This is a genomic window from Ancylomarina longa, assembly GCF_003996985.1.
GTDB classification, from domain to species: Bacteria; Bacteroidota; Bacteroidia; order Bacteroidales; family Marinifilaceae; genus Ancylomarina_A; species Ancylomarina_A longa.
Window position 1 is genome coordinate 57672 of record NZ_RJJX01000004.1, and the last position, 57671, is coordinate 115342.

General features: G+C 34.7%; 51 protein-coding genes (1 of these 51 only partly in view). 25 read left to right on the plus strand and 26 right to left on the minus strand.

Going from position 1 to position 57671, the window contains the following annotated elements:
- Positions 1-134, minus strand: partial view of a transposase gene (locus tag DLK05_RS04620; protein ID WP_209319722.1) — the 5' portion only. The gene continues 7 nt to the left of window position 1, outside the view; 134 of the gene's 141 nt are visible here — the first part of the coding sequence; its start codon is at positions 132-134; its stop codon lies beyond the left edge, outside the window.
- 577 nt (positions 135-711) lie between these two features.
- Here DLK05_RS04620 and DLK05_RS04625 point away from each other — a divergent pair.
- From DLK05_RS04625 to DLK05_RS04645, 5 genes are all read left to right on the plus strand, one after another.
- A complete protein-coding gene (locus tag DLK05_RS04625; protein ID WP_127342836.1) occupies positions 712-2064 on the plus strand; it encodes a TolC family protein in 1353 nt (450 codons plus the stop codon).
- Positions 2065-2076: 12 nt separating this feature from the next.
- Positions 2077-2988 carry an efflux RND transporter periplasmic adaptor subunit gene (locus DLK05_RS04630; RefSeq protein WP_127342837.1) on the plus strand — a complete coding sequence of 304 codons (912 nt, stop codon included), beginning with the start codon at positions 2077-2079 and terminating at the stop codon, positions 2986-2988.
- A gap of 2 nt (positions 2989-2990) precedes the next feature.
- Complete coding sequence (locus tag DLK05_RS04635; RefSeq protein ID WP_127342839.1) at positions 2991-6077, plus strand: efflux RND transporter permease subunit; 3087 nt, start codon at positions 2991-2993, stop codon at positions 6075-6077.
- Positions 6078-6146: 69 nt separating this feature from the next.
- A complete protein-coding gene (locus tag DLK05_RS04640) occupies positions 6147-6833 on the plus strand; it encodes a 3-keto-alpha-glucoside-1,2-lyase-like domain-containing protein (protein WP_127342841.1) in 687 nt (228 codons plus the stop codon).
- Between the two features lie 186 nt (positions 6834-7019).
- Positions 7020-7544, plus strand: coding sequence for a GNAT family N-acetyltransferase (locus DLK05_RS04645; RefSeq protein WP_127342842.1), 525 nt, complete (start codon positions 7020-7022; stop codon positions 7542-7544).
- A gap of 89 nt (positions 7545-7633) precedes the next feature.
- Here DLK05_RS04645 and DLK05_RS04650 read toward each other — a convergent pair whose 3' ends face one another.
- Entirely contained in the window at positions 7634-8398 is a 765-nt protein-coding gene (locus tag DLK05_RS04650) for a carboxylesterase family protein (protein WP_127342843.1), read from the minus strand.
- An 883-nt stretch (positions 8399-9281) separates the two neighbouring features.
- Here DLK05_RS04650 and clcA point away from each other — a divergent pair.
- The gene (clcA, locus tag DLK05_RS04655; protein WP_209319713.1) at positions 9282-10592 is read left to right on the plus strand and encodes a H(+)/Cl(-) exchange transporter ClcA; all 1311 of its coding nucleotides are present in this window, start codon (positions 9282-9284) and stop codon (positions 10590-10592) included.
- A gap of 134 nt (positions 10593-10726) precedes the next feature.
- Here the strand turns inward: clcA and DLK05_RS04660 are convergent, their stop codons facing one another.
- The 10 genes from DLK05_RS04660 to DLK05_RS04705 all read right to left on the minus strand — a co-directional run bounded on the left by DLK05_RS04660 (position 10727) and on the right by DLK05_RS04705 (position 16474).
- On the minus strand, positions 10727-11146 hold the full coding sequence (locus DLK05_RS04660; protein ID WP_127342847.1) for an acyl-CoA thioesterase: 420 nt from the start codon (positions 11144-11146) through the stop codon (positions 10727-10729).
- The gene (locus DLK05_RS04665; RefSeq protein ID WP_127342848.1) at positions 11127-12029 is read right to left on the minus strand and encodes an ATP-binding protein; all 903 of its coding nucleotides are present in this window, start codon (positions 12027-12029) and stop codon (positions 11127-11129) included. The genes DLK05_RS04660 and DLK05_RS04665 overlap by 20 nt, the downstream gene beginning before the upstream one ends.
- The gene (locus DLK05_RS04670) at positions 12007-12900 is read right to left on the minus strand and encodes an ATP-binding protein (RefSeq protein WP_127342849.1); all 894 of its coding nucleotides are present in this window, start codon (positions 12898-12900) and stop codon (positions 12007-12009) included. Before DLK05_RS04670 ends, DLK05_RS04665 begins: the two co-directional genes overlap by 23 nt.
- The gene (locus DLK05_RS04675) at positions 12890-13750 is read right to left on the minus strand and encodes a damage-control phosphatase ARMT1 family protein (RefSeq protein WP_127342850.1); all 861 of its coding nucleotides are present in this window, start codon (positions 13748-13750) and stop codon (positions 12890-12892) included. The genes DLK05_RS04670 and DLK05_RS04675 overlap by 11 nt, the downstream gene beginning before the upstream one ends.
- Before the next feature lie 3 nt (positions 13751-13753).
- On the minus strand, positions 13754-14092 hold the full coding sequence (locus DLK05_RS04680; RefSeq protein WP_127342851.1) for a NifB/NifX family molybdenum-iron cluster-binding protein: 339 nt from the start codon (positions 14090-14092) through the stop codon (positions 13754-13756).
- 162 nt (positions 14093-14254) lie between these two features.
- Positions 14255-14467, minus strand: coding sequence for a DUF5320 domain-containing protein (locus DLK05_RS04685; protein ID WP_127342852.1), 213 nt, complete (start codon positions 14465-14467; stop codon positions 14255-14257).
- Between the two features lie 13 nt (positions 14468-14480).
- Positions 14481-14666 (minus strand): DUF5320 domain-containing protein, encoded by a 186-nt coding sequence (locus DLK05_RS04690; RefSeq protein ID WP_127342853.1) that lies wholly within the window; start codon positions 14664-14666, stop codon positions 14481-14483.
- A gap of 11 nt (positions 14667-14677) precedes the next feature.
- Positions 14678-14995 (minus strand): NifB/NifX family molybdenum-iron cluster-binding protein, encoded by a 318-nt coding sequence (locus tag DLK05_RS04695; protein ID WP_127342854.1) that lies wholly within the window; start codon positions 14993-14995, stop codon positions 14678-14680.
- 4 nt (positions 14996-14999) lie between these two features.
- Positions 15000-15404, minus strand: a complete 405-nt coding sequence (locus DLK05_RS04700; RefSeq protein ID WP_235831952.1) for a DUF134 domain-containing protein — start codon at positions 15402-15404, stop codon at positions 15000-15002.
- A gap of 215 nt (positions 15405-15619) precedes the next feature.
- Positions 15620-16474: an SDR family oxidoreductase gene (locus DLK05_RS04705; protein WP_127342855.1), complete on the minus strand. Its 855-nt coding sequence runs from the start codon at positions 16472-16474 to the stop codon at positions 15620-15622.
- A gap of 285 nt (positions 16475-16759) precedes the next feature.
- On the opposite strand from DLK05_RS04705, the gene trpB reads away from it, so the two are divergent.
- Both trpB and arfB read left to right on the plus strand, forming a co-directional pair.
- Positions 16760-17971, plus strand: coding sequence for a tryptophan synthase subunit beta (trpB, locus tag DLK05_RS04710; protein WP_127342856.1), 1212 nt, complete (start codon positions 16760-16762; stop codon positions 17969-17971).
- A 103-nt stretch (positions 17972-18074) separates the two neighbouring features.
- Positions 18075-18491 carry an alternative ribosome rescue aminoacyl-tRNA hydrolase ArfB gene (arfB, locus tag DLK05_RS04715; protein WP_127342857.1) on the plus strand — a complete coding sequence of 139 codons (417 nt, stop codon included), beginning with the start codon at positions 18075-18077 and terminating at the stop codon, positions 18489-18491.
- 66 nt (positions 18492-18557) lie between these two features.
- Here arfB and DLK05_RS04720 read toward each other — a convergent pair whose 3' ends face one another.
- The 3 genes from DLK05_RS04720 to DLK05_RS04730 form a co-directional block, all read right to left on the minus strand.
- On the minus strand, positions 18558-20162 hold the full coding sequence (locus DLK05_RS04720) for a fumarate hydratase (protein WP_127342858.1): 1605 nt from the start codon (positions 20160-20162) through the stop codon (positions 18558-18560).
- 167 nt (positions 20163-20329) lie between these two features.
- Complete coding sequence (gene gshAB / locus DLK05_RS04725; protein ID WP_127342859.1) at positions 20330-22642, minus strand: bifunctional glutamate--cysteine ligase GshA/glutathione synthetase GshB; 2313 nt, start codon at positions 22640-22642, stop codon at positions 20330-20332.
- 98 nt (positions 22643-22740) lie between these two features.
- Positions 22741-24093: an MATE family efflux transporter gene (locus DLK05_RS04730; RefSeq protein ID WP_127342860.1), complete on the minus strand. Its 1353-nt coding sequence runs from the start codon at positions 24091-24093 to the stop codon at positions 22741-22743.
- Positions 24094-24409: 316 nt separating this feature from the next.
- Here DLK05_RS04730 and DLK05_RS04735 point away from each other — a divergent pair, with 316 nt between their 5' ends.
- The 3 genes from DLK05_RS04735 (at position 24410) to DLK05_RS04745 (ending at position 28424) form a co-directional block, all read left to right on the plus strand.
- Complete coding sequence (locus DLK05_RS04735; RefSeq protein ID WP_127342861.1) at positions 24410-25720, plus strand: MFS transporter; 1311 nt, start codon at positions 24410-24412, stop codon at positions 25718-25720.
- Positions 25721-26200: 480 nt separating this feature from the next.
- Entirely contained in the window at positions 26201-26656 is a 456-nt protein-coding gene (locus DLK05_RS04740) for a hypothetical protein (protein ID WP_127342862.1), read from the plus strand.
- Positions 26657-27119: 463 nt separating this feature from the next.
- A complete protein-coding gene (locus DLK05_RS04745) occupies positions 27120-28424 on the plus strand; it encodes a hypothetical protein (protein WP_127342863.1) in 1305 nt (434 codons plus the stop codon).
- A gap of 18 nt (positions 28425-28442) precedes the next feature.
- Here DLK05_RS04745 and DLK05_RS04750 read toward each other — a convergent pair whose 3' ends face one another.
- The 7 genes from DLK05_RS04750 to DLK05_RS04780 all read right to left on the minus strand — a co-directional run bounded on the left by DLK05_RS04750 (position 28443) and on the right by DLK05_RS04780 (position 35390).
- Entirely contained in the window at positions 28443-29474 is a 1032-nt protein-coding gene (locus DLK05_RS04750; protein ID WP_127342864.1) for a beta galactosidase jelly roll domain-containing protein, read from the minus strand.
- 27 nt (positions 29475-29501) lie between these two features.
- A complete protein-coding gene (locus tag DLK05_RS04755) occupies positions 29502-30578 on the minus strand; it encodes a beta galactosidase jelly roll domain-containing protein (RefSeq protein ID WP_127342865.1) in 1077 nt (358 codons plus the stop codon).
- 33 nt (positions 30579-30611) lie between these two features.
- The gene (locus DLK05_RS04760; RefSeq protein ID WP_127342866.1) at positions 30612-30977 is read right to left on the minus strand and encodes a hypothetical protein; all 366 of its coding nucleotides are present in this window, start codon (positions 30975-30977) and stop codon (positions 30612-30614) included.
- A 168-nt stretch (positions 30978-31145) separates the two neighbouring features.
- Positions 31146-31832 carry a response regulator transcription factor gene (locus DLK05_RS04765; RefSeq protein WP_127342867.1) on the minus strand — a complete coding sequence of 229 codons (687 nt, stop codon included), beginning with the start codon at positions 31830-31832 and terminating at the stop codon, positions 31146-31148.
- A gap of 12 nt (positions 31833-31844) precedes the next feature.
- Positions 31845-33377, minus strand: a complete 1533-nt coding sequence (locus tag DLK05_RS04770; protein ID WP_127342868.1) for a sensor histidine kinase — start codon at positions 33375-33377, stop codon at positions 31845-31847.
- Positions 33378-33525: 148 nt separating this feature from the next.
- On the minus strand, positions 33526-34680 hold the full coding sequence (locus DLK05_RS04775; RefSeq protein WP_127342869.1) for an iron-containing alcohol dehydrogenase: 1155 nt from the start codon (positions 34678-34680) through the stop codon (positions 33526-33528).
- A 35-nt stretch (positions 34681-34715) separates the two neighbouring features.
- A complete protein-coding gene (locus tag DLK05_RS04780; protein ID WP_127342870.1) occupies positions 34716-35390 on the minus strand; it encodes a type 1 glutamine amidotransferase domain-containing protein in 675 nt (224 codons plus the stop codon).
- Between the two features lie 96 nt (positions 35391-35486).
- On the opposite strand from DLK05_RS04780, the gene DLK05_RS04785 reads away from it, so the two are divergent.
- The 5 genes from DLK05_RS04785 (at position 35487) to lysA (ending at position 40128) form a co-directional block, all read left to right on the plus strand.
- On the plus strand, positions 35487-36395 hold the full coding sequence (locus tag DLK05_RS04785; protein WP_127342871.1) for a LysR family transcriptional regulator: 909 nt from the start codon (positions 35487-35489) through the stop codon (positions 36393-36395).
- 1 nt (position 36396) lies between these two features.
- Complete coding sequence (locus tag DLK05_RS04790) at positions 36397-36753, plus strand: arsenate reductase family protein (protein WP_127342872.1); 357 nt, start codon at positions 36397-36399, stop codon at positions 36751-36753.
- Positions 36754-36885: 132 nt separating this feature from the next.
- Complete coding sequence (locus DLK05_RS04795) at positions 36886-37230, plus strand: phenylpyruvate tautomerase MIF-related protein (RefSeq protein ID WP_127342873.1); 345 nt, start codon at positions 36886-36888, stop codon at positions 37228-37230.
- Between the two features lie 396 nt (positions 37231-37626).
- Positions 37627-38937 carry an aspartate kinase gene (locus tag DLK05_RS04800; RefSeq protein WP_127342874.1) on the plus strand — a complete coding sequence of 437 codons (1311 nt, stop codon included), beginning with the start codon at positions 37627-37629 and terminating at the stop codon, positions 38935-38937.
- Positions 38938-38961: 24 nt separating this feature from the next.
- Positions 38962-40128: a diaminopimelate decarboxylase gene (gene lysA / locus DLK05_RS04805; RefSeq protein ID WP_127342875.1), complete on the plus strand. Its 1167-nt coding sequence runs from the start codon at positions 38962-38964 to the stop codon at positions 40126-40128.
- Between the two features lie 84 nt (positions 40129-40212).
- Here the strand turns inward: lysA and DLK05_RS04810 are convergent, their stop codons facing one another.
- The 4 genes from DLK05_RS04810 to DLK05_RS04825 all read right to left on the minus strand — a co-directional run bounded on the left by DLK05_RS04810 (position 40213) and on the right by DLK05_RS04825 (position 46838).
- On the minus strand, positions 40213-41268 hold the full coding sequence (locus DLK05_RS04810; RefSeq protein WP_127342876.1) for a DUF6268 family outer membrane beta-barrel protein: 1056 nt from the start codon (positions 41266-41268) through the stop codon (positions 40213-40215).
- An 88-nt stretch (positions 41269-41356) separates the two neighbouring features.
- On the minus strand, positions 41357-43510 hold the full coding sequence (locus tag DLK05_RS04815) for a patatin-like phospholipase family protein (protein WP_209319714.1): 2154 nt from the start codon (positions 43508-43510) through the stop codon (positions 41357-41359).
- A gap of 109 nt (positions 43511-43619) precedes the next feature.
- Positions 43620-46007, minus strand: a complete 2388-nt coding sequence (locus DLK05_RS04820; RefSeq protein ID WP_127342878.1) for a GAF domain-containing protein — start codon at positions 46005-46007, stop codon at positions 43620-43622.
- A gap of 192 nt (positions 46008-46199) precedes the next feature.
- A complete protein-coding gene (locus DLK05_RS04825; protein WP_127342879.1) occupies positions 46200-46838 on the minus strand; it encodes an FMN-dependent NADH-azoreductase in 639 nt (212 codons plus the stop codon).
- A gap of 236 nt (positions 46839-47074) precedes the next feature.
- Between DLK05_RS04825 and DLK05_RS04830 the strand changes: the two genes are divergently transcribed.
- The 9 genes from DLK05_RS04830 to DLK05_RS04870 all read left to right on the plus strand — a co-directional run bounded on the left by DLK05_RS04830 (position 47075) and on the right by DLK05_RS04870 (position 57530).
- Positions 47075-47689, plus strand: a complete 615-nt coding sequence (locus tag DLK05_RS04830; protein WP_127342880.1) for a methyltransferase family protein — start codon at positions 47075-47077, stop codon at positions 47687-47689.
- 8 nt (positions 47690-47697) lie between these two features.
- Positions 47698-48585 carry a LysR substrate-binding domain-containing protein gene (locus tag DLK05_RS04835; RefSeq protein WP_127342881.1) on the plus strand — a complete coding sequence of 296 codons (888 nt, stop codon included), beginning with the start codon at positions 47698-47700 and terminating at the stop codon, positions 48583-48585.
- A 139-nt stretch (positions 48586-48724) separates the two neighbouring features.
- Positions 48725-49594, plus strand: a complete 870-nt coding sequence (locus tag DLK05_RS04840; RefSeq protein WP_235831953.1) for a YeiH family protein — start codon at positions 48725-48727, stop codon at positions 49592-49594.
- Between the two features lie 3 nt (positions 49595-49597).
- Complete coding sequence (locus DLK05_RS04845) at positions 49598-50314, plus strand: sulfite exporter TauE/SafE family protein (RefSeq protein ID WP_127342883.1); 717 nt, start codon at positions 49598-49600, stop codon at positions 50312-50314.
- A 163-nt stretch (positions 50315-50477) separates the two neighbouring features.
- A complete protein-coding gene (locus DLK05_RS04850; protein WP_127342884.1) occupies positions 50478-50759 on the plus strand; it encodes a DUF202 domain-containing protein in 282 nt (93 codons plus the stop codon).
- A gap of 382 nt (positions 50760-51141) precedes the next feature.
- Entirely contained in the window at positions 51142-51663 is a 522-nt protein-coding gene (locus tag DLK05_RS04855) for a GbsR/MarR family transcriptional regulator (RefSeq protein ID WP_127342885.1), read from the plus strand.
- Between the two features lie 101 nt (positions 51664-51764).
- Positions 51765-52922, plus strand: coding sequence for an efflux RND transporter periplasmic adaptor subunit (locus tag DLK05_RS04860; protein ID WP_209319715.1), 1158 nt, complete (start codon positions 51765-51767; stop codon positions 52920-52922).
- 35 nt (positions 52923-52957) lie between these two features.
- Positions 52958-56110 carry an efflux RND transporter permease subunit gene (locus DLK05_RS04865; RefSeq protein ID WP_127342886.1) on the plus strand — a complete coding sequence of 1051 codons (3153 nt, stop codon included), beginning with the start codon at positions 52958-52960 and terminating at the stop codon, positions 56108-56110.
- A 13-nt stretch (positions 56111-56123) separates the two neighbouring features.
- Positions 56124-57530, plus strand: coding sequence for an efflux transporter outer membrane subunit (locus tag DLK05_RS04870; RefSeq protein WP_127342887.1), 1407 nt, complete (start codon positions 56124-56126; stop codon positions 57528-57530).
- The last annotated feature ends 141 nt before the right edge of the window (positions 57531-57671 follow it).

The following is a 57671-nucleotide window of genomic DNA, read 5'->3' on the forward strand; positions in this document are numbered from 1 at the left end:
TCGATATTAGCTAATCTGAACAAAAAGAAAGGGATATCTCTCACGCCTCTGAGCGTAGCTCTAAAGGCTCTTATTTTGGCGTTAAAAGATTCAGCAAAAACATTGGTTGTTCGGTTTTCAAGATAATTCAGGATGCGCTAAGAATGATCATGATTAGAATTCGTGATTCAGCTGTCTGCCAACGATTAAAACTATACATCTAAAACAATCCTCGCACAAGGAAAAGGAATCTCAAAATGCTTGGAGTTGTTTCTGCACTATGAAATGAGGTCTCAAAATACTTGGGGCTGCTTCTGCACAAGGAAGGAGCAGTAAAAATTCCTTTAAAGTTGCTGATTACAGTAAATCTGAAGGTAATAAAAAGCGAACCAGGCGTTCATAGTGTGTGGTGTGGTGTCGGTCCTATCTTATTAAATAGGACAGTAAAGATAAAACCTTTATTATTCTTCCCAAATTTTTGACTTGATCCGAAGTAGTATGCATTTTATCTTATAAGTAAAATAATTACTTCCGGATTCAACAAGCATTCTCATTCCAATCAAGTGACGCAATTGATGATTAATTTCTTTTCCAGTAAGAGCTTGCCAAAATCCTTTTAAGAAGCGTAAAATATTACTACATATTCTAAATTTATTCAAAAAGGAAAAGTAAATTGGCCAAATAAAATTTTCAATATTTATTGGAGATGCAGCTTACTGCAAATCCATTAACATGAAGTTTTCAGATGAAGAGATAACCGGATATAAATTCTGGTTTTTATTTTTAACACGGAACAATAAAATGAAGAATTTATTTTTGTCTTTGATTGTTATTATAGGCTTCAATCAAAATACATACGCTCAAAATAGCTTACAGCATTATATAAAAATAGCAGAGCAGAATAGCCCTTTAATTAATAAAAGCAAAAATGACAATAAAATATTGTCATTAGATCTTAAACAAATTCGGAGTATTCTCTCAAAACCAACAATAAATTTAGAGGCCAATGTGCTATTTGCACCAATCATCTCCCAAGATAACAAGCACGATAAACTACAGCTGATTTCCGAAGGAGCCAACTCCTATAATGGTTATGATTTATCCTATTCCGATGGAGGACAGTATCAATCCTTTGTATCCATAAATCAGCCTCTCTTAAACGGTTCTTTATCCAAACTACATAAGCAGAAAACGGATATTTCGACCCGTTTAAATGATAATACCATTAAGTTAACGCAGCACGAATTGGAGCAATTGGTAAGACATCAATATATTCTTTGTTTGAAAGCGGAAAAACAGGCTAAACTAAGTAATACCTTATTTTTAGGATTACAGAAACAGTTGAGAATCATGAATAAATTGGTAGAAAATGCCATTTATAAACAAACCGATTTAATGCTAATGCAGATAGAGATTCGAAATTATGAAATACAATATCAGCAATACAGAACGGAATATAGAAACAGCTTATCGGACTTAAATCTACTTTGTGGAATTAGGGATACAAGTACAGTAAAGATTCAGGACGTTCATTTCGAATTACAAACCAAAGCAGATGAACAATCCCCATTTTTAAAAAAATATGAATTGGATAGTTTGCGTATTCAAACCGATCAAATGTTGTTCAACCAAAAGTACAAGCCACACCTTAATGTATTCGCCAATGCTGGAATGAATGCTGTTTATCAACCTTCGCTAAAGCGATTTGGAATGGCAGTAGGTGCAAATCTTAGTTGGAATATTTTTGATGGCAATCAAAAGAAAATTGAACACAGCAAATCTGTAATAAAATTGCAAATCTTAGATTTCGAAAAACAGAATTTCATAAATCGAAATCAAATTTACAAGAACAAGTTCCTAACTCAAATTCAACTAATAGAGAATAGCATTAAAATTACGAAAGACCAACTGGAGGAGTACCAAAAACTCATGAAAGTCTATTCCTTTGAATTATCCCAGGCACAAATCTCGATTATGGATTTCAAAAACCTAATCCGGGATATATCAGCGAAAAAACAAGAATCCTTGCTCTTAGAAATGCAAAAACAAGCTTTGATTAGTAGTTATAATTATTGGAATTTTTAAAAATTTTCAAAAATGAAGAATCTCACTATAGTATCCCTAATGGTTTCGACAGCTTTACTGCTGTTTTCGTGTCAGAAAATAAAAAAAGAACAAAAAGAGGCAAATCCAAAAGTTCAGGTACAACTAAGCCATCTCTCTACAGGTTATTTGCCTGACTTTATTAACCTCACAGGAAAAACCATCTATCTGAATAAAAGTAATATCATCGCCCCTATAAGCGGATACATCACGAATGTAAGTGTTAAGCAAGGAGATAAAGTAAAAAAAGGTCAATTACTTTTCGAGATGCAAACCTCGGAAGCATACCTGATGAATCAAAAAGAGAAAAGCGAGCAACTTTATGGAAACATTAAAATATATGCGCCAAATACCGGACGATTGGTCAGTTTGAATATTGTAAATCAGGGTGTATATGCAGACAAAGGAACATTAATGTGTACTCTTTTGGCATCTAATGATTTAAAACTACAGGTAAATCTTCCTTTTGAATATAACAAATGGGCAAAAACAGGTAATAAATGCAAAGTCATTTTACCCGACAACAAAAGCATATCTGCTACTTTTTCGAAGGTACTACCCCAGGTAGATGAATTATCTCAAACGATAAAAGTATTGGCAAATCTGGAGACCCAACAATTTATTCCGGAGAATATGATCGTAAAAGTATTACTCGACAAAAGCAAAAAACATCAGGCACAAATCCTGACAAAACAATGTTTACAAACCGATGCCTTGATGAGTCAGTTTTGGGTAATGAAAATGCTTAACGATAGCGTGGCAGTAAAAGTTCCGGTAAAAATTGGAAATCAAAACCATGATTCGGTCGAAATAATTTCTCCAAAGTTTAATGACCAAGATTTATTTATTAGCGAAGGCGCTTATGGCTTAGGAGATACAGCTTTGGTGGAAACAGTAAAAGAATAAACATGAAGAACAACTTTTATCAAACGCTAAAAAAACCAACATTATTAGTTGGTATCCTCATCTTTATTGCCGGTGTGTTTTCATTTACAAAAATGCAAACCAATCTGTTTCCTGATGTTCAATTTCCACGAATCTCCATTATTGTAGATGCCGGGCAGATTCCCATCGACAGGATGATGATAACAGTCACCCAACCTATCGAAAGTGCTGTTAAAAAAGTGAATGGAGTACGTATTGTAAAAAGTAATACAAGTAGAGGAAGTGCAACCGTAGAAGTATATTTTGACTGGGGGCTGGATATTTATGCCTTGAAACCGCAGTTGGAAAGTCGAATCAACGAGATTAAGAACTTTTTACCTCCGGGAGTAAATATATCTGCCGAAGTGATGAACCAATCCCTTTTTCCGGTTTATGGTTTCACCCTCGAGAATCCTACCAAAACAGATGTCGATTTAAAAGATATTGCCAATGTTATTGTTCGCCCGGGTTTTTCACAAGTAAATGGTATTTCAAATGTGGTAATTCGGGGGGGAAGAAATAAAGAATTTGTAATCGCTCCCATTCCAGAAAAAATGACAGCTTTGGGAATTGTACCTCAGGATATAATCTCCTCTTTCGACAATAGTAATTTCGTTTCCTCAGCAGGTCTGTTACCAGATCATTACCGCATGTATCTCACCTTGCTCGACACACGGGTGCAAGATTTAAATGAATTGAATAATACCGTCATTAAGAATATTAATGGCAGGATTATCAGGGTAAAAGACATTGCTAAAATTAAGCTGGAAGAACAACAAGAATTTGTAAAAATTAATGCTAATGGCAACAATGCGGTTATCGTTGACATCATTAAACAACCAGGTGTAAACCTTACTGATTTTGCAGATGATGTAGAATTGAAAGCACAAGAAATTAGAAAATTATTACCCAAAGGTTTTGAGTTAAAACCATACTACAACCAAAGTACTTTTGTTACCGATAGTGTGGATGGTACCATGAAAACCATTTACGAAGGATTGCTGTTAGCATTTATTGTAATTATTCTTTTCCTACGCTCCTGGCGCTCCAGTTTAGTTGTGATACTCACTATTCCTGTTACAGTAGCCTTTTCATTTTTGGTTTTGCATCTGGTTGGCATCACCATAAATATCATGTCGCTTGGCGCAATAGCAGCTTCCGTAGGTTTAATTATTGACGATGCCATTGTCATCATCGAACAGATTTATAAAAACCACGAAGATTATCCCGGGAAGAATAAATATCAAGTGGTACAGATGTCTATTAAATTTCTGTTACCAGCAATGATTGCTTCCTCTTTATCTACCATTGTGATTCATTTCCCATTCCGATTGATGAGCGGATTGGCAGGAAGTTTTTTCAAAATATTATCCGATACCATGCAACTTACCATGATTGTATCCTTTCTGGTAACCTGGTTGCTCCTACCCGTATTTCATATTTTTATAGGATATAAACACAAATTAAAACCAAAAACCAGAAAAGATCCGGAACAAACCATATCGGCTCTTGTTTGGTTTTACAACAAACCTGCATTCTCCATTATTTTTGTATTGCTGCTTATTTCCGCTGCATATTTTGCAACAACTAAACTAGAAACCGGCTTTCTGCCTGAGTTGGATGAAGGATCTATTGTAATGGATTACTACTCGCCTCCTGGTACCAATATTGATGAAACAGACAGACTTTGCAAAGAAATGGAGAAGGTTATTTTGGCTAATCCCAATGTGCAAAGTTATTCGAGACGAACAGGTATTCGAATGGCTTTCAGAGCTCATCCTGCAAACGAAGGCGATTATTCCATTCAATTAAAGCAAAATAGAAAAGAAACAACACAAGAAGTAATTGCTGATTTAAGACACGATATAGCAGCAAAAGTACCAGTGTTAAACATTGAATTCGGACAGCGTATTGCCGATTTGCTGGGAGATTTGATTGGTAAAGCCCAACCCATTGAAGTAAAAATTTTTGGTAACAATTATCAAAAGCTTCAAGATATTGCAGACAAATGCCATCTGGTTATGGATAGTATTCCCGGAATTGTTGATATTGATGACGGATTGGTGCCTGAAGGTCCTTCGCTTATCCTCCAACCAAAATTAGATAAATTGGCTCTTTATAACATTTCGCTTACCGATATGGAAACCCAATTAAAAGCCATTATCGAAGGAGTTCCTTTGGGCAGAAGTGCCAATATTCCAACACCTTCGCCAGATCAGGCAGCCATGACTTCCGGCTTACAAATTGGCGACATACAAGAAGGTCAGCAAATGCGAAGAGTAATCATGCGTTTTGTTGATTTCGCGGATAACGATCTGGAACTCCTCAAGAAACAAGCTATTTTCTTACCAGATGGCACTACTCGTCCTTTTTCTTTCTTCTGTAATGTGAAGCTAAAATCGGGCGATGTAATTGAAAGTAGAGAAGATTTAAAACCAACAATCATTCTAACTGCACGATTAGAAAATAAAGATTTAGGAACAGCTATTACAGACTTAAAAACCGAGTTTGCCAATAAAATCAATTTACCACGTACTTATTTTATTGAGTACGGTGGTGCTTATGCTCAGCAACAACAATCCTTTAAAGAGTTGATGATGATATTAGCATTGGCAACACTTTTTGTTTTTACGGTACTAATGTTTTTATTCAAGCGTTGGCGTATAGCTATAATGATTCTGTTCCTATCGCTATTGGGAATTTCCGGCAGTTTACTTATGCTGTATGCTTTTAATATCCCTTTAAACGTTAGTAGTTACACCGGTTTGATAATGATTGTGGGGATTATCGCAGAGAATGCTATATTCACGGTTTATCAATATTTTACTGATTTAAAAGACCATGATCGGCAATACGCAGTAACAAATGCCATTGCATTGCGTTTGCGTCCTAATTTAATGACAGCCTTAAGTGCTATCCTGGCACTAATTCCACTAGCCAGTGGAATTGGTATCGGAGCACAAATGCTACAAGCCTTAGCTATTGCCGTAATTGGCGGTTTTATAGTAGGTTTACCTTTACTATTAATTGTTTTACCAACTTTTTTAAGACGTATTAAATTTAAGCACTAACAATTCTTAAAAGAGAATATCTGTTAAAACCTTATAGTTGTAAAATTGTTCTAATCTAAATTTTAAAAAATGTATCTTTTAAATAGTAGTATTTCATTTTTAGTGTTTTTGACATTGATTTTTCATCAACCAAACACCAACAGAATAGTACAAAAAAGTCAATCTGAATATAAATATTCTTCGGACACCTTATTCGATTTTGAAAATTATAAGCTTAACAAAATCCCCACAGATTGGAAATTATTTGTTACCGGAAAAGGAGAATTATGCAATTGGAAAATAAAAAATGATGGAGAAGGTAATAAGGTTTTAGCACAATTATCAAAAGATAAAACCGACTACCATTTCAATTTAATCATTAACGAGTCATTAAATTACAAAGATGTTCAACTGCAAATTAATGTAAAAGGTGTTTCTGGTAAAGGCGATCAAGGTGGTGGTCCCGTATGGCGATTTCAAAATGAAAACAATTACTACGTAGCCAGAATCAATCCTCTCGAAAATAATTTCAGAGTTTACAAAGTGGTAAATGGCAATCGTAAAGAACTTAAAAGTGCCAATATCAAAATTAATACTGCTCAGTGGTATAAACTAAAAATAAGCATGCTTGGTAACGAAATAAAATGCTATTTAAACGGCGAGCTTGCTTTGGAAACAACAGATAATACTTTTACCGATTCTGGCAAAATAGGCCTTTGGACTAAATCAGATGCTGTAAGCTATTTTGATGATTTTAGTATTACTGAGGCTTATTAATCCTTTCATTTTAAAATACAGGTCAATACCAATGATTTATTTACAGATACAAATTGAGAATAATAGGTAAAAACAAAAATCCATTTGAAGTAGTGCATTCTAAATCTCTTTACCCTTATTGTTTATTATACCGCTACATTCTCGTGATTATAAAAATCAAATACGAATACAAGAAAACATCGAACAATGATTAAAGCAACTATTACAATCAGAAATGCAAAACCAGAGGAATTTGAGGAAATTGGAAAGCTAATGGTTCATGTCTATTCTCAATTGGATGGATTTCCAAAAGAAACAGAGCAACCAGATTATTATAAAATGCTTGCAAATATTGGAGAACTGACAAAAAAACCGGAAGCTGAATTGCTAATTGCCCTTTCTCCGAAAGAAAAAATTGTGGGAGGAGTAGTGTATTTTAGCGATATGCAACATTATGGTTCAGGAGGTACGGCTACCAAAGAGAAAAATGCATCAGGATTCCGTTTGTTAGCAGTAGATCCTTCAGCCAGAGGTTTAGGCATCGGAAAACAATTGACTCTGGAATGTATCAGAAAAGCAAAACTTAAAAAGAATGCTCAAGTAGTTATACATACCACAAAAGCGATGCAAACAGCATGGAAAATGTACGAAAAGATTGGATTTAAAAGATCAGAAGATCTGGATTTTATGCAAGGAGAACTTCCAGTATTTGGTTTTAGAATGACATTTTAAGCAAAAACATCCCCCTATTTATTCAAGTGCCAGTACAGAATACAGTACTGGCACTCGCTTTTACATTTCTATTATAAATTTCACATCAACTACTGATGCTGACGAAATAGCCAAGTCATCATTTGCTTATCAGAATAGGCCTCCAACCACGAAAAATGACCTACTTCAGGATATTGAGTAAATCCGGGATGTGCACCTGCCTTTACCAAAGCATTCAACATATCAAGAGAGTACAAGCAATTTACCGCAGGATCTTCTGCCCCATGAAAAATCCATATAGGAATATGCGCTATGCTTTCGGCTTTGGAGCTATCACCAGCACCACAAACAGGTACTGCTGCAGCAAATAAATTTGGATAACGTTCTATGGCATCATAAGTACCATATCCACCCATCGAAAGCCCTGTAATATAAATTCTATTCCTATCAACAGCATGTGTTCTCACAAACTGATGAATCAGATCAACCAATAAGTTCATTGATTTGGAAGGAGTAGATTTCATCAGAAATACACCGGTACTGTCATTCTGATAATAATTAGCCCATTGCTCCTCTTTCGGACACTGTGGCGCAATTACAAAAGCAGGATGCAAGCTCAAAGCCTCATCAGTAGCAAAATTTAAAACTCCCCATTTTAGCTGAGCTTCATTATCACTACCGCGTTCACCAGAACCGTGTAAAAAAACAATTAATGGGAATTTACGAGTTGTATTATAATCCGGACTAAGCAAACGATAATTTAAGGCTGTTCCATCCTTACCAGTGAATTTCTCAAAACCAAATCGATTCGATTGAGCGCTGCTATTGCTAATAGAAAAGCAAATACATAACAATAATAAAATAATTTTTTTCATATGAATTTATTTTGATACTATTTGGAATCTAGCATTTGATAACACTATAATGACCTATAGTTGAAAGCATCTCAAAAATACAATAAATGTGTCATCAACAAATTAACATGTAATCTTTTTCTCTATTCAAAAGTGTATTTAGACTATCAATTAGAAAAAATAAAAGAACTTGTTAATTTTTCGGAAGTATAATAATTTCAACCTTGTTTGAAGATGTCTTTATTACTGCTGTTAAAACCGTCGATATATTTTACTGATCTTCCTGTAGAGCTAAGAAAACAAAAGCAGAAAATGTGATTTTCTATGATCCTGTACAAGTTATTTACTATAAAAGCTAACTTAGCATGAGAAAAAAAAAGTCCTTAATTCAAGTAATTTGGTCTACCCAATCGGTTTCATTTTTCGAAAATAGCTTCGTCCATGAATCAGAACGAAAAAAAAATTAAAAAATCGCTCTGCACAACGATCAGATTGACTTTTTAATTTAAAAATGAGTTTGCATGACGATGAGGACAAAAAACAAATTTATTTTTCACTTTACACGACGAACAATGCCATTTTCAATTTATAAAATGAGTTTGCACAACGAGAGAGGCCCATTCCTAAAATTCAAACTAGTCTCCCCAATAAACTAAAGCATTTTCAATTTTTCATATATAATCTAATATTAGGATATTTATTTTATCCGAAAGCGATCAAATAACTTTTAGTAAATTTAACATGTAAAACTATAAAAGCTTAAATTATAATATTAGCTCTATCACAGATGAAAAATCAGAAAGCCATTACAAACATTTATAAGACTTATAAATGCAGATGAATAAATTTATATAACAATTAATCCAGAATATAATTTACAATGCTATATCCAAATTCGTGGAAGTTGAATCAACGGCTGATAAAAACTGATATTCAACAAGTCAAACTACTCTTTTTTGCTCTTATTGTCGGGCTTGTAGCAGGAGGTGTAGGAGCTGTTTTTCGACTTACACTTACATCTATTGATTTTTTTAGAAACCGCCTGTATGATATTGGAAGCAAGTCAGGTTTTATAATGCACATCTGGCCTGTTCTTTTTGCAATTATAGGAGTAAGCACCGCATTATTTTTAGTTAAAAAATTTGCACCTGAAGCTTCGGGGAGTGGTGTTCATGAAATTGAAGGCGCCTTGGATGAAACACGTCCTATGCGATGGAAACGAGTCTTGCCCATCAAATTTATCGCCTCCTTATTTTCACTGGGAAGTGGTTTGCTGCTAGGTCGTGAAGGTCCGACCATTCAACTAGCCGCGAATATTGGTAAAATGATTAAGGACATATTCAAGCAACCAGATAACGAAAACAATGCATTGGTTTCAGCAGGTGCAGCCGCCGGACTAGCCAGTGCTTTTAATGCACCTTTTGCTGGAATTATTTTTGTTATCGAAGAAATGCATGGTCATTTCAGATTTAACTTTTATTCTGTAGCGGCAATTATGATTGCATCTGGAACAGCAGATTTTGTTGTTCGAGCTACAATTGGTGCTAGTCCGGTAATTCAAATGACTGTCTTTACCAGTACTAGTTTATCGGGTTTATGGTTATTTATTGTTCTAGGTTTATTGTATAGTGTAGTAGGTCTCGCTTACAATAAATTATTAGTACTAACCTTAAATTTTTCGCGGTATTTCTCTAAAATTCCAATTATTGTTGTTGGAATATTTGTAGGGCTAATTATCGCAATAATCGGAATATTATTCCCAGAAATGATAGGTGGTGGATATACTACAATTAGTAAAGTACTTGCTCATTCTTTTAGCCTGAAGTTTTTAATTATTTTATTTATCGTTCGGATGCTACTATCCATTTTTAGCTATGGCACAGGAGTTCCGGGTGGAATTTTCGCACCATTACTTGCTTTGGGAGTAATATCAGGCATGCTGTTTGGGAATATTGTGCAGCCCTATTTTCCCGAACTTGTTTCGCATCCTGGCATTTTTGCAATTGCCGGAATGGCAGGAATATTTGCATCAACGGTTAGAGCATCTTTAACAGGATTAGTGCTTGCTGTTGAAATGACATCCAATTACGAAATGATATTACCATTAATAATTACAACAGTTACCGCATCAACAGTTACATCTATGCTAGGAAATCAACCAATTTATTCCACACTATTAAAACGCACATTAGAAAATACAAAACCAAAAGATTAGTCTTTTTAAGACCAGAATTCATATTACAATAAAATCGGATAGAAAAGCTAAATCTTCTCTACCCGATTTTCCCTAATTAAAACCTAACTTTTGATAAGTAATACAGAAATAGGTATCACTTATTAAAAAAGAAACTAGTTTAATTTATATTCAATATTTTTTTCTAATGCCTCTAATATTAACTTCGGAACTCTTTGTGGTTTACGATTTTCTGAATCCACAAAAACCAAGGTTGAATTTGCCTTACAAACATTCTCTCCCGCTTCATTTTTTATTTCAAACTCAAAATAAAATCTAGAAACAGGTAGTTCTTTAATCCTGGTATAAATCGTCAATTCCTCATCATAACCCGAAGGTTTTATATACTTCAGATTCATTTCAATAACCGGAAGCATTATTCCATTATCTTCTAAAACCTTATCGTTTATTTCAAAAGAACGCAACAATTCTGTTCTGGCCTGATGACAATAAGCTACGTAGTTGCCATGATACACATAGCCCATCTGGTCAACCTCGCCATATCGGGGACGTAATTTATATTCTGTTGTGATCATAAATATATCCTAAACTTACACGACTCAATTCTGTCCACAAATCCGTAAGGATTTTTGTAACTACAGAATCCTTATTGAATTCTATGATGCTTTTCCGCTCAATCAAGGCTTCTACCATTTCTTCCTGAAAAGGAATTTTCCCCATAAGTTGAATTCCTTCTGTTTTAAAGAAAACTTCCATTTGGTTGCTGATTTCAGGATTAATATCGTATTTATTGATTAAAGCATATATCGGAATCTTAAAGGATTGTACTAGGTCAATTAAACGAACAGCATCATGAAACCCAGATTTGCTAGGTTCTGTAACCAGTACCACAGCATTGGTTCCCGTTATAGATGCAATTACAGGACAACCAATTCCAGGAGGTCCGTCGTTCACTATAAAATCAGCATTTATTTCTTTTGCTATTTCTTTTGCTTTTCTTCGAACCTGAGTTACAAGTTTTCCTGAATTATCCTCACCAGCACCCATTTTAGCATGTACCAACGGTCCAAAACGAGTATCGGAAACAAACCAATTATTGTTTGTACTTTGCTTAGAAGTAATGGCCTGTGCAGGACAAATGCGCTCGCACAATCTACATCCCTCACATTCAAAAGGATTTATTTCAAGACCGCCTTCTGGTTTATAATGAATCGCATCAAAACGACAATGTGTTTTACAAATTCCACAATTCGTACATAATTCACTGTCTATTGCTGCAATCCACGATCCATAAAAGATGTGATTTTCTTTTATTTCGGGTTGAAAAATCAAATGAAGATCAGCTGCATCTACATCATTATCCGCAAAAACAGAATTTTTTGCGATTGAAGCTATCGCCGCAGTAATACTCGTCTTTCCCGTACCACCTTTACCGCTAAGAATTGTAATCTCCTTCATGTCCCTTGCTTATTATTTTAATCTGATCTACCAATTTTAAATATTCCTGTTTAATATGAGAAGGAATATTCGTTAACAGCATTCCTTTTGAATATTGTGCTGCATAATTCTTATCAAAGGGTATTTCGCCTAAAACCTTAATTTCTTCCCTATCCAGATATTCATACAATTCCGCATTTCCCATACCTGCTTTATTTACAAGCACAGCAAACGGTTTCTTCATTTCCCGCATTAAATCAACCGTAAGTTGCAAATCATACATTCCAAAGGGTGTAGGCTCTGTTACCAGAATCACAAAATCAGCATCCGAAATGGTTTCAACAACAGGACAACTTATTCCGGGAGGTGCATCATAAATTACAATATCCTGACCTATCTGAGATTCTTTTTTCAACTCCTTAATCAACATGGTCTGTAATGGCGATCCTACTCTTAGGTTTCCTTCTTTTAATACACCGCCATCTTTTGTTCTGTTCACCGAAATACTACCAATCGCATGATCTTTTTCATGAATAGCATCATGCGGACATGCAACAAGGCAAGCTCCGCAGGAATGACATAAATCAGGACTAACCTTAGCATACTTCACCTTTGGCATAACAACAATGGCATTAAATTCGCAATACGCTTCACATTTCTTGCAGAACTTACATGCATCTATATCAATTTCGGGAACAGATAGAAAAACTTTCCTTTCCTCATTCACCGTAAAATCTTTAAAAAACAGAAGATCATTCGGTTCTTCGACATCGCAATCGAACAACTGAACATTTTCAGTCCAATGTTCATAAATTGCAGAAAACAAATTCACCGAAACAGTTGTCTTTCCAGTTCCTCCTTTCCCACTAGCAATCGCAATTTTAAATGCCATTTTTTAAATTTTTATTTTCAACTACAAGCATATCACCTTTTGCAACATTCAGCATATTTGCGATAATATCACACTTAGCCATCAGCATAAAAAACAGATTTTCTTTCGTACTGTTCATCAATCCCTCAAAATTACCTTGCCCTTTAGATATTACTACATCCGCATTATTATACAGACCCTGAAACTCGGGTGAACAATTATCAACTAAAGTAGAGGGTGCATCATGGCCATTGGTTATTACCTTACAAACCGCATTCATATTCACTTGGTCTGCATCTTCAATAGTCACATCATTTAATACAGATGCCCCTCGAACAACATAGGTTAAATTGGGATGATTCCACTTTTCAATTAGCAATCTGTCAAATACAATTTCACCTGCATTATCACCTAAATAAAGCACTGATTTTGCATTTTTAACTTTCTGAAACAATCTAAGCCTATCATCAATTACAAATTTCTGATTTAATAACTCCCCTATTGTTGCAATAATATCTTTGGGTACGGAATGCGCTCCATAATCAATAATATTTCCAATAACAGCTAATTTTGCGGCTACATTCAATGAATTATCAACACTATTGATTCGTTGAAACCATTCACCGTACAATCCCATCAATAAATCATTAACTTCCCATTTCTCCTTTGCATACAACGAATCACTATTCAGGCTTTTTTTTGCCAAGCGATTAATTAACATTGCAACATAAGGATTTGAAATATCTTTGGAATTAGAAAGGAGTGTTTCAACCTGATTTTTGAACAATATTTCCTGTTCGTGCAGAGGTTTAAATTTTGCAATTAAATGCTCTGCTGATTTAGTATGGCAAACCACACATCTTTTATCCATATTCTAATGATCGCAATAATTAGCAGTAAAGCTTAAACTTTTATCTAAAAAGCCAATAACTAATTGCTTCGCCTCCATTACAGGAGCACCAACAAATACATTCACCTTATGCTTGTTAAAAATATTAATAGCACTATTTCCCATTCCTCCGGCAATAACATCAGTAACTCCAAGATTTGCAATAAATGGAGGTAATAATCCCGGCTCGTGAGGTGGAGCTGCTACTGTTTCTTCCGCAATTATTTTATTATCCTCTACATCAAATAATGCAAAATGACTACAATGTCCAAAATGTCCATCAAGAACTCCCTTATTAACAGGTACTGCAAATTTCATTTTCATTGGTATAAGTTTTAATTTTCTTAATTATTAAAAATTCATGATACCATCATGTATTCAGTAAAATTACAATCACATATGATAAAAAAGACACAGGTTAAATGTTAATTTCAAATCACAAACATTCCTATGTCTTTTTAACTTTAAAAACTCCTTAACTGTTTTCTAATTACGACCTCTGCCTTGTCCGCGTCCTTGTCCATTTTTAGCTCCAAGTCCTCTTCCCCGACCTCTGCCTAATCCTCTTCCAAGACCTCTACCACTGAAATTTTCATTATTCTCAGTATTCTGGTCTTTCTCTTGTGCATTACATTTTCCTAATCCTCTTCCAGTTCGGCTACCTTGGCCTTGTGGACCTGTTCTGTCAAATCTTGGCATATTAACCTCCTTTTTATATTGGTTTACCACTCTTTAATCTTTTACCTCTACCTGTTCCTCCTCCACTTTTCTTTCTTAAACCTAAACCTTTACCCAATTTCTCCAGTTGGTTTTCCTGATCAGCAGAAGTACATTGACCAAGCTTTCGTCCTGTTTTACTTCCAGTTCCTTTTGGTCCTTTTCCATCTAAGTTTGGCATAATCTTGTGTTTTAGGATTTCATTTTATTGATAATATCCTGAATGGTATTATTCTCATCTTGAAGAATTACCATTTGCACATTAAATTTTTCAAGCAATTCTTTAGCTTTTGGGCCAAAGTCTCCAGAGATAACTTTAGTAACACCTAACTCAACAATTTTCTCAACCGTTTTTGTTCCGGCACCACCTTTTGCATTTATATTCTCATTTTCAACAAAACTGATTTCCTCTGACTCTTCATCAAAAACACAAAACCATGCTGCTCTGCCAAAACGCAAATCAAAATTAGAGCTTAACTCTTTACCTATTGATGTAATTACTGTTTTCATAAACCTATTTGTTTAAATGTTCGATATTTTCAGACCTGCAAACCGGACAATCACCTTGAATTATTTTATTAGGAATATTAAATCTTGCGTGGCAATTATTACACATATACCATTCTTTGTCCATAACTGCATTGCCAAAAACAGTTTTAATAGTCTGTGTTTCCACTAATGCACGTGCTATTTTACGCCGTGCACTTTCATAAATCCTTGCAAAAGTAGGCCGGGAAACACCCATTAGTTCCGACGCCTCTTTATGATTCAATAAGTCATAATCGGCTAATTTTAAAGCTTCATACTCCTCGTAAAACAAATCAATTGATTGTCTTCTTTTTAAATTAATCCCAACTGGTCTATATTCCTTGAAATGCGGAGGTTCGACCACCTTTCTCAATCTTCTTCTTCTTGGCATTACAGATTATTTTCTACAAATATAATGAGAATATTCTCATTATATAGATATATTTAATTCTTTTTTTTAAATAAAATAGAGATCCCAAACTGAGATCTCTATTTTTACATTTATATGATTCTAATTTCCCTTGATGGAAATATAAATCTTATCCTAGGCTATATAAGCATTTCGTTGTGCGGATTAGTAACGAATCCCAACTAAATTATTTCTGACTATACTTCCTCCTCTTCAGAAATAAAATTAGCAAACTGTTTTTCTACCGTTAATGGTTCTGTGAGATAAAGCTCACCAACCTGCTTCGACATCATATCCGGGAAAATATACTCTTTTCCTTCCTCTAATCCCTTCACTACATTTCGCGCAACATTTTGTGGAGTATCCTTTTCCATATCCAATTCGCGAGTCATATCTGTATCAATCGGACCAGGATAAACACCTACAACAAGAATCTTAGATGATCCTAATTCACCACGTAAACCTTGAGTGATACTATGAACCGCAGCTTTTGAAGCGCAATAAGTACCGGCAACCGGCATGCTAGCTAAACCTAAAACAGAAGAAATGTTAACAATTGCAGCACTCTCCCGAAGTTTTAAATAGTCAATCATAGAGATGGTCATTTTAACCAAGCCCCAAACATTAACCTCGAAGTTAGTTGCTAAACTATCTAAAGTCTCATCAGAACAAAATCCGCCAGGTTCATAAACTCCAGCATTATTTACTAATATCTCAGTATCTCTGGCAGCTCTGGTTGCTTTTATAATTGATTTATCATCTCTTAAATCCACCAAAATTGGTACTAATCTGTCTCCATATTCTTCTTTCAGATCTTTTAATGCCTTCAAATTTCTTACGCCAGCATATACTTTTTTAGCTCCTTTTTCTAATAATTCTATTGTAATCGCCCTACCGATACCTCGACTAGCCCCACTAACAAAAGCCACTCTGTCTTTTGGGGATACTTTCAACTCATTCATCACTACCTCCGCTTTTGGTTTAAAATTTTTATTTAAATTGAATCCACACAAAATACGAATATCATCTTCAATTTGCAATGTTTTTATCATTCAATACCGATTTTAATTTTCCGTAGTATTCTCCAATAAGCTCATTTAATTTGTAATATTATTTCATTAACTTTGTTATAGTTCCTCTAATTGTATTAATTTCTTATCGGGGTGCGAATAATCTATAATCTTTTCCAATGGCATTCCCGGCTGGAAGTTTTTAAAACAACAAGGAATAACTTAAATAACCGGAATTTGAAATAAAATTCAAATCCGGTTATTTTCTTTTTCCAAAATTATTTAACAACTCTTAGTTATTTACATATTAACCAATACAATAAAAAAATGACCACAAATTATTTTAAAACATATCCAGATGAAAAAGGATATTTTGGAAATTTTGGAGGAAGCTTTATTCCTGATGAATTAATCAAAGAAATGAATAATATTAATGATGCTTATTACTCGATAAGCAAATCACATGAATTTATTTCTGAATTAAGAAGTATCCGGAAACATTTTCAGGGCAGACCAACTCCTGTTTATTATTGCAACCGTTTATCCAATAAATATGGAGGCAGAATTTATCTAAAAAGAGAAGATTTAAATCATACGGGAGCTCATAAATTAAACCACTGTATGGGGGAAGCTCTTTTGGCTAAATATATGGGCAAAAAGAAGTTGATTGCTGAAACTGGTGCTGGTCAACATGGAGTAGCATTAGCAACTGCTGCAGCGTATTTTGGTCTTGAATGTGAAATTCATATGGGAGAAGTAGATATTGCAAAAGAACATCCCAATGTAATTCGAATGCAAATTTTAGGTGCAAAGGTAGTCCCTGTTTCTCATGGACTAAAGACACTAAAGGAAGCCGTTGACTCCGCTTTTCAAGCCTATCTGCAAGATCCTATAAATACTATCTATTGTATTGGTTCTGTAGTGGGACCTCATCCTTTTCCTATGATGGTGCGGGAATTTCAACGTGTCGTAGGAATCGAAGCCAGAGATCAATATCAAGAAATGACGGGAGAATTACCAGATAACATCGTTGCTTGTGTTGGAGGTGGTAGCAATGCCATTGGTCTATTTTCTGCTTTTTTAGATGATAATGAATGTAAATTGCATGGTGTTGAACCTGCCGGAAGATCATTAAATAAGGGCGAACATGCTGCAACACTTAGCTTAGGAAAACCAGGTGTGATCCATGGATTTAAATGTTATTTATTGCAAAACGAACAAGGGGAACCTGATCCTGTTCATTCTGTAGCAAGCGGATTGGATTATCCCGGTGTTGGACCAGAACATTCGATGCTAAAAGACTTAAATAAGGTGGAGTATCATTCTATCACCGACAAAGAATGTATTGATGCATTTTACGAATTGAGTCGTTCCGAAGGAATAATTCCTGCTTTAGAAAGTGCTCATGCTGTTGCATATGCCTTAAAATTGGCCAAAGCAAATCCAAAACAGTCAATTCTAGTTAACTTAAGTGGTAGAGGAGATAAGGATATTGATTTTGTTGTAGATGAGTATGGTTTACCCGGATCTAGCAAATAAAATATATACAGATGATAAAAATGAAGGAAAAGCCGCTCTATTAAGCTGTATTTCCAGATTTTTTTGCTGAAAATTCAAATATTGCTTTTATATTTGTTCTACTATGAAAGATGAATTCAAATTTTCGAAAGATTTAAGTAAGGAGTTCGAGTTTTTAACCTCGAAGAGTAGCGGACCTGGAGGTCAAAGTGTAAATACATCTGATTCCAAGGTAGAATTGCGGTTTTCTGTTTTTGAATCACAAATTCTTACACAGGAAGAAAAGGAAACCATCTTTATTAAGTTATATCATCATATTAATAATGATGGAATTCTGTCTGTAGTATCTCAAACAGAACGCTCCCAATTACAGAATAAAGAAATCGCGATTGAGAAATTTTACCAATGGTTAGAATTAGCATTAAAACCTGTGAAATCTCGTAAAAAAACGAGAGTTAGCAGAGCCTCGAAAGAAAAAAGATTAGAAGATAAACAAATTCAATCGCAGAAAAAGCAAGATCGGCAAAAGCCAGATGCTTAAAATATTTTTTGCATAAAAAGGGTGATCCAATGGATCACCCTTTATTTTTAGTTTCAAATTACCTTTTTACATATTGGCAAAAAAGTCATTTCCTTTATTATCCACGATAATAAATGCAGGGAAATTCTCCACACGTATTTTACGAACCGCTTCCATTCCTAATTCAGGGAAATCGATTACTTCAATGGACTTGATACTATTTTTAGCCAAAACAGCAGCAGGACCACCAATAGAACCTAAATAAAATCCTCCATTGTTTTTACAAGCATTAGTAACTGCCAAACTACGATTTCCTTTCGCAACCATAACCATTGAACCACCTACTTTTTGAAATACATCCACATATGGATCCATTCTACCAGCAGTTGTTGGACCAAAACTTCCGGATGGTAATCCTTGAGGAGTTTTAGCTGGTCCGGCATAATAAACAGGATGATTTTTGAAATATGCTGGCATTTCTTTTCCATCATCCAACATTTGTTTGATTTGTGCGTGAGCAATATCACGAGCGACAATTAAAGTCCCGGACAAATTCAAGCGGGTTTTGATCGGATGCTTGGCCAATTCCTCCAAAATTTTCTCCATAGGTTGATCTAAATCAATATCAACCGCTTTTTTCATTTGAGGAGCTACTTCAGGCAAATATTTCACAGGATCTTTCTCCAATTCTTCCAAAAAGATTCCATCCTCATTAATTTTTGCTTTAATGTTTCTATCTGCACTACAGCTAACACCAATTCCTACAGGACAAGAAGCAGCATGACGAGGCAAACGAACAACCTTCACATCGTGAACAAAATACTTGCCACCAAACTGTGCTCCAATTTTACTCTTACGACAAATTTCCTCTACTCTCTTCTCCCATTCCAAATCTCTAAATGCCTGTCCACCTTCGTTTCCTTCGGTTGGCAAATGATCGTAATAACCAGTTGATGCTTTTTTAACGGTAGCCAAATTGGCCTCAGCAGAAGTACCACCAATTACCAAAGCCAAATGATAAGGAGGACAAGCTGCAGTACCCAAATCTTTGATCTTTGCTTCTACAAATTTTGTTAGACTCTCCTCATTCAAAAGCGCCTTTGTTTGCTGATATAAGAATGTTTTGTTGGCAGAACCACCACCTTTAGTTACAAATAGAAATTCATATTCATTTCCCTGGTTTGCATAGATATCGATTTGAGCAGGAAGGTTATTCCCTGTATTCTTTTCTTCGAACATAGTAAAAGGAACTACTTGCGAATATCTAAGATTACGTTCCTGATAAGTTTCGAAAACACCTTTTGAAAGATATTCTGCATCGTTAGCTCCGGTGTAAACATCTTCCCCTTTTTTGGCTACAACAATGGCTGTACCTGTATCCTGGCATGTTGGCAGTTGTCCGTCTGCAGCAACTACCTGATTCATTAAAAGGGTGTGCGCTACAAAACGATCATTATCTGACGCTTCATCATCCCTCAAAATATTTTGCAATTTTGCTAAATGTGCCGGGCGTAAGAAAAAAGAAACATCAGTAAATGCTTCTTTCGAAAGCAATTCCAATGCTTTGGGATCTACTTTTAAAATTTTTCTTCCATCAACTTCAATGGTGGAAACATAGTCTTTACTTAGTAAACGATACTTGGTAGTATCCTTTGTAATCGGAAAAGGTTTCTGATATTTAAAATCGGACATGATAATATAGTTTATGTGTAAATATCGAATATCGAAGCAGAAAAAATATTATTTATTATTCCTGCTTTGCTTTAGACAAAGATAAAATAAATTGACATCACTCTTCGTTTAACCATGCTATTCTTAAACATTGCCCTGCAACATATGAAAGCTAACCAACACTCTGTTCAAAAACCCAATGCATCCAGAATTTTTTCATTTAGCAAACGGTTTTTGCCCTTAAAAGGAAAGCAGTGAATATGAATAGCCGGGTTGAAATTCATTTCGATAATCGCATAATTATCTTTCCCTGCTGGTTGAGATACATTATCAATCATCATATCCAGGCCAGTAATTTGTACACCGAGTGCTTTTGCCGCATTTACAGCAATTTCTTTATAGGATTCATGAATGTCATCTGTAAAATCGATACTGTCGCCACCAGTACTGATATTTGAATTCTCCCGTAAATAAACAATTTGATTTGCCGATGGAATACTTTCGAAATCAAACCCTTGACCTTTTAAAAATATTTGTTCCGCTTCTTCTAATCTGATTTTCTCAAGAGGAGTATGATAACCTCTGCCCCGAAGAGGATCCTGATTTTTTATTTCAACCAACTCGCGAATTGACTTCTTACCATCCCCTTTTACATTTGCTGGTACACGATGTAATATACCATAAACTCTATCCTGGATTACAAAAAAACGATACTCCTTCCCAGAAATAAATTCTTCAATAAGGATACTACTATCGTGCTCAAAAGCAATATTTACAGCTCTTTTATATATTTCTTCGTTATTATTCTCTTTTAGGATAGTAATTCCCAGACCAAAATTGGTGGATTTAGGTTTCACCACAATTCCCTTGCCTTCAAACAAATCAAAATCAGAACTGGCAGGTAGAATTTCCCGGTAATCGAATCCTTGAGGAGTTCGAATGTCAGCACTCTCCAAAATCTTTTTGGTTACCAATTTATTCTCCATCATCAACACGCTGGAATAATTATCAAGAGAGGTGCGAGTTGCTTGCATAATATATTCGGTTTTATTCCCTTTTGTCAAGCTGATGAAATTTTCACTTCTATCCAGAATATTAAATTCCACGCCTCTTCTCAAGGCAGCTTTCATCAACAGTTGAGAGGACAACTCCAAATCTTCGAATCCGTGAAAACGGAAACCACTCATTTCACTATCTTCCTTATATTTTTTAGCCTGATTCAAATGAAAATGAATAAAACCCTCCTCTTCAATTTTTAATTTTACAAGCTGGGAAGACCTTCTTCTTGGAAATTGAATAAAAGTATTCACCTCTTGCAGAGCAATACGATATTCTTCTCTGTCCAAGATCTCGGCTTTAACAGCAAATTGTTGTATCTCTTCATAAATCTGCTTCAGATAGTTGGTACAGCTGACAGAAGTTCCATCCAAATTGACAAGAGTAAGATTAGGATTTAATCCAAAGCAAGCAATCAAATCCTGATTCTCTGCTGCTTGTTTTTGTTCCTGTTCCTCGTATCTATCTGCTTCCTCCTTAAAAAGACAATACATCAAAAAAAGATGAGTAAAATATAATCGATTTTTCGATACTCCGGATTTTTCAAAAGGATCCAAATCTAAGATCCTGACCTCCACATGAGATAATGTTTTAGTGCCAGGCAGGAACTTAAGACGAATAGGCAGATACAATTCCTCATCTACCAATAATTTTCCCTGATCGATTAAATCAGCAATAGAAGAAAAGTAATCCTCTAAACTATTGTAATCCACAAAATATTCTTCCTCATTGCGATAACCAGCGGAGCTATTTCTGATTGAAATAGCATTATTACAACTCATAAAGGTTTTTTTGCCTGTTTTCAGCGATTTGAGTCGCAGAGAAGGATCAGAAACAGGACTTTCGCCAAACAACCATATCAACATCCAACGGTATCGCATGAAATTACGAACCATTTTCAGATACAGATTCTCTCGGAATTCTTCCAGATTCCCCTCGGCTTTAGAAACTTTATAGAGTTTTCGTTCCAAACGATTGGTTAACGAAAAATTAAAGTGAATTCCTGTAAGCATCTGTCGTTCGCGACCATAACGGCTAGCCAGTTCCTCCCTGTACTTTTCCTTTTGAATTCCTTTTTCACCAAAACGAGCAATCGGAATATCATCCTCGTCCGGCAATAAGGGTGGCATACTTTGAGGCCAAAGAAGCTCACCTTCCAGATTCTCTGTAATAACATCCTGAAGTGTCTCCAGGTATCCATGAACTTCAGCAATACTTTGCAAAGGAGGTGTGATCATTTCCACCTGACTCTCCGAAAAATCAGTAGTTATAAAAGGATGTTGAAACTTATCTCCTAAAATTCCAGGATGAGGAGTTTTGGCCATACACCCATTAAAATCGACCCGAACATTTTCTTTTTCGATTCCAAATTTGCCATTCAACACACTGTTTCGAATGCTTTCGCACTTTAATGTATCGGCTATATTATTGAGTAAATTTTTCATCTATTTATAATTTTCTTTTATTTGCCTTACGGAAATTCTTATAGAAAACAAGCATACATTATGTGTTGATCAATGTATTTGTATTCCTATTTTCTTCATCAGAATTTCCCAAATGTATTATTTTTAAAATAGCTTCGTAATAAAAAGAACAACATCACTCCCTTTAAAATACTACTTCCAGTGATGCTCCACCATACCCCATTTAAACTTAAAAAAGTATAAAATCCTAAGATATAAGCTCCCGGCAAGCGCAAGCTTGTAAAAATAACACTTACGGTAGCCGGAATCTTTGTTTTTCCCAATCCATTAAAAACACCCGCACTTATCATCTCCAAACACATAAATAGTTGAGAAACGGCGAGTATCATCAGATACTCTTTTCCCATCTGAATACTTTCTGCTTCGGGAACAAATATGGAAAACAAAGTTTGTGGTATAACCAAAAACAGAATTGTTGTAATAAATCCCACCGTAAGAGACATTCGCAATCCGGCACGATAAATTCTAGGTACTTCTGTAATATTTTTTGCCCCATAACTCTGTCCAACCATTATGGTAACGGCTTGCATGAACCCTCCCACAATCATGAAAGTAATAGATTCGATTTGCACACCAATTTTCTGAACTGCAATAGCATTTGGTCCCCATTCAGCGATAATTCTTGCCAAAAAGATATATATCACCGAAAAGGAAACACGCTGAATTGCAGCCGGAGTACCAACAGCAAAAACATTTTTGAGTTTTTGGATGTTAGGCAAAAACCCTCTAAAATTAATGGCTTCAGACTTTTTATAAGCAAAAAAGAAAAATACCAAACTACAGGATCGAGCAATAATAGTAGCATAGGCTGCTCCCTCTACACCTAAAGAAAAAACTATAATCAAAAGAGGATCCAGAGTGATATTTACCAAAGCACCTATTAAACTGGCCTTGAATGATATTTTTGTTTTACTGTGCGCATTAAAAATACTGATGAATAGCAGATTGATATAGCTAATGACAACCCCAAAAGTACTGATCACCAAATAGGATATTGCCATTTGGTTTACCTCCGGACTTTTCATCTGAAAAAAGCCAATAAATTGTTCTGGGAAAACCCAGAAAATGGCAGAGAAAATCGCAGCTATTAGTGCAATTCCCCATAAACCTGAAGTAGCAAATCGACCCGCTAATTTAGAATCTTTAGCGCCTACAGCATGGGCTATTTTAATATTGGCACCAACCGTAATAATAGAAGCCATGGCCCACCCCAGATGCAGAAAGAAACCTGCAGAGCCAACAGCTGCAACGGCATTACTTCCCATCGTTCCTACCCAAATCATATCAGTAAGATTATAGGCAGTATGAAGTAAGTACGAACCGATGATTGGAATCGCTAATAAAAACAGCTCTTTTCCAACCTTCGAGTATTTTTGTTCCCGTTGAAGAAACTGACTGAGAAATTTGATCATAGGTATACTAAAAAGTAGAGATGCAAAATTAGGATGTAATTCTTGAGATTTTCCTAATTGATTGTTAAAATACTAAAATAAAGCTGAGCAATTTTATTGAGCACGCATTAAGACAGCATAAAATAACAATATCCCAAGGATCAATGATTCATATTAGCCAATTGGTTTAAAATAAACCATCGCTTATCCCTGCAAGTTCTCAACTTATTGCTTTAAATTTGTTCGATATAAGTATGCTATTAAAGGCAAGGCAAAATCTTGCAGATTTTATAGCAATCATTCCTTTATAAATCAGAATTTTTTAGAGTACTAAGCCTTGAAAAGACATCCAAATTTCCCTTTTGCCCCTGCCAAAGTTCCGTTTTTTTACGGATGGATCAGCATGATTGCTGGTACTATAGGCGTTTTATTCAGTATTCCCGGTCAAACCGTTGGTGTATCAGTCTTTACGGATTATTTAATTGAATCGCTTCAATTAAGTCGTGATGCCTTAAGTATGGCTTACCTGATTGGCACGGTTGGCAGCTCGCTAATACTTACCTATGCTGGTAAAATTTACGATAAAAATGGAGCTCGATTCACCGCTATGATCGCTGCCTCGGCATTAGCAATTACTTTATTTTTGTTCTCGTATTCCAATCCCATTACCACAAGCTTAGCAAAAGCAACAGGCATTGGATTTAGTACCGTATCCTTCATCACTTTATCCATTCTGTTTTTCTTTTTACGATTCTCCGGACAGGGCGTACTTTCGCTTACCTCACGCAACCTGATTATGAAATGGTTCGATCAAAAACGAGGATTAGCAAATAGTATATCCAGTGCTTTTCAATCCTTTGGATTTGCTGTTTCTCCGCTTTTCATTGCTTTGTTAATTGGCAATTTTAGCTGGACCGAAGCTTATCAGATCCTTGGAATGCTTACGGTTCTCTTTCTGATCTTCGCCTTCATTTTTTATCGCGACAATCCGGAAGAATGTGGTTTGGTTCCAGATGGAAAAATCAACAACTCGTTGAAAAAGAACAAAAACACTAGTCTCAATAAAAAGCAATACACCTTAGCCGAAGCCAGAAAAACATGGGTGTTTTGGGTATTCGCTTTAAGCTTAAGTTTTAATGCCTTTTTTATTACCGGATTTACATTTAATGTAGTGTCGGTATTCGAATCGTGTGGCTATTCGGAACAAAAAGCACTTGCTGTTTTTGTTCCGGCCTCCATTATTTCCATAATAACCGCTTTGGTGGGCAATATTATAAGCGATTACGTGAAATTACAGAAACTTCTCTTTGTATTTCTGATAGGTTGCCTTTTATCCACATTGGGAGTTGCAATTCTGCATTATGAAATTGGATATTACGTTTTGATTCTTGGCAATGGAATTATGGGCGGTTTGTTTTCCGTATTAGCGGCAATATCGTGGCCTCGTTTCTTTGGTCGCCAGCACTTGGGCGCTATTAGTGGATTATCGATGTCGCTGATTGTATTCTCCAGTGCCATTGCGCCACTTTTCTTTAGTAGAATTTTCACACTTACCCAATCGTATAACCTAGCTGGTATTATCGGTACTGTTGCTGTATTGATTTTGTTACTTTTCGCCATAAAAGCCAAAAACCCTCAATTACAATAGCTATAAAATAGTAAAGTATGCTTTGCAAGCCTGCAAAGAGCTCCCCATTTCGGTCGAATGAGCTTTGCAAGCATGCAGAGCACATTTTTTCTCGGTAGAATGAACTTTGCAAGCATGCAGCCTATATTTTTTTTCGGTAGAGTAAGCTTTGCAAGCATGCAAAGTATATTCTTTTCTGGTCGAATAAGCTTTGCAAGTTTGCAGAGTTCATTTTTTTCTGGTCGAATGAGCTTTGCAAGCATGCAGAGTTCATTAAATTTCGGGAAAGTATACTTTGTAAGCTTACAAAGCACACTTTCCTCTGTTCTGACAAAAAATACAAGACAATTACCTGTTCTCTTCATTAAAAAAGCAAGGAATTCCAGGATATGATCGATGCCATTCTAAAGCAATTCTTATTATCTCACAATCAAAGCATTTAGTATTTTTCCGAGGGCTTAAATTTACGTAAATTGTATAGCGAGAAATACAATTTAGTCCATGAAAAATAATTTAACATTAGCTCGAGACAGTTTTGATTTTATCAAAAACTCAAAAGACTTTCTTTCTATTGTTTTAGATAATATCCCTTGCGCTGTTTTTTTACTCGATAAAGATTTTAGATTGGTAGCACTTAATGATGCTTTCAAAACTATTTTCTCAAACAAAAAGGATGAAAACCTACTTTATAGGAGATGTGGAGAAGCAATTGGTTGTGCACATCAGATTGAAGAACAAAAACAATGTGGAGATACTACAAAATGTAGAAATTGTGAACTACGCATTGCAGCTTTAAGTTCTTATGCTGATAATAAAGAAATTTACAATGAGCATGTTGTCAGACCATTTTACAACTTTAAAAATCACAAAATAGATAAAGAACTTCAGTTTTCCACTAGGTTGTTTCATTACAATACTGAAAAATATATAATTGTGATACTCGAAAGTAATGAGTAGCAATTATTGCGATTTCAGATTAACTTCAACTTTTTAGTATTTATTAAGATATCCAATACTATTGAACTTATATTTTAAGCATTACCTATCCTTATCTCAGAACATGCGATCAATTCAATAAAAAGAAAATATCCGTTATTAACCATCTACAAAAATCCGCTTTATCTGTATTATTTTTCTTTCTAAATAAAGATCCTCCCTTTAAATATCAACTTGCTTTTAGTACCTTATAGAATTGGAATCTCCAGCTAACCATTGGAATTCAGGTTCACTACCATTAACTGCTAAACCACAATCTATGAAAAGTCGATCTCCCGTACAATCGAGAATCCCCCCATCGCGGATTTTTGTGTATATAAACCTTTCGTACACATCTCACCATTTTGATATTATTCAATTCGCAAAACACATATTTATTATAGTTTTTCTCTTTGTAAGTAGCCTTTGTTTTGGGCAAAGTTTTATGGAACAAAAACCAACACAAACCATTCAAGCTAACTTATTAAATACCAATTTGCAATTAAGTTTAGATGTTATCAATGGAATTAGTATGCCAAGTGGCGATTTTCAAAACTTTGCCAGTGATGGATTTAATAGTGGCATTCAGATCAACAAAAGTTTTTGCAAAGCACTTTCGATTGGATTTGGTGCCAGGCATAGTAGTTTTGGAGTAAGACAAGAATTTGGCCCGGTAAGCAGTTCCCGAAATCGATGGATCAATACCACTATAGATGTAGGACCACAGTATAGCATATCAACAGGAATATTCGCATTAAAATTATATGGCAGATCGGGGGTTTCCATCATCAGTACACCTGAAATAAATTTATATTACCCCAACACAGATATCCTCACAACTCAAATTCAGAGTAGAAGCACACAAGCTTTAAGCACCAGATTAGGGGGGAAATTAAATGCAGAAATTTGTAATGGCTTACAATTCTTTTTAAGCGGCGAATACGTCACAACTATCAATAGTAATCTAACTTATTCTTCCAGAGAAGTTAGTACCGACGGAACAATTGATCTGGAAGAAGGACTTCGAAAAAATCCATTAACTAATAAAAACTTAAGCTTTTCGAGTGTTAACGTAAACTTTGGGATAAGTATTGGATTAGGAAATTTTGGAAGCAAAGCTAAAACAAAAAGAAACTCCAATCCGATGTATCAGGATAATGAGAATAAAGGAACCATGCCTATGTACAATGAAAGTTCTACACAAGGTAATGGCAGTAATTCTTCGGGTACAAGAGCACAAGATTATAACTCCAGCAGAAGTAATAATTCCTCGGTGATTGCTCCGAATCCTAATAATACGAATACAGATATAAAAGCTACAGATTATAATTCGAGCAGAAGCAATAGAACCACTAATAGCACCCTAAAAGATACAAATGAGATTAAACCAACAAAAACACAAGATTACAATTCCAGCAGAAGTAATAATTCCTCGGTGATTGCTCCGAATCCTAATAATACGGAAACAGATATAAAAGCTACAGATTATAATTCGAGCAGAAGTAATCGAACTACTAGTAATACTCTTACGAATACAGCTGAGAATACAAATAAGAATAATTCAACAAAGGCACAGGATTACAATTCCAGCAGAAGCAATAATTCCTCTGTGATTGCTAACAATCCTAACGATGATATACGCCAAACCATGACGCATTCAGATAAAGCTAAATTGAAAAGAAAGTTAAAAAGAAAAGAGCGACAGAAACGAAAAGAAGCTCGTAAAAAGAGACACTATCCCACAAAATAGTAGTATCCCATAAAGTATTTAATATTTATTCCTTCGATTATTCCAATACCTAATATAATTTTTTTGAGAAATTAATCCTACTGATCCACTATAAATACCCCCCCCCTGAGTTTGGTCATAAACCCGAACCATCACTATATTTTTTTGATTTGCTTTTATTAGAGACAAGGGAAGGTAATATCCACGCATCTGTTTGTAACTGCTAGATCGTTGTGCAACTGTTGAAGGTCGAAATGGACCAGATTCCCCAACCAACACTCCATTTACAAAAACCTGGTCGATATCATCAATCTTTCCCAGTAGCAAAACCATTCGATTAGCAAGCTGCTCATTTTTCACCTTAAATTCCAAGGCATAGCAAGCATATCCATCATAGTTTTTATATCCTTGATCTTCCCAAAACCCTGGAACAATAATATCATTCCAAGTTGCCATATCTGCAACATCTTCGTGTGCATATTTTCCTGTTTTAAACTTCCATATTCCTTGTAAATCCACATCTAAAGGAATTGCAGCCCTATCTATCACCAAAGCAATATCCCCATGAATAATACCGCCTTCTCCAATATCATCATATACCCGAACTGCAATAGTATTGCGATCCTGAATAAGTTTTGTTGGCACATAGTATAGTCGGTTAGAATTGTATGCTGTTGTATAATGCGGAGGGAAATTACCTGATTTACCAATTATTTTACCATTAAAAAACACCTCATCCACATCGTCGATATTACCCAATTGCAAATACACACTTTTACCTTTCACAACTGAAGGTCTGGTAAAACTATTCCTATACCATGCATAGCCATTATAACCGTAAAATCCCTGATTCTCCCATGCCGAAGGAACCTCTATTCTATCCCACCCTGAATCATCAAATTTTGGCGATGCCCACTCCTGTCGATCACCAATGGAAAACTTCCAACGTTCATTTAAGTCAGTGATTTTTTTATAATCCTGAGAGAATCCACTACCTGTGAAGATGCATACAATCGCAAATAGCAAACTAGCTTTAATCCAAGGGTTGATATAGGTATTTAAAATTCTCATATTCGAGGTATATACATTTAGAAGGAATTAATCCAACCAATAATCAATAAATTTCTCAATACTAGAGCGATTGTCCTTTAATTCTTTCTTCATCATCTCTCTGGCAATATCCATGCTAGTGATCCCAATTGGACCCCGATAAATTCCTCCGGGTCCGGTAAAATCTGTCACTATAACTTCAATCAAATTTTGCGCATTTCCTTTCAATAAATTATCGGATATTGGATATACACGAAACCGTAGATGATCGCCACCATTATAATTTCTTCTATTCCATTTGCCTCTAATACTCTTTATTTTCTCCCCATTTAGAAATACTTCATCCTGATCATCAATAACACCTAAAATCAAAGCCTTATTGGTCGTCTGCAAATCTGTCGGATACATAAAGACTTTAGTATATTTAGCTTCCCCATCATAGTTGTTGTATCCCCTGCATTCCCAAAATCCGGGAACAAATATTTTTCCATGACGATAAGTAATACAGTCTTGATTTAATTTATCCACGGGACGTCCAATTTCAAAGTCCCAATAACCCGTCAAATCAATATCCAATTTATCCTGATCTTCATCTATAAATATTCCAACCGTGCCGCTAATAATTCCACCCTCAAAAAACTCATCGTAAACTCGAACAGCTATTATATTACTCCTTGATTTATGCAATAAAGCAACAGGAATAGGATACATCCGAGGAATATTATAAGCAGTTTTCACAATAGGAGGAAAAGTACCCGAGGTACCAACCAACTTTCCATTCACATAAACTTCATCCACATCATCAATTTGACCAAGATACAGATATACAAATTCACTTTCAAAAGGAATTCTGATCTGAAATTTCTTCCTATACCATGCAAATCCATTATAATCTTCAAATCCATCCTGTTCCCAGCTATTTGGAACAAAAACAGTTTCCCAATCGGAATCATTATAATTCGACATACGCCATTGTGGATTATCCCCAATTGAGAATTTCCAATTTCCCTTTAAATTAGCAAGAGATCGAAGGTTTTCTGCAGCTATATTTCCTATCAGCAAAAACAATACGAAGCTCATAAGAACCATTCGAAAACATGAGTTTATGGAATTTTTATTTTTCATTAAAATCAATACTTTTATCAGTAACCTATTCACTTATTTATCAAACTTCACAAAATTCACACGTAACACAAATTCTTCACCACATAAAGCCGTAGAAGTTCTAATCTTATTTTTTTCCATTTGTTTACTAACTGCATTCATTAAATTTTGGTCGAAGCCGATAATTTTTCTAACTACCACTTTGCTATTTTTATTCACAGTACAGCGCAAAACGATTGTTTTCCTCTCTCCCTGTAGGACATAATCCATAAAGTTGGTTTTTTTAATCGTTCTTTGAAGCTTTTGCATCACCTTATTTTTTTCCTGAGCTATTTTTTGCTTTTGAGGAGTAATTGCCATCCCAACATTAGCAAACAACAGGTATGTCAATGCAAATATTGTAATTTTAAAAATTTTCATATCCCTAATTTTAAAGTTATCTACCAATTAGAAATTTTTAGAAAAGAATGGAATCGTACGCCTTCCACGCTTTATCTATCTTAAATTTCTAATGTAAAATTAGGGTAGTTAAAAATCATTTGTGTCACGCTGCGGTTAAGAGTTGTCACAAATTGTCATCAGGCAATATTAATTTACCAATCGATAGCCAACACCATGAACCGTGAGTATAATCCTTGCATAATTTAAATCCTCTTCTATCTTTTGCCGTAGCTTTAAAATAAAATTATCAATAGTCCGCGAAGTTGGCTGATAATCGGTTCCCCAGATCTTATCTAGCAAATCATCCCTACTAACAATCTGATTTCGGTTATTCCACAAATACTGCAGAATTTCCACCTCTCTATGTGACATTTTCACTACACTTCCATTCACGAATCCTTCAAAAGAAGAAAAGTCCATGAGTAAACGTCCAATTTGCACTTTAGATGGTGTATTGCTATTCGAAACATTTTGGGTTCTGCGCAATATTGCTCTTATTCTGGCAAGCAACTCTCTTAAACTAAAAGGTTTTGTGATATAATCATCGGCACCAAATTCCAGTCCCAAAACCTTATCAATTTCTTCCCCTCTGGCTGTGAGCAAAATGATAGGAGTATTCACGCCTTGTATTCTTGCTTTCTTACAAATATCAAAACCCGAAATATTAGGTAGCATCACATCCAATAGCACCAAGCTATATCTATTTTCACTAATTTTTTTTAAAGCAATTTCACCATCATCGGCAAGATCAACCCGATAACCTTCAAATTCCAGATTATCTTTTAAACCCATGAGCATGTCCGGCTCATCTTCCACAATTAATATCGGATACATATTTCTTCGGTTTTATTTTTTTCTGTTTGGAAAACACAAACTAAAGCAACTTCCTTTGCCAGATTCACTGTGTAAATCAATCTTTCCTTGATGGGCATCCATAATGTGCTTTACAATGCTCAATCCAATACCAGAACCCTTTACTTTATGTGCCAAATCACCCGTACTTACCCTAAAAAACTTATCATAAATCAAATGCTGTTCTTTTGCAGCAATTCCAATTCCAAAGTCTCTCACTTTTACGCAAGTATATGCTGCATTGCTTTCCGTTACAATTTCAATTCGTTTCAATTTTGCACTATATTTCATGGCATTATCCATCAAATTAATAATAGCTTCCGAAAACGCTTCCCTATCCATTAAAATATCAGGGATGCTATCCTTTACAGAAAATACTATCTCAAAACCATTTTGATCTAAGTGCTGTTTATAGTTTTCGAGTATTACTTCTACCTCTTCATTTAAATTGGTAATTACGAAATGATATTCCCTCCGTCCACTTTCTATTCTGTTAAAATTTAGAATTTTATTTACCATTCGCGAAAGGCGATTAGCTTCGGTATTAATAACCTTATAATATTCATGTTTCTTTGCTTCAGAATTAATTCGTCCCATTTCCAACGTTTCGGAGTACATATTAATTAAAGCAAGTGGTGTCCTGATCTCGTGCGAAACATTCGAAATAAAATCTGATTTTAATTGGGTAAGCCGCAACTGTTGCCTTATACTCTTATACACAAACCACGCACCCAATAATAAGATAATATCCATAACAATTAGAAGAATAATATTGGTTCTAGTTCTTTTTCTCACCAAATCTTCAATCGTATTTCCCTTCATCTGAATTCCCAGTTGATATCCGGGAAACAACCAAATATCTTTTTTTTGTCGAATATTTTTCTCTGGCTCGTCATGCCGTACATTAGAAAAGACTTCCCTATCTGCATTAAATACAGAAATAAAAAAACGATTCTGAGCAATGATCTGAATTTTAGGACCAAAATTCTCTAAGATAAATTTATCTGTATTTAAGAAAATAAATACAGTTTGCCATGAGGTACTGTCCAACTTGCGGGCAAAAACAAACAAACTCTTTCCTTTAAAGTCAGAATTAATGGCTTCTATTTTTTGGTAACCAGTATTAAGGTATCTCTGTAAAGTTTTAATTTTGGTTGCATTCTTTAAAGATGATCGCTTCAAATAATTTTTCAAGGTCTGAATACTATCTTTTCCAATCTTTTCTTTCGGATATAAAAGAAATTGAGAACTATCGATTACAGCGAGGGCATCGATAGAATAGTTCTTTTCAAGTACTTGCTCAATTTCCAATCCACCTCTATCCAATTGATGAGCCCAGGCACTCATCACATCATCAGCATATTGGTTTATAGAGAATAATATAGACTCCATTTGACTGGAATAAACAGAATCGATTACCGCCTCGTTTTGGCTTAGATTACCAATTTCATAGGTAGAAAAAAACAGAGAAGGTAACACAAGAATAATACTCAGTACAATTCCAATTTTCAATCCGGGTTTTATCATTCCACGATTATTTTGTTACCCAAAGATAGATAATATTGATGATGTGGAAAGGATTTCTACATTTCAATAGCAATTATACTCTCCTCTTCAAATAAAAAAGGCTGTCCATATATTATATGGCAGCCCTTGGTAATAATCAATAAATTTTCTATAATCTTGCCTCTAGAATTTCGGCAACGTCTTTCACCTCCACATCCGGAAGCATTCCAACATAACCGCGTCCTTCAAAGCGTTTTACAATGACATCAATACTATCTTGTCCAACGTTATATTCGCTCAGGTGAGTAGCAATTCCAACCTGGTTAAAAAATGCTTCAGTTTTTTCAATTGCCAGATTTTTACGTTTTTTCTCAGAGCCTTCGGTAATATTCCAAACCCTCTCGGCGTATTGCAACAATTTTTCTCCTCGCTTTTCTTTTAGCTGATTTAATAAGCCAGGAAGCACAATCGCCAATGTTACTGCATGATCAATACCGTGGAATGCAGTCAATTCATGACCGATCATATGGGTTGCCCAGTCGCTCTTCACACCCATTCCTATCAAACCGTTTAAAGCCATAGTGGCTGCCCACATTAGGTTAGCTCTATTCTCATAATCCGGTGTTGCCGAAGCTAATGCTTTCGGACCTTCTTCAATCAAGGTTAAAAGAATACCTTCTGCAAAACGATCCTGAACAGGAGAATTCACTGGATAGGTAAGATATTGTTCCATTACATGCACAAAAGCATCCACAATTCCATTAGTGATCTGACGTTGCGGCAATGAATAAGTAGTTTCGGGATCCAATACCGAAAATTTTGGGAAAAGTAATGGGTTTCCAAATGCCATTTTCTCCTTAGTTGCAGCTTTAGTTACGACCCCACCACTATTCATCTCAGAACCTGTAGCAGCAAGGGTTAAAACGGCTCCCAAATCCATCGCTTTGGATATTTCAGCATGTTTTGCCAAAATGTCCCACTCATCTTCTCCTTCATAATAAGTGGCGGCAGCAATAAATTTTGTTCCATCCAAAACAGAACCACCTCCAACAGCTAGAAGAAAATCTATTTTCTCAGATCTTACAATCTCAACAGCTTTCATTAAAGTCTCAAAATGAGGATTTGGCTCTATTCCCCCAAATTCAGTAACATGATATGCTTCCAGTGCAGTTTTCACTTGATCGTAAACTCCATTTTTCTTTATACTTCCTCCACCGTAAGTCATCAAAATCTTTGCATCCTTAGGGATATGGTTGCCCAATTCTGCGATTTTTCCTTTTCCAAAAAGGATTTTTACAGGGTTAAAAAAATCAAAATTTTCCATTGTAAATATTTTAAAAGTTTAAATTAATAGATACATCATTTGCTCCTTTGAAGAGCTTTTACCAATTCTTTGGCCATCGTTAAATCCGAAGCTGGATTTTGTCCGGTAATCAATCTTCCATCAACAACTACATGAGATTGCCAATTAGCAACCGAAGAGAATTGAGCACCTTTCTCCTTTAGTGCTGATTCCAATAAGAACGGAACTTTAGAATCCGTACCAATTGCTTCCTCCTCATTATTACTGAATGCAGTTAGTTTTTTACCGTGGATTAGGTAGGAACCATCAGATAGCTTAATATTCAATAAACCAGCACCACCGTGACAAACCGCACAAACGACACCATGATTTTCATAAATCCTTCTCGCTATCTGCGTCAATTCCTTATTGTTTACAATATCATACATTACACCGTGTCCTCCTGGAAAAAATATGGCTTCATAATCATCCGGAATAATTTCATTAGAACTTTTAGTATGATAAAATCTACCTCTTGCATCTTCATCAGAAAAAAAAGCCTGTAATTTTGGATCTTTTGTATCACAGACTTTTACCGGCACTTCTCCTCCCAATGGCGAAACAAAATCAATTTCAAATCCATTTTTTTTAAGATACAAAAAAGGAACAGCAACTTCTAAAAGATAACATCCGGTTTCCCATCCAGTTTTATCCTTAGGATGATTTGTGAGAGCAAATAAAATTTTAGCCATGATACTTTTATAATTGTTTACGGCAAAGTTAAAACAGGAATTTCTATAATAAAACTTATTCTTTTTATACTTTTATATAAATTATTTTATATCGTCATGTTAAATTTAGAATGGTACAGAACCTTTAAAGCAATATATGAACGTGGGACGCTTACAGGTGCTGCAGAAAATCTACTCCTGACTCAACCGGGAGTAAGTCAGCAACTTTCTGCACTAGAGGCTTATATAGGAATTAAGTTATTTGAAAGAAAACCCAGAAAAATGTTACCTACTGCCCAGGGAATACAACTTTACAATCAAATTGAAGAAGCCATCATTCAACTTGAAAAAACAGAAGAGAACTTTAGAAGAAGAACTTTGCAGAACCGACCAAAACTTAAAATTGGTATGAATATGGAGATGTTCCATTATACATTTTCGGCTATTCTCAATCAGTTAGAAATGGATATTGAATTTCTTTTTGGAGATACAGAAATCCTACAGGATAAATTATTTCATAACCAATTAGATCTTTTAATTACAACATCCAAAGTGGCGTATCAAAATATTAAATATGAACCTTTTTGTCGGGAAGAATTACTCTTAATTTGCAGCAAAAATCTCAACACCATCCCTTTTCATCAATTTGTTTATGAAAAAAATATGGATGCTGCGGAGAAGTGGCTTAGTGATCAAAACTGGTTTTCCTACTCACATAAAATGGATACAATAAAATCATTTTGGACAGACAACTTTAGAAAGCGCCCCTTTTTTAAACCCAGATATGTTATTCCCAATTTAATTGCAATAGTTGATGCCATTCAGTTTAACCAAGGCCTCTGTTTATTACCTAATAGCATATGCAAGGAATATATAGAAAAAGAAGCCATTAAAGAATTATGGCAAGGAGTTAAGACAACCTATTATCAAAAATATTTTGCCATACAAACACATAGTAAAAATTTAAAGCAAGCCGAAGAAGTAATTCAAATCATTACACAAAACACCAATCAAAAAAAGATTTAGTATGAAAAAAATATATCATTTATCAAGTTGTTCGACTTGTCAAAGAATCATTTCAGAGCTAGAGCTACCTTCCTCTTTTGAAAAACAAGATATTAAAACTGAAAAAATCACACCAAATCAACTTGCTGAAATGGCTCAATTAGCTGGTAGTTACGAAAGTCTTTTTAGCCGAAGGGCAATAAAATATACACAGTTAGGCTTAAAAAATTTAAAATTATCAGAAGAGGATTACAAAAACTATATTTTAGAAGAATACACTTTTTTAAAACGTCCTGTGCTAATAATAAACGATAAAATTTTTATTGGTAATTCAAAAAAAACTATGGAAAATGCCAAATTAGCACTACAAATAAATTAAAGAAGATTTCCATTTATTTTGTAATTATCTGATTTAGTAATATATTGGTACGCATCTCAGCTTTCTATTACTATGATATTTGAATAATATTATATTTTCAGACTAATTTTTATAACCTTAAAACTTTTACTTATGCCCTATTTAAAAGTTCAAACTAACAAGAGTTTTTCAAGTAGAAAACAACAATTTTTTTTAAAAAAGTGTTCCGCCATACTTTCCATTGAACTAGGCAAGCCCGAAAAATATATCATGACCTCCTTCAACGAAAAGTTAGAAATGACTTTTAGCGGGACAAACCAACCGTGTGTTTATTTCACGCTTAAAAGCATCGGATTCCCAGAGACAAAGGCAAAAGAATTATCTCATAATTTCGCAATTCTTGCCAAAGAAGATCTGAATATTTCTCAAGACCGAGTTTATATCGAATTTGTTGATGTTCCTCGAGGTTTATGGGGTTGGAACGGAATTCTATTTTAGGTTTATTAATACTCAAACGATTGAAATAAATACATTAGTTAATAATTTAACAGATTGAATATATTTCATTGTTTTTGTAAATATTTTTACACACCTTTACAGCATAATTAAAAAGATGATGAAGCATACATTTAATTCTAAACAGAATATTTATCTAAAAGGGAATAAACAGTTGCCTATAATTTGAATTATAGAATATATGTAAAGCGATTTATTATAAAATAGAAAAGCCTGCAGAAATTCTGCAGGCTTTTTTTGAAATATTATTTGAAATTTATCTATTAACCAATGAAATATACTTGTAACCAATGAAATGTACTTGCAGTAAATTTATCTAAATCCTTTAAATTACTTCAAGAATGTTCTCGATTACAAGTCGAAGAAAAATATCAACTTATGAAAGTTTTAAAATTTGGTGGTACTTCAGTTGGATCCTCAGAAAGGATAAGAAATCTAGCCCAACTAGTTCAATCAGACGAACCAAGAATCATTGTCCTATCAGCAATGGCAGGAACTACAAATTCACTTGAGCAAATTGCAGAATTATTGTATCAAGCCAATAAAGAGGAGGCCAATGAGAAAATTTCAGATCTTGAACTGAAATATCGTGAAAGAATCGATGATCTTTATAATAGTGAGGAATTCAAGTCTAAAGGACAAGAACTTATCACTACACATTTTAATTATATTAGAAACTTCGTTTTCAGAAGCTTCACATCACTTCAAGAGAAGGCAATTTTGGCACAAGGAGAATTGATTTCTACGGCTATGTTTCATTATTATCTTTCTGAATTAAAAGTAGAATCTATTTTTTTACCTGCCTTGAATTTTATGAGAATTGATAAAGATGGAGAACCTGATTATTTCTATATAAAGGAAAATCTAAATCGAGAACTTAATCAATATTCCGATCAAAGGCTATTCATTACACAGGGATTTATTTGCAGAAATACCTATGGAGAAGTAGACAATCTAAAAAGAGGTGGAAGCGATTATACAGCCTCCATTATTGGATCTGTTCTTCAAGCCACCGAAGTTCAGATTTGGACTGATATTGATGGATTCCATAATAATGATCCCCGCTTTGTAGAGAATACCTCGTCATTAGAGCAACTATCATTCGAAGAAGCCGCTGAGCTAGCCTATTTTGGAGCTAAAATAATGCATCCATCAAGTATCATGCCGTGCAAACTTAAAAACATTCCTGTTCGCTTAAAAAACACTTTACACCCCACGGATGAAGGAACTTTAATATCGGGGAATCAGGCTGGTAGTGGAATTAAGGCAATAGCAGCAAAGGATGGTATTACTGCGGTAAAGGTAAAATCTGGCAGGATGTTGCAAGCATATGGATTTTTGAGAAAGCTATTTGAAGTATTTGAAATTTACAAAACACCGATTGATATGATTACGACTTCAGAAGTAGCCGTTTCCTTAACCATCGACGATGATAGTAATCTTTCTGAGATCGAATCAGAATTGATAAAATTTGGAAAGGTTGAAATTGATCAGGATCAATCTATCATCTGCATTGTAGGTGATTTTATTTCAGAAACGTCAGGAAGTGCAAAACAAGTTCTTGAAGCATTGGAACACATTCCATTAAGAATGATTTCCTACGGAGGAAGCAAGCACAATATTTCTGTTTTAGTCCGTCAGGAAGATAAAATTGCTGCATTACAGGCTTTAAGCAAACACTTATTCTAATTACTTTTTCAATTCTAATCGATCATGTTCAATAATAATAATAATAATAGAATAAAAACCTTTACCAATATTCCAACGCCTTTCTATTTCTATGATTTAGATATTCTTGATAAAACATTAGACTGTATTCAAAGAGAATCCGGTAAGCATGGATACCATGTTCATTATGCCATTAAAGCAAATGCGAATACTAGGATCATGGAAAAAATACAATCCTATGGCCTTGGAGCAGACTGTGTAAGTGGAAATGAGATATTGAGATCGCTTGAAACTGGCTATCCGGCAAAAAAAATTGTTTATGCTGGAGTCGGCAAATCTGATCGCGAAATTCAAATAGCGCTGGATGCGAACATATTCTGCTTCAATTGTGAATCCATTCCTGAAATTGAGCTTATAAATGAACTCGCAAGCGCTCGAAATAAAATGGCAAAAATTGCAATTCGAATCAATCCTAACGTAAATGCAAATACGCACCATTACATAACTACAGGAATTGAAGAGAACAAATTCGGCATTAATCGCTGGGAATTTGATGATATTTTGGAAACACTAAAACAGTGCAAGCACATTGAACTGATAGGTTTTCATTTTCATATTGGTTCTCAAATAACAGACCTAAGTGTTTTCAAAGGCTTATGTCTACGAATCAACGAAATACAAAATTGGTTTGAAGAAAGACAAATTTTAGTTAATCATATAAATGTTGGCGGAGGTTTTGGCGTTGACTACAACGAGCCCGATTCCAATCCTATTCCGGATTTTGAGACTTTCTTTGGTATATTCAAGGAATTCTTGCAAATCCGCCACAATCAAAGTTTACATTTTGAATTGGGCCGTTCCATTGTGGCTCAATGTGGTAGTTTAATCTCTAAGGTATTATATGTGAAAAAAGGAGTTAACACTAAATTCGCAATTTTGGATGCTGGAATGACTGAATTATTGCGTCCGGCATTATATCAGGCTTATCACAAGATTGAAAATTTAAGCTCAACAGGTGCACCTGAAAATTATGATGTGGTTGGTCCTATCTGTGAATCATCCGATTGTTTTGGAAAATCGATTCGTTTGCCACGAACTCAAAGAAACGATTTGATTGCATTGAGAAGTACAGGAGCGTATGGAGAAGCAATGGCTTCAAGATATAATTTAAGAGAAATTGCAAATTCTGTTTTTTCAGATGATTTGGCCTAAAAATAATTGGCAATATTCCATTTTACAATAGGGATATTGCCTCTATTTATTATACAGCAAACTTGAATTTGCAAAAAAAATCACTTAGTTCAAACCAAACTTTTTAAGTATCGTTTTTGATGGTACAATGAATAATGAAAAATTAAAGAAGGATCCACCATTAGCATTGGAGTTTATAATATTTTGCTGACTAGATAGCTTGTTTCCGGAAAAACCAAACACATGATTTTTGTTAGTCACATCAAAATTGATATTTGCTCTGTATCCGGCATCAAAGGATACCCACAACCAGTCCGTGATTCCCTTTTCCAGTTCCAAAGAAAAATTAACATCCGCTCTTCGCAGTTCCAATGTTTTAAAATCCTCCAAGCTTGAATCATCTAAATGAATACTATAACTCCCTCCAGTCAATTTGGCTTTAGCACTAACAAAGAAAAGATCGGATGGATGATATCTGATTTTTATTCGAGCAGGAAGAAATGCCTCTACTCCCCATTTTTTACTAAAATTTTGGTTGTATTGCAACACTGGAAATATTAATGGATCACCAAACGTATAACTATAAGCAATACCAACTCCCCAAGATTTATTCGGATTTACCTTCCAACCAATTACCGGAGTTATTTCCATTTTCAAAAAGGTGTATTTTCCAACCTCTTCCAAATGTTCCTGCCAATAATCACCTTTTAATTTTCCATTAAATCGGAACATAAAGTACATATTCCTTTTCAATTGGCTTAAGAGATATATACTTCCACCAATACTTTTCAAATTTTTGTCATTCAAACTACGATACAATGGATAATTATTATCTCCTATATTTTGAAATTTAAATTCCTCATCGCTATACTCAAAACTACCCGCTAATTTCAACTTATTTTTTAGTAATATGGGAAAACGCAATTTGGTTTTAAATATTCTGTTTTTATCTATTTTACCAGATCCATCCCCATATAAATCCGATTTTGAACTAATTGCGTAATCTGTATTAACATGATATGAAAATTCTATGCCACGTATGACGGAAGACCCTATAATATCAGGATTCCAATCGGAAACTTCTCTTTCTTCTACTTCTTGTCCAAATACAGATATATTTATCAAGAATAGCAGCGCAAAAGCAAAATGGCTTTTAATCATATAAGTCATATTAAAATTAGATCACATTTTAACCGGAAGCTATTTAAAGTATTAAATGGAATAAAATTAAATATCTCAACCTATCCAACTAAAACCAATATCCAATACTTATGTAATTTGAAATTTCCTTTTTCTTATCTGAATACATTAAAGAAAATTCCATAGGACCGATAATACTGTTATAGGAATAGGTTAGCCCAATACCCTTTACCCATTCCCCTGCATGTAATGCATCGTTCACATCTTCAACCAATTTCCCGAAATTAGTTTTCAGTATCAGATAATTATTCCGAAATAGTTCATATTGAAAGTCACCTCTAAATACAAACGAATTGGTAGATGGGACCTCCATACGTTCTAATCCAACGAAAGGAATTTGGATATCAAAATAATCAGTTTGGTCTATTCCTCCTGTATAAGATAAGTAAAAGTTAGGAATATTCTTTCCCCACACAACACGACCATAAAATTTTGGATAAACGGTGAAACTTGGACTAATAGCTATCGCCTTCTGAAATTTCAAATAAGCAACAGAAGCAGGTCTTCTTGTACCTTTTAGCGCTGATCCGTTATTGGTTACCAATTTATACTCTCCATAAAGGCTAATCCCTCTTGTTGGATAATTGGCCTTATCATGCGAATCTACCTTCAAATATGCGTAATAGGTGTAAAAATAATCATTATCATCTACTACCATAAAATCAGGATTTGGAAATTCGGAAGAAATATGATAGTATTCTGTTTTAGCTCCTATTCCCATCGCATAAGATTCACTAAAAAGCGATTGAATCTTCATATCAAGCTTGGCATAATTAAAATCATAACTGGCAATTTTCTTTCCATTCTCAAAAGCAAAAACTTCCGAATCATTATATTCGGCCTTAAGTATAAGGCCTGGTTTCACACCATTATCAATTGTATAGGTAGTTTGAAAGCGAGGTTTTCTAGCTAGTTTAAGGTCAAATGATAATCGAGAACCTCTTTTTAATTTATTTCGGAATGTAGTATTTAACAGTACCGCAGCATCATTATCTGAATCGTAATGAACACCAACATTAAATCGTTTAGTAGTTCTTTCTTTTACATTAATTTCTAAAATCTTTTCCTTGTCTCCCAATAACCTATAATCTACCTGATCGAAATATTGACTACCATAAACCCGATTAATTCCCTTTTTAAGTTCAGCAAGAGAAATTTTACCTGGAATTTCTAAATTTAATTTACCTTCAACCAATGTATGCCCCACATCATGAAGACCTTTGTACTCTATTTGTTTCACAAAAATACTGGTAGTGTCATTTGGAGGAGTAAAAATCTTTCGATCCTGTTTTTTAAGGTGATATTTATCTTTTAATTCTTTAAGTCGTGGTATAAATTCTTTTGCCTTTTCTTCCCCTCTATGAATTAAGGAATCTGCATCATTAAAACTTCCTACAGTATAGACCCCCATTTCTGGTTTAATATAAACATCAACAAAATCGATGTTATTTTTAAATTCTTTAATAGCCATTAAGGAAATGGTTTGATTCAAAATATCAAGAAAAGAATTTAATTCCTTCTTAGACTTGGGTCCGGATTGAACATCAACTCCAATTACAATATCAGCGCCCATCGCTTTCACCTCTTTCACCGGAAAATTATTAATCATTCCGCCATCAGCAAGTAACTTCCCGTCGATTTCAACAGGTGCGAAAACAGTAGGAATAGCCATACTCGCTCGTAATGCTAGTGGCAGATAACCTTTATCCAAAACCACAGCATTTCCCGTTTCTAAATCAGTAGCAATACACACAAACGGGATAGGTAATTTTTTGAAATTATTTTGATTATGGTATTCCAAAGACAAATTTTCAAACAGATTAATTATGTTCTGCCCAACCACAATTCCTCTAGGTAAATCAATTCCTTTTGGCTTGATTGGAAAGGATAAAATATATCTTTCTGCATCTTCTTTTTCATTAATCGGAATATGTCTTCGCGACACATAATCAGAAAGTAAATGATCCCAATCCTGACCGAGCACAATTTTTTCAATTTCCGCTGCAGAATAACCCATTGAATAAAAACCCCCAATGATACTCCCCATGCTGGTTCCAGCAATATAATCAATAGGAATTCCTAATTCATCGATCACCTTTAACACACCAATATGAGCAAAGCCCTTAGCACCACCACCACTAAGAACCAAACCAATCTTGGGACGTTTTTTAACCATTGTACTATCCTGACTCTGCTGAGCCATGACGCAATTAATTGAAAAAATAAAAATCAAATAAATGTATATATACCTCATTATTAAAATGAAACTGGATGAGTAATATGGAAGTGAATTTTGTACTTTTCTGTATTCCCTAATTAACAGAATCTGGCATTCCTAATTTATTAATTTCCTTTGCTATGCTTAATGCATCCTGTGATTCTTTTCCATTTTTAATTTGAACCCGGATAGCCTGAAGACCATATACACCCTGTAAATCTTCCAAAACTAAATGTTCAATTTCAGATTCAAAATAATCCTTAGCAATCAAATATTCAATATAACGGTTATATTCATTCCTATCACTCTCCTGACTAAAAATAATTGCCAATTTACCAGGTTGTGTTAACCGCTCGTTGGTTTCTTTAATTTTGGCTTTGTCTATTCTTTTCTTAACAATTTCATAACGTATATTATACGCCCCATCCACATCGAATTTTTTCTCATCCTGCCGGAATCGAATAGCCAGAGATTGACTATGTACTAATATAAGACTTGCTGTATCGAGAGAGATAGGTAAGCTCGACTTAAGTTGCTCCGTCTTACGTGCTAATTCTACACTAATAATTAATTGCCAAAGTCTTAAATTTTTCAAATAAATACGATCGAAAGTTCTATTTTCTGTGATACTACCGCCGACATATGCATTATATTCCACACCATCCGTTCTATATTTTTCGAAATAATGAGGGAACATAAGTTGTGCCTTTTCTTCTTCTTTTTCAAGATAACTAGTAACACAATCATTAATCATACCCAGACTATCTTCAAAATCTTTTCTTCTCTTATAAACAATATTGAGTTCCGAATCAATATTGCTATTGTACTCTTTTATTGCTTTTTGTAACCCTTCATTATTTCCAATAAAATGAGAGAAAAGAGATTCTATATCATGACGAATAAAATTTAAAACATTCACTTCGTCACCAGAAGAAAGTCCTTCCTTTATACTATTGATAAAAAAGTTAAGCTTATATATAAGTTGATCGTAGATAGGCATTTCATTAACTTTAACAGCCTCCTTCAGCACCTTAGCTGCTAGCTCTAATTGTTCTATCAAATCATCCTGAATGGTTTTATTTCGTATTACCGAAGAATGCCTTACATCAATAGCCCCATACAGCGGATATACACCTGAAAATACAATTTCCTCCATATGAGCAGCTATACCCGCATCTCTCTTTATTAATAATTGGGCTGCCGCTTTTTGAAAACGCCATTCAACACTTGGATGAATTGCCGTACATTCCTCTTTAATGATAGCTTCTATTCTATTTGTTAATTCCTCACTTGTCCTTTGAAGGGCTATTGAAAAGACAGGAATAATATCCTTTATTATCCTAAGTTTAGTGAAATTAATATCATATGCCTTCGTTGATCCCAACTCCATAATTCCTACCAATTGATCGTCGATATGTAAAGGAATAATACTAATATTTTTTATTCCTTTATTTAGTAATGCTTTTTCAATCGGAGCTAGTGACTTTTTATCCGATAAATCATTTATTAATACCGGAGTCCCTGATCTAGCGGCCTCTTCGTAAATGGTGTCTTTATAATCCTTGCATTTATATTGGTCTGAATTTAAGAAGCCATGCCAAAAACCAGATCGGTTTTCCACCTCTTCATTATTCACACTAAGGGCAATAATTCCCAGATTCAAATTTGGCAATCCTAAAAGTGAGCGAATACTTTCCTCTAAAGATTTGAAATTTCCCCGATTTATAATTGCTGATTTTTCAAGCAATTGAGATTTTAATGATGAAATCACCTCAACCTGTGTAATATCAACATATCTAAAAGTTAAGAATCCCGAAAACGTGAAATTGTCCAATGGAAGTGTCTCCAACCAAAAGTCCATATTCAATGGATCATTGATCATTTGATAAATCTGATCATGAGTAATATCGGGCAATTTACCAGCATAAGATATATCGACACATGTCTGATCAAATTCCAGTTTATAATATCGTACCAATCCGTTTAATTTATCGGTTAATCGATTCAAAAACAGATAATCCATTGTCATCTCAAAACCATATAGTTTTTTAAAAATCAACCAATACGCATAAACTAACATGGTAAAAGTTTTATAACAATTAATTTGATTTTGTTGCTCTACCAATTCCAATTCTTTAGTATCATCCTTAATAATAGCAGAATATGCAGGAGTAAAATAAAAATTTTCGTCATCAAAAGGAGTGGCAGCAACTCCCATACTAGTTTCATATTGCGAGGGAGTGAAAAAGTTAGACATCAACAAATGTATTTCCTCTTCATATTTTTTAACATCCTTTACATTAAAAGAAGCATTTGATAAAGCAGGGCATTTTTCCACTATTTCTAGCATATTGGCAGCTTGTGCTCCTTTTATTCCGCCTTGCTCTCTTTCTCCTTTTAACCTATTAATCAAGGGTACAAAACTGAGTGATTTCTTAAATGGAATCTTCTCTATATTTAATTTCAATTGATTCAGTTTCATTGGGTACTATTTAGTTATGACTATTACGGGTTACTAAAGTAGTTGTTTTTACAGCCACTTAAAAATTCTCGATGTCGCACAGATGACATTTAAAGTATTTTTAACAAATTGGAATATTTTATCACTAAAAATGCGGGAATCTCCACATGAAGAGATTCCCGCAATAAGACATTATTCAATTGGTTTTTACGATTAGAATGAACCTGCGATTTCTTTCGCTTTTGTTTGTGCAAGGCTAAGAATTTCGGATACCTCTGACTGTCCCATGGCTATACCTTCTACAGGTAACAACTCAAAATCAAAAATACCAATAAAAGCCATCACTGTTTTAAGATAACGATGCCCAAACTCGAATTCTTTAGCATCTCCGTTAGAATAAATACCTCCGGATGCCTGAATGTGCAATGCCTTTTTATTCTTAAGTAATCCTTTTGGACCATCTTCGGTATATTGAAATGTCTTGCCTACTTGTAAAATAACATCTACATATGCCTTTAATACTGGCGGAATAGAAAAGTTCCACATTGGATTTACAATTACGTAAGCATCAACATCCATAAACTGTTCCTGCAGATCATTCAATTTCTTTAATTGAATTTGTTGTGCTTCTGTTAAATCCTCGAAGGAAGCCCCATTTTGAATTTCACCAAAAGCCTCAAATACACTTGCATTTAGAAAAGGAACCTCCGTATCAAAAAGATTTAGTTCTATAATTTCATGATCAACATTTTTTATTTTGTAAGCATCTAAAAATGATCTTCCAACTTGTAAACCAAAGGATTCATTTTCTGTTTTGGGATTTGCATTTAGATATAAAATTTTCCTACTCATAACTTTGTTTATTTTTTTAAAAACATTAACTATTTCTATAATGACAAAATTAACAGACACAATCCTTTAAATAAATGGATAAAACATAGGTATTCATGTACTTTTTATATCTAAAAGAAAGTTTTCTAATACCATTAAAAAATACATATTCACAGAAAATGAACTTCTTAATATTCCCTTAGGAGACATTATCAAAATCTAAATTTACCTATACAGATTATTCTTACTTTTGCAAAATGATTCAACACTCCTACTTTCTTCTAGGCATCTACACAATCCTGTGGTGCTTTTTCCATAGCGTCTTAATTTCAAAATCAATTACAGAATTTTGTAAAATTAATTTCGGTACATTTTTTAAGTTCTATCGAATCCTATACAATATACTTTCAACGTTCACCTTTCTGTTTCTGATTTGGTATACACGAAGTATAAAAGAACAGCTTTTATTCAATTGGGAGAGCGGATATGAATTTGTAAGGGCATTATTAATTACGATTGCTTTATTATTACTATTTGCTGGAGCAAAATCGTACGATATGCTTTCTTTTAGTGGAATAAGACAAGTAAAGCAAAATACCACACAACTTACCCTTTCTAAAAAGGGCAAGATTCTCACGAATGGTATTTTAGGTATTATTCGTCATCCTTGGTACACCGCTACATTTCTTATTATCTGGTCTAGAAACATATACATAAGCACATTGATAACCAATTTTATTCTGTCCTTTTATTTACTGATTGGTTGTTATTTAGAAGAGAAAAAGCTAATCTTAGAATTTGGAGCAGAATATCAAGATTATCAAAAAAATGTATCGAAATTTACACCTTGGAAATGGTTCAAAAATAAATAATTAAATTTATGGATTATCGGGACGAAGTATTTATGGTTGTAGCAGAGAACTTAAGTTTCACAAAAGCTGCGGAAGAATTGTTTATAAGTCAGCCAGCCATAACTAAGCATGTAAAAGAATTAGAAAACAAATTAAATATAGCCCTTTTCGAACGCACCGGTAATAAAATTTTTCTCACAAAAGCAGGAAAACTAACTTACCGACATTTAAAGCAAATTAAGCAGCAGTATCACGAATTAGAATATGAATTGGGTAGATTAAATAGTGATTTTAAAGGATCTTTACGAATTGGCGCAAGTTCTACAATTTCGCAATACCTGATTCCTGCCGTAATAGCTGCTTTTCATGCTCGTTACCCGAAAATAAAGCTCGATTTATTCAATGGAAACTCATTTGAGATGGAGCAAAAGCTTTTGGATAATGTTATCGATTTGGCTTTGGTAGAAAATGAATCTATCAATAACAATATCAAATACATTAACTTTTTGGATGATGAAATTATTGTTGTTACTGGCAGTCAAAGTGTTTATGCCAAACGCAAAAACCTGAATATCTCAGATATATTGGAAATCCCCATTGTTTTACGAGAAAAAGGATCGGGAACCCTTCAGGTAATTCAAAAAGCCCTCACCAAGAAAAATATTGATCTGGAGAAATTAAACATTCTTATTCACTTAGGTAGTACGGAAGCCATTAAGAATTTTCTTAATGATTTTGATGGCATCGCGCTAGTTTCCGAAAAATCAATTGAAAAAGAACTCCTCCTAAAAAGTATAAGTAAATTGCCTGTTAAAGAATTACAAATCCACCGAAAATTCAGATTGGCATTAAGACATGGTCCGGAATTACAAATCCCTCATTTATTCATAGAATTCTTAAATCATTATAACTTTTAGTTATCAAATGAAACAATTTGCTATTTGCTTTAGTTATTAGCTGTAGGTATTTTTGTCTCAAATTAATCGAGATAAAGATATGGTGTTAGATCAAAAAAAAATCAGTTTTATTTATGGCGCAGTAATATTCCTCTGCTTTATGCCATTTATTAGCCCCGCAATTGCATTGGTAATAGGAATATTATTATCCATGTTTGGTTTAAAACATGATACCATCAAAAAATATACATCCTTTGCCTTACAAGCATCCATTGTATTAATGGGTTTTGGCATGAGTTTAACTCAAGTTATCAGCACCTCAAAAACCGGTTTTGTTGATACAGCCATGTCTGTTATTTTCGTAATGAGTTTTGGTATTCTTATTGGGAAAATTTTAAAAGTGGATAACAAAACCGCGCTACTTATTTCTTCGGGAACTGCGATATGTGGAGGTAGTGCTATTGCAGCTATTTCTCCAGTAATAAATGCCAAAAATTATCAAATTTCATTTTCATTAGCAGTTATCTTCATTTTAAATGGAATCGCATTAATTATATTTCCACTCATTGGTCACTATTTTAATCTAAGTCAGGAAACATTTGGTTATTGGGCCGCAATAGCCATCCACGATACCAGCTCAGTAGTTGGTGCCGGAGCAACCTATGGCGCAAAAGCCCTTGAAATAGCTACAACAGTAAAATTGATACGTGCCCTATGGATAATTCCTTTAGCTGTATTCATTGCAATATTCCAGAAAGACAAGGCAAATGGAAAAGTGAAAATCCCCTGGTTTATTGGTCTTTTCATTTTAAGTATTGCTGCTGCATACTTCTTCCCTCAATGGCAAAATACTTATACTCATTTTAATTGGTTGGGAAAAAAAGGAATGGTAATCGCTCTTTTTCTTATCGGCTCAAACATGTCTATTCAAGAAGCCAAAAAAGCAGGTCTGAAGAGCTTTATCTTAGGCATTTTACTATGGCTACTAATAGGTAGCACCTCCTTCATTCTACTCACCACTAATTTTTAAATTATGGAATATTTTTGGATTATATTAATTGTTGCATTGGCCAGTCTTATTAAAGGAATTACCGGTTTTGGTTTTGCACTAGTATCATTACCTTTATTAATGTTTTGGTATGCTCCAAAGGAATTAATTCCCATTCTTTTTCTGTGTAATCTTTTTGCATCGATTATTATTGTGCTCCAAAAAAAGAATAGAAAGCTTGTGAACAAACAATTTAAATCTTTAATAATATTTGGTGCATTATTCACTACGACCGGAGTTGTTGCTTTACATTTTATTTCTGATAATGGGATAATCACCGTGATAAGTGTATTTTTAATTATTCTTTCCATTCTTTCCTTTATAAATGTAAAATATTCTCTAAAATTAACAGATATATCCTACAAAATTGCAGGTGCTTTATTAGGTTTCGTAACCGGTTTTATTTCCATTAGCGGACCACCTTTAGCACTATTTCTTAATTCCGCAGATACGGATAATCAAACTTTTAGAGAAGTATTTTCGTGGTTCAGTATTGTTACTGCATGTATTGCACTAATGGGATATGCTTTATTAGGCTTACTGACAACAGAAACAATAAAGATGACATTACTATTTTTACCAATACTATTTGCAGGTACGTATTTTGGAAAAAGACTTAATAGCAAAATTCCACCAACTATTTTTAAAAAAGCAGTTGTATCAATATCGCTAATTGCAAGTGTTCTTCTTTTAATAAAATGATATTTAGCAAAAAAGCTTTCGCTTTATTTATTTAAGTACTTAAATTTAACGTAGCTCTAATTGTTTTTAGAATTAACAATTTGAAATAAGCAATCTATTAATATTTTTGAATACAACATTACTTGCAATTTCGATAAGACAATAATAAGAAAACAATAATCATATGGAAAACACAACTACCAATCCCCCTAAATTAATACTTCGTGATTATTTAGCTATTGATAGATCAAAATTAGCAAATGAACGCACCTTGCTTGCGTATGCCCGAACCGGTTTGATGTTTTTTGTCTCTGGCATATCTCTCGTAAAACTTTTTTCCACAGATCTGTTTTTGGTTTATTTAGGTTATATTCTGATACCAATATCGATATTCATCGTCATTTTAGGTCTTATCCGTTTTAAACATACACATACTACTATTGCTGAATTATATCAGAAAAGATAAAAACAATTAAAATAACATCTCTATCATTGAATAAATTCCCGAATTTGGATTTATATCAGTGTTTTTCACCTTTACCAATATTCATTAAAACAAATAGGTTCTACGGCAATTCATTGTAATCTTTTATATCTCCCAGTAAATTGAGATTAGCAAATCCACGCAAAAATACTGCAAATTCTATTGTTAGTGTACCAACCTCAGGAAACTACTCTATGGTGGAAAAACATAGCACAATTACTACCTGAATTAGTACGATAAAACCTACTGATTACACTAACGTCTTTTCCTAACTTTTAGCATTTTTCAACAATTTTAACATTTTTTAGTTCGGAACCAACCGAACTAAAACTATCTTTGTCACGAAAATTAAAATTTAAGAAGGATGAAAAGTATAGAACAATTAGAAATGCATAAAAAACTCCTGGTTGAGAAATTTGGAAATTTTATGGAGAAACAGGAAAATCTTGCTCCTATTGCAGCCCGAATATTTGCCACGCTTTTCATTGATAAGGAGAACGGAGAAACATTCGAGGAACTTGTAAATTTTCTGGGTGCCAGTAAAAGCACTATTTCAACTAATTTGAATCATCTTACTAAAGCAGGAATGATTGTTTATCATACCAAGCCAGGTGATCGAAAAAAATACTACACCCTGTCCCCTGTTGGATTTCTTGCACGTCTTGAGGAAAAGGTGGATCAATACAAAACAGAACATCAATTAGTTGAAGAAATAATAGTATTCAAAAGTAAATCTAATCAGATTACTGCAGATCCTGAAAAAATATTTCAGCAAGACAACGAATCCCCTTATCTCGATTTTCTCGCAAATACAATCACACTATTAGAGCAGTTACGAGATCAAATTAAAACAAAATGCTCCATCTCTAATACCCCAACTATCTAAATAATAAAAAAGAAAAACATTAAAAACGCATAGATACCTGATTCGTTTTTATCAGAATAACAGGAACTTTAAGTTGTAATAGATAACAGTTAAATATGACCATGAAGAAAGTAAATTTACTAGCGAGTATAGCAATCACTGTAATAGGATTAGCTTCTTGTAATTCACCAGCAAATAAGCAAATGGGAAGAGGACCAATGCCATTTCCAGTGCAGAAAGTAGAAAAATCGAATGTTACCGTTTATAATGAATATGCAGCAAATATAGAAGGAGAAGAAAATATCGAAATTAGACCTAAAGTTGATGGTTTTATAGACAAAATTTACATCGACGAAGGATCGGAAGTAAAAAAAGGACAACTTCTTTTTAAGCTAAGTGCTGAAACTTTAAATCAACAAGTAAATGCAGCAAGTGCAAATGTCGAAGTTGCAAAAGCACAGGTTGTATCAGCTCAAGTTGAAGTGGATAAAGTTAGTCCACTAGTTCAAAAAAATATCATCAGCCCAGTACAACTAAAAACTGCTGAAAGTAACTTAAATGCTGCGAAAGCTCAATTAATTGCAGCTCAGGCAGACTATATGAATGCCAAAGAAAACTTAGACTACACCTTTATCAAAAGTCCTGTTGATGGAATTGTTGGAAGCATTCCTTACAGAATAGGTAGCCTTGTTGGTCGTTCCGAAGCTAAGCCGCTTACAACAGTATCAAATATCAGCAATGTATATGCTTATTTCACATTAAACGAAAAGCAATTACTTCAATTTAATCGTCAATTAGATGGTAAAAGTGTAGCGCAAAAAATAAAATCATTACCGGCAGTAGAATTAATTCTGGCTGATGGTTCGGTTTATGACCACAAAGGTAGAATTGAAACTATTAATGGAATGGTGAATCCACGAACCGGAAGCATTAGCTATCGTGCAATATTTCCAAATCCTGATAATTTATTAAGAAGCGGTATTAGTGGTAAAGTTAAATTACCATCACAGGTAGATAATGCACTTCTATTACCACAAAAATCAACATTTGAGTTACAAGGTAAACGTTTTGTATATGTAGTTGACAAAGACAATAAGGTGAAATCAAAGGCAATTGATATTTCAAAGTCGGTAAACCAAAACTACATTGTAACCAATGGACTTGAAGCAGGACAAGTTTATGTTGCCGATGGTCTGATTAAACTTAGAGAAGGAATGCAGATAATTCCACAATCCGGATCTACTGCAACAGGTAATAATGCCGCCTATTCCAATAAATAATTCAGACTTTCTATTAAAATTAAAAAGCAAATTTCATGTTTAAAATATTTATTGAACGGCCGGTACTATCGACCGTAATATCCATACTCATCGTAATTTTGGGAGTTTTAGGACTCACCTCTTTACCTAGAGAACAGTTTCCGGAGATTGCTCCACCAACCGTACAAATTTCAGCAACCTATCCTGGAGCTAATGCCGAAACATTACTAAAAAGTGTTGTTGTTCCTATTGAAGAAGCAGTAAATGGCGTAGAGAATATGACCTATATGTCCTCTACCTCAAGCAACGATGGTAGTGCTACCATTAGTGTTTATTTTGCACTGGGAACCAATGCCGATATTGCAGCAGTAAACGTTCAGAACAAAGTGGCCACCGTAACAAGCAAGTTGCCACAGGCGGTAATCCAGACTGGTGTAACCACCAAAAAGGTTCAGAATAGTGTTTTAATGTTCTTTTCTCTTTACTCTGAGAATAAAGATTTAGATGCAACATTTGTTGAAAATTACGCTCGTATCAACCTAATCCCAATGATTAAAAGGATTAATGGAGTTGGTGATGCCAATGTTTTTGGTTCGCGTGATTACTCGATGAGAATCTGGCTGAAGCCTGAGAAAATGGCTGCTTATGGTGTAACTCCTCAGGATGTGGTAAATGCATTAAAAGAACAAAATCTGGAAGCATCTCCTGGTAAGTTTGGCGAGAATTCAAGCCAGTCATTTGAATATGTGATTCGTTACAAAGGAAAACTATCCACGAAAGCAGAATACGATAATATTATTCTTCGATCGGAAGGAAACTCTGATTTTCTAAGATTAAAAGATGTAGCAAAAGTTGAATTGGGAGCCTTTAATTATTCAACCAGGAATATAACCAACGGTCATCCATCTACTGCGATTGGTATATACCAAACCTCAGGTTCTAATGCCCAGGAAATTATTAAAGAAATAGAACGCACACTGGAATCTGCAAAAAAGGATTTTCCGAAAGGAATCGATTATGTAATTCCTTTCAATACAAATGATTTCCTTGAAGCATCAATTAGTAAGGTAATCAAAACTTTATTTGAAGCCTTCCTACTGGTATTCTTAGTGGTCTTCCTTTTCTTGCAAGATTTTAGATCCACATTAATTCCGGCAATTGCTGTTCCTGTTGCAATTATAGGTACTTTCTTCTTCCTGAATCTCTTCGGATTTTCGATCAACATGCTAACTTTATTTGCCTTAGTATTGGCCATTGGTATTGTAGTAGATGATGCCATTGTAGTAGTGGAGGCAGTTCATGCCAAACTCGATAATGGAGCGAAGAGTGCTAAGAAAGCCACCATATCGGCAATGAGCGAAATTACTGGCGCGATTATATCCATTACCTTGGTAATGTCAGCAGTATTTATTCCAGTTTCCTTTTTGAAAGGACCAACCGGTGCGTTCTATCAGCAATTTGCGATTACACTGGCTGTAGCTATTGTGATATCGGCAATTAATGCATTGACTTTAAGTCCTGCTTTGTGTGCCTTATTATTGAAACCTCACAATCCGAGCGAAGCACACAAAAAAGGATTGACTAGCCGTTTTTACACCTCATTTAATACGGGATTTGAGGCAATAACTGAACGATATACCAATTCCATTCGATTTCTAATTCGTAAAAAATGGTTATCTGGAGTAATCTTGGTGGTATTCATTCTTCTTGCAGGTTGGTTCTTCAAAACGACTCCTACCGGATTTATTCCAAATGAAGATCAAGGAGTTATCTTTTGCGACATCACCTTACCTCCGGGAAGCACCTTGGAAAGAACCAGTGAAGTTGCAGCTAAAGTGGGAACCATCATCGACAGAATTGATGTTGTTAAAGAAAAGATGTTCATAGTTGGTTTTAGTATGCTTAGTAATACCAAAGGAGAGTCAAAGGCTTTTGCTGTAATAAAACTAAAGGACTGGAAAGAACGAAAAGAAGATAATCAGAAAGTTCATGCTATCGTTGGACAATTGTTTGGAATGACAGCCGGAATAAATGAAGCTAGAATTCTATTCTTTGCTCCTCCTACCGTTAGAGGTTTTGGTAGTTCCGATGGTTTTGAGATGCGTTTGCAAGACAAATCGAATGGAGAATTTACCGACCTGATGGCTAAGAGTCAACAGTTTTTGGGAGCTTTGAACCAACGACCGGAAATTAAATTTGCGATGACTTCTTTCAACACAGGATTCCCTCAGTACGAAATGGAAGTAAATGTGGAGAAAGTAAAAGAAGCTGGCATATCGGTAAGCAGTTTGTTTACTACCCTTCAGGGATATTACGGAAGCTGGTATGCTTCCGATTTTAACCGATTCGGAAAGCAGTATCGTGTGATGATACAAGCTGCGCCAGAAGATCGTGAGACTCTTGAATCCATGAACAATGTATTCGTGAGAAATGCACATAACGAATTGGTTTCGATAAGTCAGTTTGTGAGCATGAAAAAGGTAAGCGGTCCTGATGTAGTGAACCGATTCAACCTGTTCAACTCGGCAACCATCAATGGAAATGTGAATCCTGGTTACAGTACCGGAGATGCAATTAAAGCAATTCAAGAAGTAGCTGCACAAACATTACCATCCAACTATGGATATGAATTTTCGGGAATGACACGGGAGGAAGAAAAAGCAGGAAACCAGGCCATTTTAGTTTTTGCCTTGAGTTTGATATTCGTGTATTTCTTGCTTGCAGCGCAGTACGAAAGTTACATTCTGCCCTTCTCTATTATTTTAGCTCTTCCTATCGGGATATTTGGAGCCATCTTCTTTGTGAAAATGATTGGCTTAGAGAATAATATTTATTTCCAGGTTGCCCTGATTATGCTGATTGGTTTACTGGCTAAAAATGCAATTCTGATTGTAGAATTCGCCTTGCAACGTCGCCATCAAGGGATGGAATTAATGCAAGCAGCAGTCGAAGGAGCTAAAGCACGTTTGCGTCCGATTTTGATGACCTCATTTGCCTTTATTCTTGGTATTACACCATTGATGTTAGCAAATGGCGCCGGAGCAGTTGGTAATCGTTCCATTGGTACAGGTGCCGTTGGTGGAATGTTAATTGGAACCCTGTTTGGTATATTTGTAATTCCTGCCTTCTTTGTGATTTTCCAAACGATTCAGGAAAAAATCAGCGGAGCACCAAAGCCAGAAGAAAACGAATTGGAACCAGCAGAATAAATAGATAGAAAAGATGAAGAAAAAATATATAATACTTAGTCTGGTTCTAACAGCATTCAGTCTACAATCCTGTTTTGTTGCCAAAAAATACCAGCAACCCGAATTAGAAATTCAGGATCAATACAGAAATGTATCCACTAGCGATTCTACCAGCCTGGCAAATATGCCCTGGGAACAAATATTCACCGATCCCAAATTAAAGGAACTGATTGGAGAAGCTTTGCAGAACAATCTGGATCTTAAAATAGCGGTGGAACGTGTAAATGCAGCCGAAGCTTATTACAAGCAAGGAAAAATGGGTTACCTGCCTACGCTAAATATCAGTGCAAACGGAGGAAAATATAATTTATCCGACAATAGTCTTACTGGTATATCATCAGGAGGTAATGGCCCCAACTATGAAAACTATCAGTTAAACGGTAATATCTCATGGGAAGCAGATATTTGGGGAAAAATACGCAGTAGCAAGAGAGCCTCGCAAGCTGGTTATTTGCAAAGTCAGGCAGCTCGCCGAGCTGTAGAGAGTTCGCTGGTTGCAAATATGGCATCGGCCTATTTTCAGCTAATCGCACTCGATGCTCAGGTTAAAGTAGCCACACAAACGGTAACAACCCGCAAGGAGAGCTTGGAAACCATGAAGAGCTTGAAAGAAGCCGGACAGGTTACCGAAGCAGCTGTAAAGCAAACAGAAGCTCAACTATACAGCACCCAGATTTTACTTTTAGATTTAAAGCAAAATGTGGTGCTTCTGGAAAATACTATTTCTTTATTACTGGGAAAAGATTCCGGTAACATTGCTCGCAATAGTTTAAACGATCAGAAAATTGATGTGGATTTAAATACAGGTTTTCCAATGCAATTGGTACGAAATCGTCCGGATGTGATGGTAGCTGAATATGGTTTGAGAAATGCCTTTGAATTAACCAATGTTGCCCGAAGTAATTTTTATCCTTCGGTAAGTATTAGTGCTAATGCAGGATTTGAAAGTGTTCAGTTCGATAACTGGTTTAATTCAGCTTCCCTATTCAGCAATTTTATTGGCAATTTAGCACAACCGCTATTCAATAAGAGGAGTATCCGAACTCAATATGAAGTAGCGAAGGCACAGCAGATGCAAGCCAAATACAATTTTAAGAAAGCGCTATTAACAGCTGAAAAAGAAGTATCGGATGCATTGTACATCTATCAGACCGAACAGGAACGCTACGACATCAGACAACGAGAACTTCAGGCACTGAAAGAAGCAGTAAGTTATTCAGAAGAACTATTGAATAATGGCTACCAAAACACAACTTACCTCGAAGTTTTAACAGCACGTGGCAATGCACTAAACTCAGAAATTAATGCTATTGATTCCAAATTTAAACAGTTGAATGCTGTGGTTGATTTATATCTGGCATTGGGTGGTGGCTGGAAATAAGTCCTATCATTTATAGCTAAATAAAGCTAATAGTAAATAATAAACCGAACGAACTCCTACTGAATCACATTGTATTCAGCAGAATTCGTTCGGTTTTTCTTTTTAGAATATAAGATTGCACCAAATCAAAATCATCCTCAC

Coding starts and splice junctions, on each gene's coding strand:
- DLK05_RS04625 (WP_127342836.1), top strand. CDS start 712: ATGAAGTTTTCAGATGAAGAGATAACCGGATATAAATTCTGGTTTTTA.
- DLK05_RS04630 (WP_127342837.1), top strand. CDS start 2,077: ATGAAGAATCTCACTATAGTATCCCTAATGGTTTCGACAGCTTTACTG.
- DLK05_RS04635 (WP_127342839.1), top strand. CDS start 2,991: ATGAAGAACAACTTTTATCAAACGCTAAAAAAACCAACATTATTAGTT.
- DLK05_RS04640 (WP_127342841.1), top strand. CDS start 6,147: ATGTATCTTTTAAATAGTAGTATTTCATTTTTAGTGTTTTTGACATTG.
- DLK05_RS04645 (WP_127342842.1), top strand. CDS start 7,020: ATGATTAAAGCAACTATTACAATCAGAAATGCAAAACCAGAGGAATTT.
- DLK05_RS04650 (WP_127342843.1), bottom strand. CDS start 8,398: ATGAAAAAAATTATTTTATTATTGTTATGTATTTGCTTTTCTATTAGC.
- DLK05_RS04660 (WP_127342847.1), bottom strand. CDS start 11,146: ATGATCACAACAGAATATAAATTACGTCCCCGATATGGCGAGGTTGAC.
- DLK05_RS04665 (WP_127342848.1), bottom strand. CDS start 12,029: ATGAAGGAGATTACAATTCTTAGCGGTAAAGGTGGTACGGGAAAGACG.
- DLK05_RS04670 (WP_127342849.1), bottom strand. CDS start 12,900: ATGGCATTTAAAATTGCGATTGCTAGTGGGAAAGGAGGAACTGGAAAG.
- DLK05_RS04675 (WP_127342850.1), bottom strand. CDS start 13,750: ATGGATAAAAGATGTGTGGTTTGCCATACTAAATCAGCAGAGCATTTA.
- DLK05_RS04680 (WP_127342851.1), bottom strand. CDS start 14,092: ATGAAAATGAAATTTGCAGTACCTGTTAATAAGGGAGTTCTTGATGGA.
- DLK05_RS04685 (WP_127342852.1), bottom strand. CDS start 14,467: ATGCCAAGATTTGACAGAACAGGTCCACAAGGCCAAGGTAGCCGAACT.
- DLK05_RS04690 (WP_127342853.1), bottom strand. CDS start 14,666: ATGCCAAACTTAGATGGAAAAGGACCAAAAGGAACTGGAAGTAAAACA.
- DLK05_RS04695 (WP_127342854.1), bottom strand. CDS start 14,995: ATGAAAACAGTAATTACATCAATAGGTAAAGAGTTAAGCTCTAATTTT.
- DLK05_RS04700 (WP_235831952.1), bottom strand. CDS start 15,404: ATGCCAAGAAGAAGAAGATTGAGAAAGGTGGTCGAACCTCCGCATTTC.
- DLK05_RS04705 (WP_127342855.1), bottom strand. CDS start 16,474: ATGATAAAAACATTGCAAATTGAAGATGATATTCGTATTTTGTGTGGA.
- trpB (WP_127342856.1), top strand. CDS start 16,760: ATGACCACAAATTATTTTAAAACATATCCAGATGAAAAAGGATATTTT.
- arfB (WP_127342857.1), top strand. CDS start 18,075: ATGAAAGATGAATTCAAATTTTCGAAAGATTTAAGTAAGGAGTTCGAG.
- DLK05_RS04720 (WP_127342858.1), bottom strand. CDS start 20,162: ATGTCCGATTTTAAATATCAGAAACCTTTTCCGATTACAAAGGATACT.
- gshAB (WP_127342859.1), bottom strand. CDS start 22,642: ATGAAAAATTTACTCAATAATATAGCCGATACATTAAAGTGCGAAAGC.
- DLK05_RS04730 (WP_127342860.1), bottom strand. CDS start 24,093: ATGATCAAATTTCTCAGTCAGTTTCTTCAACGGGAACAAAAATACTCG.
- DLK05_RS04740 (WP_127342862.1), top strand. CDS start 26,201: ATGAAAAATAATTTAACATTAGCTCGAGACAGTTTTGATTTTATCAAA.
- DLK05_RS04745 (WP_127342863.1), top strand. CDS start 27,120: ATGGAACAAAAACCAACACAAACCATTCAAGCTAACTTATTAAATACC.
- DLK05_RS04750 (WP_127342864.1), bottom strand. CDS start 29,474: ATGAGAATTTTAAATACCTATATCAACCCTTGGATTAAAGCTAGTTTG.
- DLK05_RS04755 (WP_127342865.1), bottom strand. CDS start 30,578: ATGAAAAATAAAAATTCCATAAACTCATGTTTTCGAATGGTTCTTATG.
- DLK05_RS04760 (WP_127342866.1), bottom strand. CDS start 30,977: ATGAAAATTTTTAAAATTACAATATTTGCATTGACATACCTGTTGTTT.
- DLK05_RS04765 (WP_127342867.1), bottom strand. CDS start 31,832: ATGTATCCGATATTAATTGTGGAAGATGAGCCGGACATGCTCATGGGT.
- DLK05_RS04770 (WP_127342868.1), bottom strand. CDS start 33,377: ATGATAAAACCCGGATTGAAAATTGGAATTGTACTGAGTATTATTCTT.
- DLK05_RS04775 (WP_127342869.1), bottom strand. CDS start 34,680: ATGGAAAATTTTGATTTTTTTAACCCTGTAAAAATCCTTTTTGGAAAA.
- DLK05_RS04780 (WP_127342870.1), bottom strand. CDS start 35,390: ATGGCTAAAATTTTATTTGCTCTCACAAATCATCCTAAGGATAAAACT.
- DLK05_RS04785 (WP_127342871.1), top strand. CDS start 35,487: ATGTTAAATTTAGAATGGTACAGAACCTTTAAAGCAATATATGAACGT.
- DLK05_RS04790 (WP_127342872.1), top strand. CDS start 36,397: ATGAAAAAAATATATCATTTATCAAGTTGTTCGACTTGTCAAAGAATC.
- DLK05_RS04795 (WP_127342873.1), top strand. CDS start 36,886: ATGCCCTATTTAAAAGTTCAAACTAACAAGAGTTTTTCAAGTAGAAAA.
- DLK05_RS04800 (WP_127342874.1), top strand. CDS start 37,627: ATGAAAGTTTTAAAATTTGGTGGTACTTCAGTTGGATCCTCAGAAAGG.
- lysA (WP_127342875.1), top strand. CDS start 38,962: ATGTTCAATAATAATAATAATAATAGAATAAAAACCTTTACCAATATT.
- DLK05_RS04810 (WP_127342876.1), bottom strand. CDS start 41,268: ATGATTAAAAGCCATTTTGCTTTTGCGCTGCTATTCTTGATAAATATA.
- DLK05_RS04815 (WP_209319714.1), bottom strand. CDS start 43,510: ATGGCTCAGCAGAGTCAGGATAGTACAATGGTTAAAAAACGTCCCAAG.
- DLK05_RS04820 (WP_127342878.1), bottom strand. CDS start 46,007: ATGAAACTGAATCAATTGAAATTAAATATAGAGAAGATTCCATTTAAG.
- DLK05_RS04825 (WP_127342879.1), bottom strand. CDS start 46,838: ATGAGTAGGAAAATTTTATATCTAAATGCAAATCCCAAAACAGAAAAT.
- DLK05_RS04830 (WP_127342880.1), top strand. CDS start 47,075: ATGATTCAACACTCCTACTTTCTTCTAGGCATCTACACAATCCTGTGG.
- DLK05_RS04835 (WP_127342881.1), top strand. CDS start 47,698: ATGGATTATCGGGACGAAGTATTTATGGTTGTAGCAGAGAACTTAAGT.
- DLK05_RS04840 (WP_235831953.1), top strand. CDS start 48,725: ATGCCATTTATTAGCCCCGCAATTGCATTGGTAATAGGAATATTATTA.
- DLK05_RS04845 (WP_127342883.1), top strand. CDS start 49,598: ATGGAATATTTTTGGATTATATTAATTGTTGCATTGGCCAGTCTTATT.
- DLK05_RS04850 (WP_127342884.1), top strand. CDS start 50,478: ATGGAAAACACAACTACCAATCCCCCTAAATTAATACTTCGTGATTAT.
- DLK05_RS04855 (WP_127342885.1), top strand. CDS start 51,142: ATGAAAAGTATAGAACAATTAGAAATGCATAAAAAACTCCTGGTTGAG.
- DLK05_RS04860 (WP_209319715.1), top strand. CDS start 51,765: ATGAAGAAAGTAAATTTACTAGCGAGTATAGCAATCACTGTAATAGGA.
- DLK05_RS04865 (WP_127342886.1), top strand. CDS start 52,958: ATGTTTAAAATATTTATTGAACGGCCGGTACTATCGACCGTAATATCC.
- DLK05_RS04870 (WP_127342887.1), top strand. CDS start 56,124: ATGAAGAAAAAATATATAATACTTAGTCTGGTTCTAACAGCATTCAGT.